Annotated in this window: 56 protein-coding genes and 2 other annotated features (2 of these 58 only partly in view); of the genes, 7 read left to right on the forward strand and 49 right to left on the reverse strand. The window is 43.4% G+C overall.

Annotated features, from left to right (window positions below):
* Window positions 1-149, reverse strand: partial view of an L-aspartate oxidase gene (nadB, locus tag SLH55_RS00865; protein ID WP_320322301.1) — the 5' portion only. It extends 1,441 nt beyond the left edge of the window; only the first 149 of its 1,590 coding nucleotides appear in the window; the start codon lies at window positions 147-149; its stop codon lies beyond the left edge, outside the window.
* Between the two features lie 123 nt (window positions 150-272).
* Here nadB and SLH55_RS00870 point away from each other — a divergent pair, with 123 nt between their 5' ends.
* Both SLH55_RS00870 and SLH55_RS00875 read left to right on the forward strand, forming a co-directional pair.
* Window positions 273-1,415: an IscS subfamily cysteine desulfurase gene (locus SLH55_RS00870; protein ID WP_320322302.1), complete on the forward strand. Its 1,143-nt coding sequence runs from the start codon at window positions 273-275 to the stop codon at window positions 1,413-1,415.
* 51 nt (window positions 1,416-1,466) lie between these two features.
* On the forward strand, window positions 1,467-2,009 hold the full coding sequence (locus tag SLH55_RS00875) for a transcription repressor NadR (RefSeq protein WP_257474931.1): 543 nt from the start codon (window positions 1,467-1,469) through the stop codon (window positions 2,007-2,009).
* Between the two features lie 46 nt (window positions 2,010-2,055).
* Here SLH55_RS00875 and pheA read toward each other — a convergent pair whose 3' ends face one another.
* The 30 genes from pheA to SLH55_RS01025 all read right to left on the reverse strand — a co-directional run bounded on the left by pheA (window position 2,056) and on the right by SLH55_RS01025 (window position 28,664).
* Window positions 2,056-2,907 carry a prephenate dehydratase gene (pheA, locus tag SLH55_RS00880; protein WP_320322303.1) on the reverse strand — a complete coding sequence of 284 codons (852 nt, stop codon included), beginning with the start codon at window positions 2,905-2,907 and terminating at the stop codon, window positions 2,056-2,058.
* Between the two features lie 90 nt (window positions 2,908-2,997).
* Window positions 2,998-3,453, reverse strand: a complete 456-nt coding sequence (locus tag SLH55_RS00885; RefSeq protein ID WP_044339521.1) for an ACT domain-containing protein — start codon at window positions 3,451-3,453, stop codon at window positions 2,998-3,000.
* A gap of 135 nt (window positions 3,454-3,588) precedes the next feature.
* Entirely contained in the window at window positions 3,589-4,875 is a 1,287-nt protein-coding gene (obgE, locus tag SLH55_RS00890) for a GTPase ObgE (protein ID WP_098353282.1), read from the reverse strand.
* A 32-nt stretch (window positions 4,876-4,907) separates the two neighbouring features.
* Complete coding sequence (locus tag SLH55_RS00895; RefSeq protein WP_219166835.1) at window positions 4,908-5,441, reverse strand: Spo0B C-terminal domain-containing protein; 534 nt, start codon at window positions 5,439-5,441, stop codon at window positions 4,908-4,910.
* A 302-nt stretch (window positions 5,442-5,743) separates the two neighbouring features.
* Window positions 5,744-6,034: a 50S ribosomal protein L27 gene (gene rpmA, locus SLH55_RS00900; RefSeq protein ID WP_044339518.1), complete on the reverse strand. Its 291-nt coding sequence runs from the start codon at window positions 6,032-6,034 to the stop codon at window positions 5,744-5,746.
* Window positions 6,035-6,046: 12 nt separating this feature from the next.
* Window positions 6,047-6,382: a ribosomal-processing cysteine protease Prp gene (locus tag SLH55_RS00905; protein ID WP_219166834.1), complete on the reverse strand. Its 336-nt coding sequence runs from the start codon at window positions 6,380-6,382 to the stop codon at window positions 6,047-6,049.
* Between the two features lie 11 nt (window positions 6,383-6,393).
* Window positions 6,394-6,702: a 50S ribosomal protein L21 gene (rplU, locus tag SLH55_RS00910; RefSeq protein WP_034757222.1), complete on the reverse strand. Its 309-nt coding sequence runs from the start codon at window positions 6,700-6,702 to the stop codon at window positions 6,394-6,396.
* A gap of 12 nt (window positions 6,703-6,714) precedes the next feature.
* Window positions 6,715-6,794 (reverse strand) — a sequence feature (ribosomal protein L21 leader region).
* Window positions 6,795-6,861: 67 nt separating this feature from the next.
* Window positions 6,862-8,295 carry an Rne/Rng family ribonuclease gene (locus SLH55_RS00915; protein ID WP_320322471.1) on the reverse strand — a complete coding sequence of 478 codons (1,434 nt, stop codon included), beginning with the start codon at window positions 8,293-8,295 and terminating at the stop codon, window positions 6,862-6,864.
* A gap of 105 nt (window positions 8,296-8,400) precedes the next feature.
* On the reverse strand, window positions 8,401-9,267 hold the full coding sequence (locus tag SLH55_RS00920; RefSeq protein WP_320322304.1) for a M50 family metallopeptidase: 867 nt from the start codon (window positions 9,265-9,267) through the stop codon (window positions 8,401-8,403).
* Window positions 9,260-10,036: a M23 family metallopeptidase gene (locus SLH55_RS00925; protein ID WP_320322305.1), complete on the reverse strand. Its 777-nt coding sequence runs from the start codon at window positions 10,034-10,036 to the stop codon at window positions 9,260-9,262. The genes SLH55_RS00920 and SLH55_RS00925 overlap by 8 nt, the downstream gene beginning before the upstream one ends.
* Window positions 10,037-10,268: 232 nt before the next feature.
* Window positions 10,269-11,072, reverse strand: a complete 804-nt coding sequence (gene minD, locus SLH55_RS00930) for a septum site-determining protein MinD (RefSeq protein WP_320322306.1) — start codon at window positions 11,070-11,072, stop codon at window positions 10,269-10,271.
* A gap of 1 nt (window position 11,073) precedes the next feature.
* Window positions 11,074-11,754: a septum site-determining protein MinC gene (gene minC / locus SLH55_RS00935; protein WP_219166830.1), complete on the reverse strand. Its 681-nt coding sequence runs from the start codon at window positions 11,752-11,754 to the stop codon at window positions 11,074-11,076.
* An 83-nt stretch (window positions 11,755-11,837) separates the two neighbouring features.
* Window positions 11,838-12,359: a rod shape-determining protein MreD gene (gene mreD / locus SLH55_RS00940; protein WP_219166829.1), complete on the reverse strand. Its 522-nt coding sequence runs from the start codon at window positions 12,357-12,359 to the stop codon at window positions 11,838-11,840.
* Window positions 12,356-13,234 carry a rod shape-determining protein MreC gene (mreC, locus tag SLH55_RS00945; RefSeq protein ID WP_320322307.1) on the reverse strand — a complete coding sequence of 293 codons (879 nt, stop codon included), beginning with the start codon at window positions 13,232-13,234 and terminating at the stop codon, window positions 12,356-12,358. The genes mreD and mreC overlap by 4 nt, the downstream gene beginning before the upstream one ends.
* A gap of 160 nt (window positions 13,235-13,394) precedes the next feature.
* Complete coding sequence (locus SLH55_RS00950) at window positions 13,395-14,402, reverse strand: rod shape-determining protein (protein ID WP_061810195.1); 1,008 nt, start codon at window positions 14,400-14,402, stop codon at window positions 13,395-13,397.
* 243 nt (window positions 14,403-14,645) lie between these two features.
* Window positions 14,646-15,356: a RadC family protein gene (gene radC, locus SLH55_RS00955; RefSeq protein WP_320322308.1), complete on the reverse strand. Its 711-nt coding sequence runs from the start codon at window positions 15,354-15,356 to the stop codon at window positions 14,646-14,648.
* Window positions 15,357-15,383: 27 nt separating this feature from the next.
* Entirely contained in the window at window positions 15,384-15,956 is a 573-nt protein-coding gene (locus tag SLH55_RS00960) for a Maf family protein (RefSeq protein ID WP_320322309.1), read from the reverse strand.
* A 167-nt stretch (window positions 15,957-16,123) separates the two neighbouring features.
* A complete protein-coding gene (locus SLH55_RS00965; protein WP_320322310.1) occupies window positions 16,124-17,104 on the reverse strand; it encodes an SPOR domain-containing protein in 981 nt (326 codons plus the stop codon).
* A gap of 100 nt (window positions 17,105-17,204) precedes the next feature.
* A complete protein-coding gene (locus SLH55_RS00970) occupies window positions 17,205-17,645 on the reverse strand; it encodes a type II secretion system protein (RefSeq protein WP_320322311.1) in 441 nt (146 codons plus the stop codon).
* Between the two features lie 11 nt (window positions 17,646-17,656).
* Complete coding sequence (locus tag SLH55_RS00975) at window positions 17,657-18,433, reverse strand: hypothetical protein (protein ID WP_320322312.1); 777 nt, start codon at window positions 18,431-18,433, stop codon at window positions 17,657-17,659.
* A complete protein-coding gene (locus SLH55_RS00980; protein ID WP_320322313.1) occupies window positions 18,430-19,053 on the reverse strand; it encodes a pilus assembly protein PilN in 624 nt (207 codons plus the stop codon). The genes SLH55_RS00975 and SLH55_RS00980 overlap by 4 nt, the downstream gene beginning before the upstream one ends.
* Window positions 19,053-20,015 carry a type IV pilus biogenesis protein PilM gene (pilM, locus tag SLH55_RS00985; protein WP_320322314.1) on the reverse strand — a complete coding sequence of 321 codons (963 nt, stop codon included), beginning with the start codon at window positions 20,013-20,015 and terminating at the stop codon, window positions 19,053-19,055. Before pilM ends, SLH55_RS00980 begins: the two co-directional genes overlap by 1 nt.
* Window positions 20,016-20,030: 15 nt before the next feature.
* A complete protein-coding gene (locus SLH55_RS00990; protein ID WP_320322315.1) occupies window positions 20,031-20,774 on the reverse strand; it encodes a prepilin peptidase in 744 nt (247 codons plus the stop codon).
* A complete protein-coding gene (locus SLH55_RS00995) occupies window positions 20,775-21,260 on the reverse strand; it encodes a type II secretion system protein (RefSeq protein ID WP_320322316.1) in 486 nt (161 codons plus the stop codon). It abuts the gene before it with no gap.
* A 110-nt stretch (window positions 21,261-21,370) separates the two neighbouring features.
* Window positions 21,371-22,582 (reverse strand): type II secretion system F family protein, encoded by a 1,212-nt coding sequence (locus SLH55_RS01000; RefSeq protein WP_320322317.1) that lies wholly within the window; start codon window positions 22,580-22,582, stop codon window positions 21,371-21,373.
* On the reverse strand, window positions 22,583-23,626 hold the full coding sequence (locus tag SLH55_RS01005) for a type IV pilus twitching motility protein PilT (RefSeq protein WP_320322318.1): 1,044 nt from the start codon (window positions 23,624-23,626) through the stop codon (window positions 22,583-22,585). It abuts the gene before it with no gap.
* A gap of 9 nt (window positions 23,627-23,635) precedes the next feature.
* Window positions 23,636-25,297: a GspE/PulE family protein gene (locus SLH55_RS01010; protein ID WP_226673260.1), complete on the reverse strand. Its 1,662-nt coding sequence runs from the start codon at window positions 25,295-25,297 to the stop codon at window positions 23,636-23,638.
* Window positions 25,298-25,319: 22 nt separating this feature from the next.
* Complete coding sequence (locus tag SLH55_RS01015) at window positions 25,320-26,696, reverse strand: hypothetical protein (protein WP_320322319.1); 1,377 nt, start codon at window positions 26,694-26,696, stop codon at window positions 25,320-25,322.
* A 25-nt stretch (window positions 26,697-26,721) separates the two neighbouring features.
* Window positions 26,722-27,459 (reverse strand): PRC-barrel domain-containing protein, encoded by a 738-nt coding sequence (locus SLH55_RS01020; RefSeq protein ID WP_219166814.1) that lies wholly within the window; start codon window positions 27,457-27,459, stop codon window positions 26,722-26,724.
* A gap of 23 nt (window positions 27,460-27,482) precedes the next feature.
* Window positions 27,483-28,664 carry a hypothetical protein gene (locus tag SLH55_RS01025; protein ID WP_219166813.1) on the reverse strand — a complete coding sequence of 394 codons (1,182 nt, stop codon included), beginning with the start codon at window positions 28,662-28,664 and terminating at the stop codon, window positions 27,483-27,485.
* Window positions 28,665-28,778: 114 nt separating this feature from the next.
* On the opposite strand from SLH55_RS01025, the gene SLH55_RS01030 reads away from it, so the two are divergent.
* Genes SLH55_RS01030 through SLH55_RS01040 form a run of 3 tightly spaced genes read left to right on the forward strand, consistent with a single transcriptional unit; the run spans window position 28,779 to window position 31,734 of the window.
* Window positions 28,779-29,309, forward strand: a complete 531-nt coding sequence (locus tag SLH55_RS01030) for a type II secretion system protein (RefSeq protein ID WP_308807552.1) — start codon at window positions 28,779-28,781, stop codon at window positions 29,307-29,309.
* Entirely contained in the window at window positions 29,251-29,838 is a 588-nt protein-coding gene (locus SLH55_RS01035) for a prepilin-type N-terminal cleavage/methylation domain-containing protein (protein ID WP_320322320.1), read from the forward strand. Before SLH55_RS01030 ends, SLH55_RS01035 begins: the two co-directional genes overlap by 59 nt.
* Before the next feature lie 15 nt (window positions 29,839-29,853).
* Window positions 29,854-31,734 (forward strand): hypothetical protein, encoded by a 1,881-nt coding sequence (locus SLH55_RS01040; protein ID WP_320322321.1) that lies wholly within the window; start codon window positions 29,854-29,856, stop codon window positions 31,732-31,734.
* 39 nt (window positions 31,735-31,773) lie between these two features.
* On the opposite strand, the gene SLH55_RS01045 is transcribed toward SLH55_RS01040, so the two are convergent.
* The 4 genes from SLH55_RS01045 to SLH55_RS01060 form a co-directional block, all read right to left on the reverse strand.
* Window positions 31,774-34,656: a vWA domain-containing protein gene (locus SLH55_RS01045; RefSeq protein WP_320322322.1), complete on the reverse strand. Its 2,883-nt coding sequence runs from the start codon at window positions 34,654-34,656 to the stop codon at window positions 31,774-31,776.
* 136 nt (window positions 34,657-34,792) lie between these two features.
* Entirely contained in the window at window positions 34,793-36,505 is a 1,713-nt protein-coding gene (locus SLH55_RS01050) for a sensor domain-containing diguanylate cyclase (protein WP_320322323.1), read from the reverse strand.
* A 107-nt stretch (window positions 36,506-36,612) separates the two neighbouring features.
* Window positions 36,613-37,926, reverse strand: coding sequence for a folylpolyglutamate synthase/dihydrofolate synthase family protein (locus SLH55_RS01055; protein ID WP_320322324.1), 1,314 nt, complete (start codon window positions 37,924-37,926; stop codon window positions 36,613-36,615).
* A 130-nt stretch (window positions 37,927-38,056) separates the two neighbouring features.
* The gene (locus SLH55_RS01060) at window positions 38,057-40,708 is read right to left on the reverse strand and encodes a valine--tRNA ligase (RefSeq protein ID WP_320322325.1); all 2,652 of its coding nucleotides are present in this window, start codon (window positions 40,706-40,708) and stop codon (window positions 38,057-38,059) included.
* A 66-nt stretch (window positions 40,709-40,774) separates the two neighbouring features.
* Window positions 40,775-41,002, reverse strand: a binding site (T-box leader).
* Window positions 41,003-41,165: 163 nt separating this feature from the next.
* On the opposite strand from SLH55_RS01060, the gene SLH55_RS01065 reads away from it, so the two are divergent.
* On the forward strand, window positions 41,166-41,354 hold the full coding sequence (locus SLH55_RS01065) for a hypothetical protein (protein WP_034760497.1): 189 nt from the start codon (window positions 41,166-41,168) through the stop codon (window positions 41,352-41,354).
* A 35-nt stretch (window positions 41,355-41,389) separates the two neighbouring features.
* Here the strand turns inward: SLH55_RS01065 and ysxE are convergent, their stop codons facing one another.
* The 8 genes from ysxE to hemA all read right to left on the reverse strand — a co-directional run bounded on the left by ysxE (window position 41,390) and on the right by hemA (window position 50,180).
* Complete coding sequence (ysxE, locus tag SLH55_RS01070) at window positions 41,390-42,418, reverse strand: spore coat protein YsxE (protein ID WP_219166805.1); 1,029 nt, start codon at window positions 42,416-42,418, stop codon at window positions 41,390-41,392.
* Between the two features lie 132 nt (window positions 42,419-42,550).
* On the reverse strand, window positions 42,551-43,762 hold the full coding sequence (gene spoVID, locus SLH55_RS01075) for a stage VI sporulation protein D (RefSeq protein WP_219166804.1): 1,212 nt from the start codon (window positions 43,760-43,762) through the stop codon (window positions 42,551-42,553).
* A gap of 133 nt (window positions 43,763-43,895) precedes the next feature.
* Window positions 43,896-45,188 (reverse strand): glutamate-1-semialdehyde 2,1-aminomutase, encoded by a 1,293-nt coding sequence (gene hemL, locus SLH55_RS01080; protein ID WP_320322326.1) that lies wholly within the window; start codon window positions 45,186-45,188, stop codon window positions 43,896-43,898.
* 56 nt (window positions 45,189-45,244) lie between these two features.
* The gene (gene hemB / locus SLH55_RS01085; RefSeq protein WP_320322327.1) at window positions 45,245-46,219 is read right to left on the reverse strand and encodes a porphobilinogen synthase; all 975 of its coding nucleotides are present in this window, start codon (window positions 46,217-46,219) and stop codon (window positions 45,245-45,247) included.
* A 27-nt stretch (window positions 46,220-46,246) separates the two neighbouring features.
* A complete protein-coding gene (locus SLH55_RS01090) occupies window positions 46,247-47,029 on the reverse strand; it encodes a uroporphyrinogen-III synthase (RefSeq protein WP_257474928.1) in 783 nt (260 codons plus the stop codon).
* A complete protein-coding gene (gene hemC / locus SLH55_RS01095; RefSeq protein WP_219166800.1) occupies window positions 47,029-47,961 on the reverse strand; it encodes a hydroxymethylbilane synthase in 933 nt (310 codons plus the stop codon). The genes SLH55_RS01090 and hemC overlap by 1 nt, the downstream gene beginning before the upstream one ends.
* Window positions 47,962-47,978: 17 nt before the next feature.
* Window positions 47,979-48,812, reverse strand: a complete 834-nt coding sequence (gene ccsA, locus SLH55_RS01100) for a cytochrome c biogenesis protein (protein WP_219166799.1) — start codon at window positions 48,810-48,812, stop codon at window positions 47,979-47,981.
* Window positions 48,813-48,827: 15 nt separating this feature from the next.
* The gene (hemA, locus tag SLH55_RS01105; RefSeq protein ID WP_219166798.1) at window positions 48,828-50,180 is read right to left on the reverse strand and encodes a glutamyl-tRNA reductase; all 1,353 of its coding nucleotides are present in this window, start codon (window positions 50,178-50,180) and stop codon (window positions 48,828-48,830) included.
* Window positions 50,181-50,578: 398 nt separating this feature from the next.
* On the opposite strand from hemA, the gene SLH55_RS01110 reads away from it, so the two are divergent.
* Window positions 50,579-51,064 carry a LiaI-LiaF-like domain-containing protein gene (locus SLH55_RS01110; protein WP_219166797.1) on the forward strand — a complete coding sequence of 162 codons (486 nt, stop codon included), beginning with the start codon at window positions 50,579-50,581 and terminating at the stop codon, window positions 51,062-51,064.
* Window positions 51,065-51,109: 45 nt separating this feature from the next.
* Here the strand turns inward: SLH55_RS01110 and SLH55_RS01115 are convergent, their stop codons facing one another.
* The 6 genes from SLH55_RS01115 to lonB all read right to left on the reverse strand — a co-directional run.
* A complete protein-coding gene (locus SLH55_RS01115) occupies window positions 51,110-51,844 on the reverse strand; it encodes an amino acid ABC transporter ATP-binding protein (protein ID WP_307513731.1) in 735 nt (244 codons plus the stop codon).
* A gap of 22 nt (window positions 51,845-51,866) precedes the next feature.
* Entirely contained in the window at window positions 51,867-52,514 is a 648-nt protein-coding gene (locus tag SLH55_RS01120) for an amino acid ABC transporter permease (RefSeq protein ID WP_219166796.1), read from the reverse strand.
* Window positions 52,515-52,599: 85 nt separating this feature from the next.
* Window positions 52,600-53,382 (reverse strand): transporter substrate-binding domain-containing protein, encoded by a 783-nt coding sequence (locus SLH55_RS01125; protein ID WP_320322328.1) that lies wholly within the window; start codon window positions 53,380-53,382, stop codon window positions 52,600-52,602.
* 329 nt (window positions 53,383-53,711) lie between these two features.
* Window positions 53,712-54,296, reverse strand: a complete 585-nt coding sequence (gene yihA / locus SLH55_RS01130; protein ID WP_219166794.1) for a ribosome biogenesis GTP-binding protein YihA/YsxC — start codon at window positions 54,294-54,296, stop codon at window positions 53,712-53,714.
* Window positions 54,293-56,617, reverse strand: a complete 2,325-nt coding sequence (gene lon / locus SLH55_RS01135; protein WP_219166793.1) for an endopeptidase La — start codon at window positions 56,615-56,617, stop codon at window positions 54,293-54,295. The genes yihA and lon overlap by 4 nt, the downstream gene beginning before the upstream one ends.
* Window positions 56,618-56,788: 171 nt before the next feature.
* Window positions 56,789-57,671 carry the 3' portion of an ATP-dependent protease LonB gene (gene lonB, locus SLH55_RS01140; protein WP_320322329.1) on the reverse strand. It continues 776 nt past the right edge of the window, so the window shows 883 of its 1,659 coding nt (coding positions 777-1,659); its start codon lies off the right edge, out of view; its stop codon occupies window positions 56,789-56,791.

The raw sequence follows: 57,671 nt of genomic DNA on the forward strand, positions 1-57,671 counted from the left end.
GCAGCAATACCTCCTTGAGCGAGGTACGAGTTGCCACTTTTAATCTCATCCTTTGTGATAATCATCACATAAAAAAGATCTTGAAGCCGGCGTGCCAATTGCAGTGCAGCAATGCCACTTCCAACGATAATAATATCGGCTTTTTGCATCAAAAACCCTCCTGATTATTTACAGGTGTCTTGACACATATATTTACACATATTTAAACTAATGACAAGAGTTTTTTACAAGACTCATATATTCAGATAATTTAAATAAAGGCAGGTTACATGATGAACTATTTTGATTACGCTGCTTCGACTCCTGTTGATGCTGAAAGTTTACGTATATATCAAACGGTAAGTGAAGAGTTCTGGGGTAATCCGAGCAGCCTTCACGATATCGGGGGAAAAGCCCAAAATCTCCTTACGAAATGCAGGGAAACATTGGCGCCGATGCTCGGTGTACCGGCAAAAGGAATCTACTTCACCTCCGGAGGGACGGAAGGGAACCATCTGGCTCTCGTCACACTTGCCCTAAGTAGACGGACGAAAGGAAAACATATCATCATCGGGGGAGCGGAGCATTCATCCCTGCATTCTTCTGCAGGCTTCCTTCAGGATCTCGGCTTTTCGGTGACGAAGGTTCCTCTGGATTCTAAAGGGGTAATCGATATTGACCGATTAACAGCATCTATTTCGGACCAAACGACCGTCGTGAGCATCGGCCACGTAAACGGTGAAATCGGAACGATCCAGCCTCTACATGCCATCAAGGATTTACTGAGAAGCCGTGACATCCTCTTTCACAGTGATATGGTTCAATCGTTCGGGAAAATAGACCTTACGGAGTTCACCTCCGCAGTCGACAGCTTTACCATTTCATCTCATAAAATCTACGGTCCTAAAGGGGTCGGTGCACTGTATATCAATCCGGCCCTGGGCGTCACCCCCATGATCCCTGGTCAGACCCATGAGGATGGATTCCGGGGAGGGACGGTGAATTTACCGGGAATAGCGGGATTTGTATCGGCTGCAGGGAGTCACATTGAGTCCTTTGCAACACTTCATTATCAAAATTTGAGAACGGTTTTTTTAACACAACTAAACGATCGATTACAAGGTCTCTATACCCTTTATGAAGGTCCCATGCATGCTCAATTGCCACACGTCATCGGCCTTGGTGTTCACGGCATCGAGGGGCAATGGCTCATGCTTGAGTGCAACAGGCACGGCATGTGCATATCCACCGGCAGTGCCTGTAGTGCAGGATCACAGGATATGTCTAAGACACTTCAAAGCATGGGTGTCAGTCAAAGAGCAGGAAAAGAATTTATCCGGATTTCATTCGGAAGGGACACGAGTACAGAACAGGCAGTGGCACTCGCGCACCTATTATCTGACATCCATGCAGCCCATACGTCAGCCTTAACTTGAAGCGCCGGTTATGGTATGATTTCCTATATCAATTGGACGGAGGAGATAACGTTGGCAGGAAAAAAAATCCTCGGGGAAGAAAGAAGACAGGTCATCCTCGATAAGCTCATCACGGAGCAGGCACCGATCACAGGTGGTGACCTCGCCAAGGAAACCAATGTGAGCCGACAAGTAATCGTAAGTGACATTACACTACTAAAGGCTAAGGGTGAACCCATTATAGCCACGAGTCAGGGCTATTTGTATATGCCTGCCTCAAATAAGGATTTCTTGATAGAAAGGACGGTTGCCTGCAAGCATTCACCCGATCGATCAGAAGAAGAACTCTTCTTACTTGTAGATCACGGAGTCACCGTCAAAGACGTCAGGATCGAACACGGTGTTTACGGCGACCTTACCGCTTCCATCATGGTATCCAACCGTAAGGAAGTCGAGCAATTCATGAAGAAGATTGAAGAAACAGGTGCAGCCTTTCTTTCCGAATTAACCGATGGTGTCCATTTACATACATTAATGGCCCAAACGGAGCAAAAACTTGATAAAGCAGAACATGCGCTAGAGGAAGCGGGCTTTTTGATTCAGAGTGAACATTGACAGCGGCCATAAGAAAAGGCAGAATCCAACAGGATCCTGCCTTTTTTCATTTATCGAGCAAGTATGAAGAATATGTACCGATCATTTTCACCTTGCAGCCGAGAGCCTCCATTTCACTGATGGCCCCGGGAAGTAGGACATCATCCATTTCATGGGCCACATCAATTAAGAAGAAATAATCCCCTAATCCTGTTTTCAGCGGTCTTGATTCAATTTTGCTCAAGTTCAATTGCCTCCAGGCGAAAGTTGAGAGGACCTGATGGAGCGCACCTGAACGATCTTTCGGAAGGGTCACCATCAACGTCGTCTTCTCCATGCTTTTTTCCTGGGGAATGGCCAAAGGATCGACCGTTTTATGTAGTACAATGAATCTTGTATGGTTATAGGCAAAATCATGGATGTTTTCGTGCAGGATGTTCAATCCATATTTCTCTGCTGCCAGCTCGTTTCCGATAGCGCCAAGATATGTCTCAGGATGTTCACTGACATATTGAGCAGCAGCAGCCGTACTTGTCGTTTGTTCAAGAGCCGTTCCACGAAACTGCTTATGTAGAAATTTGTGGCACTGTGCAAGGGCGTGAGAATGAGAAAGAATCTTTTGTAATTTTTCTCCACTTCCTTTCCAGTCAGGATGAACCATTAAGTGCTGCTGTATCGCAGACGTTAACTCCGCTACGATGGCCAGATCCGCTTCGTGGAACAAATAGTCCACGGTAATATGTACCGATCCTTCCAGGGCATTCTCTAGAGGTACGACGGCATAATCCACTTCACCCTCGATCACCGCTTCAATGCAATCGGGAATCGTTACGTAAGAAACGGTTTCTTCTTCAGGAAAAGCCTTCTTGACTGCTAAGTCTGTAAAGGAAGCCTGTGGTCCCAAGTATGCAATTTTCAATCCGATCTTCCTCTCGCTCTTTTGAAATTTATTGAACATTCTAACACGGATAGGTGGAAAGGGGAAGGATTTCTTATAAAAAAAGAAGCGTCAGGCTCCAGAACCCAACACTTCTACTTTCTCCACAAATTCTAATCTTCTTAGCTTTGAGAGTAAGTCCTCCAATCCGATCGTAAGGTCCGTCACGTTCAATGAGAGAGTCACATTGGCTCTACCCTGCAACGGGATCGTCTGATGGATCGTTAGAATATTACAACCATGCTTGGCTGTTTCACTTAATAAATGAGACAGTGTCCCGGACCGGTCCTCCAAATGAAAGAAGAGCGTGATGATCCGTTCCTTTACCACGGTGTGAAATGGAAACACGGTATCCCGGTATTTATAAAAGGCACTTCGGCTCAAATCGACGCGGTGGACCGCTTCCCATACTGAATCCGCCTTGCCCCTTTCAATTAATTCCTTAGCGTCCAGGGTTTTCTTCATCGCTTCCGGCAGCACGTCTTCACGTACCAAGTAGAACTTGCCTTCTTGAAATTTTTTCCCCAATGACTATTCCTCCAATTATCTAGCTGTAGAGGTCAGAGGCAGCATGCCCCTTTAAAAACCGCTTTCGCTTTCTATTGTAGAGCAGGTAGCGGCAGTCGCCACCTGCTATCTGTCTGAAATAGGTGAAGGATGAACTTAATCTACAAATTCGAACTCGTATTTTATTAAGCGGATCGTATCGCCATTTTTGGCACCACGTTCACGAAGGGCATCATCTACACCATAAGAACGAAGCTGTCTGGCGAAACGTCTTGCCGAGTCTTCACGGGAGAAGTCCGTCATTTTGAACAAGCGTTCAATTTTCGCACCACCGACCACGAATGTACCATCAGGATCACGCGTGATTTCGAATTCTCTTTCTTCCTCTTCATGCTTGTAAAGAACGCGGTGAATGCCCGTCTCTTCTTCTTCATGGATCGGGAATTCAGCAGTTGTTTCCACTTTATCCGCTACGGCATACAACAGCTCAGAGAGACCTTGTCGAGTAACTGCTGAAATCGGGAACACAGGATAATCTTCCTGAAGTTTCTCTTTGAAGATCTTCAGATTCTCTTCCGAATCCGGCATGTCCATCTTATTTGCAACAATAATTTGAGGACGCTCGGTTAAACGAAGATTGTACTGTTTAAGCTCTTCATTGATCGTCAGATAATCCTCGTATGGATCTCTTCCTTCCATTCCACTCATATCAATGACATGCACGATGACGCGCGTACGTTCAATATGACGAAGGAACTGATGACCGAGACCGACACCTTCATGGGCACCTTCAATCAATCCAGGCAGATCGGCCATGACGAAGCTTCTTCCGTCTCCCGTTTCAACCATGCCTAGATTCGGAACGATCGTAGTGAAATGGTACGAAGCGATTTTAGGCTTAGCTGCTGAAACAACGGAAAGCAGTGTGGATTTCCCGACACTAGGGAATCCAACCAATCCTACATCAGCAAGAAGCTTTAATTCCATCACGATATAGCGCTCTTGACCCGGCTCCCCTTTTTCAGAAAGCTCAGGAGCAGGGTTCGCAGGAGTCGCAAAACGGGAATTCCCTCTTCCTCCACGGCCACCTTTCGTAATGACGGCACGTTGACCATGCTGAACAAGGTCAGCAATCGTTTCACCTGTATCGTCATCCTTCACGACCGTACCCGGTGGAACCTTGACAACCATATCCTCCGCATTGCGCCCATGTTGATTCTTACTCATCCCGTGCTCTCCACGAGGTGCTTTGAAATGACGTTGATAACGGAAATCCATCAACGTCCTTAAGCCTTCATCCACTTCGAATATGACGTCTGCACCATGACCGCCATCTCCTCCTGCGGGACCACCTTTAGGTACATATTTCTCACGACGGAAGGCAACCATACCGTTTCCGCCGTCACCGCCCTTTGTATAAACCTTGACCTGATCTATAAACATACTTTCACTCCTAACTTATCCGTGCAATCCCCTCATCGGGCAACTACATGAATGACAAGAACCTCTTCTTGAAGCTGTTCTATTTCTATATTTTCTCCGTTTGATTGTTGATTCTTAATCCAGTCTTTTACCACGCTTGTACTCTTTAGTATACCTGTGAAATCAAATATAAAACGGGAATGTTCTTTTGTAATGTCCAGTAAGATGGATAGTTGATTTTCTACATTGTTCATTACATTTGATTCAAGGAATGCCAGGAACTCCTTGCACCAGTTGTAAAGTCTTCTGTCATCAAGTCCATGTGCCGACTCGATTTGAAGGACTTCAAAATCCAGCTTAATCAAATGTCTTGACCAATTATAGGTTAATATCCATTCTGTTAATCGTGGAAGCTTTAGATTCGATAGCTTCGACTCGTTTTGTGCAACAAGGACCATTTCCTCGATCACCTGCTTCGCCCGCTCAACACGATCAAGATCCAGATTCCCTTTAATTAATTGCAAGTCATTCATCCAGTCGTGGCGGGCATGTCTCAACGCCTCGACTACACCCCAATTTTCGCTCATAATCTAACTCCTATACTTTAAGTGCTATCAGTAAGTATATCAAAGATGGGCGTGGTGCGTATATTGTTTCTGTAAAAATGGTGCAGGTGAAGTAGATTGGTTAGTCGATAATAAATGGTAAACAGGAGAAGTCGATAAAATATCCCCAAAACTCGATAATATCCCATCAAGCCCATTCATAATCGTTTCTATTATGAAGCGAAACCAATCTCCAGTACATTTTCGACCTTAAATGCCGATACCCGTGATAAAAATAAAACTCTAACCGAAAGTCGGTTAGAGTTTTCGTTAAAGATATGCGATTAAGCTTCATTCGCAACTGGGTATACGCTCACTTTTTTCTTGTCACGACCCATGCGTTCGAAACGAACAACACCGTCGGTTTTAGCGAAAAGTGTATCGTCGCCGCCACGGCCGACGTTTAGGCCTGGATAAATTTTCGTACCGCGTTGACGGTAAAGAATTGATCCACCAGTAACCATTTGACCGTCTGCACGCTTAGCACCAAGACGCTTTGAGATAGAGTCACGACCATTCTTAGTCGAACCTACTCCTTTTTTGGATGCAAAAAACTGAAGGTCTAATCTTAACATTTGTTCCACCTCCTACTTTTTGAAGGTTATTTTAATAAAATCACTATAGTCTCTTTCAATCGTTTGGAGGCTGATAAGCATGCTGTTTAACAGCAGCTGAATCTTGCCCTCTGTTTCTTCCGGAAGGTCATCAGGAATGACGCAGCGAAGGAATCCACCATCTGAGGATTGCTCGATGGCCGGTTCGACACCGGTTAAGGCCATAATGGCATTAATACTGCCGAATGAAACAGCTGAAGCACCTGCACAAACAATGTCTTGCCCATTTTCGGCAAAATCAGCATGTCCATCCATAGAGAAAGAACGAATTCTTTTCCCTGGTGAACGCTCTACGTAAACGTTAATCATGATCTCACGCCTTACGCGTTGATTTCGTCAATGACAACTTTAGTGTAAGGTTGACGGTGACCTTGCTTACGACGGTAGTTCTTTTTCGCTTTGTATTTGAATACTACAAGCTTTTTCGCGCGGCCTTGTTTTTCAACTTTCGCTGTTACAGTAGCTCCATCCACTAAAGGACTTCCTACTTTCACATCGTCACCACCAACGAATAGAACTTTGTCAAAAGTTACCGTATCGCCTTGTTCAGCGTTTAGCTTTTCGATGTAGATTGCTTGACCAGCTTCTACACGGATTTGCTTACCACCTGTTTCGATAATTGCGTACATAATCGCACCTCCTTATAAACTCAGACTCGCCAATGACAGGTGTTGGAATGCTCCACACTTTTAGTACCTGTAATGAGCGGTTGTAGCACGGGTGCTACAATCAATAACATTAGAATCCTATCATATAAATCGACATACTGTCAATAACATTCAAGAATTTCATATTATTTTCGTTATATGATAATAAGGATGATGATGAGTAATCTCCTTCATGATGATTTTTTTATTCAATGCTGTTTGTAGTCGATGCAGATGGATCCCCTGTTTACCTGAAAACACATCTGCAACTTCCCGGGTGGCTTCAACTTCAATCTGCGAAGCGTCCCCATCACATTCCCATAACTCCCGTTCGAGCTGGAAAGCCATTGACTCAGGGCTCATTTCCCTTCCTGTACCATGACATACCGAACAGGGACGGGTCAAGGAAGCAGATAGCGGCAGGCGTGTCCTCTTTCTGGTCAGTTCCAGGATCCCAAGCTTAGTAAACCCGACGATGGTTGTTCTTTGGCGATCAGAGACCAGGGCTTCTGAAAGTGAGCCCATCACCTCATTGCGATGGCTTTCCTTCTTCATATCAATGAAATCAATCAGAATCATTCCACTCAAATTACGGATCGTCAACTGTTTTGCCATTTCCTTAGCAGCAAGTTTGTTCGTATACAGAATCGTATCTTCCAAATTGTCTTTCCCGGTGAATTTCCCTGAATTGACATCCACAACCGTCATGGCTTCAGTCGATTCTATGACAAGAAAGCCTCCGTTACCCAGCCAGACTATTTTCCTCAATGCGGTTTCCCATGCAGAGTGAACACGATAATACTTAAAGATATTTTCGTGACCTTGATAAAGTTCGAAACCCCACTTTGCCCGGATCTCTTCCCCACTCATTTCCTCCGCTTGAAGCATGCTGTCATAATCATCAAAGACAATCTTACCTCCCTTCCCTTTTTTCAGATGTTCGTAGAGATCTTCATAAAAGGTGTCCTGTCTGGATATGAGGGACGGACACTTTGCCCGGAGAGAAACTTTCTCCAGACGTTCATAGAGAGACCTCAAGTGAATCAGTTCTTCCTGTAACACGGCTTCCTTCACACCCGCCGCGTTGGTACGCATCACGATGCCTTCTTCAGGGGATTTCCATTCATTCCCTAATCGCCTTAAAACCTTCCGATTCTCATCATCTACTTTCTTTGATACCGCGACATAGTGGCCCTTTGGCATATACACCATATGTTCGCCTTTCATTTCGATGACCGCCGTCAATCTGGCACCTTTTGTCCCCATCTCATCCTTTATGACCTGAACGAGGATTTTTTGCCCTTCATGGACACATTTGCCGATTGGAGTAGGATCACTTTCCCTTTGATACGCTTCCACATTTTGTGGAAAATCCTTTTCATGAAGATACCCATTCCTCCCCTGTCCGAAATCCACAAAGGCTGCTCCAAGCCCCTTCTGGACCTTGTCGACCTTTCCCAGATAAATATTGCCCGTTAAACTTTCGTCTCCCGGAGGATATGTATATAAACCGATTATTTCATTATGTAGTCGGTGTACCCATCGTTTTTCCCTGCATTTACTATGTACAATCATTTCTTCCACATCGGGACCCTCATTTCTATAATGGATGCCTGAAACAACAGAAAAAAGGGTTGGATTCAACCCTTTTTCCAGTATGCCCATACTTTATAATGTTCGTCAATAAAGGTAAAGGAGATCCTTCGTTTTCGCAGAAGTCATCTTTTCGGCGAAGAAGGCGTGGAGAAGTTCATTTTCATCAAGCTTCCCCACTTCGATTCCTTTATCGAATACCACCAGGGGATGCTTGACCCCGCGTTGAAACCGTTCCACCACAGTAATGATGGAATCATCACTTTCAATCGGTAATGGCCGTAATTGTACAAATTGATGGCTCTTTCCGTAATAACGCTCCAGTAAAAACTTCATGAAGGCGTATCTCCTCTGTTTCCAATCCACCCAAAGGGAAAAGTACAGAAATGAAAGGACAATCCATAAATTCAGATGAAGGGGAGCGGTTACAAGAACAATCAGGTGGAAAAAGAGTAATAAACCAAACGAAAAGAGGAGCGTGTATTCATACGCCCTCAAATAATTAAACTTCTTGGCAAGCAGCAGGGAAACCATCTTCCCTCCATCCAAAGGCCATATGGGAAGAAGGTTAAACAATAACACCATCATATTCAATTGAAAGAAAAGCGTAAATGAATCCTGACTTATGACCCCAATTGACAGGAGACCATAGCCAAGGGCAATGAGCCAAATGTGCTGAAGCGGTCCCGCCGCCACGACCCAGAACTCTTCTTTTAATGAACGGTTTCCATGCTCATCCATCTCAGCCACCCCTCCAAAGGGTAACAAGGCGATTTTCTTGACTCTCCAGGAAAAGGATTGTGCCATCATTCCGTGTCCCAATTCATGTATGGTGATGATGATGAGCAGGAGGATCAGTTCAAAAAAGTGGGCCGTTAAGATGGCAATCCCGATCACCAGCCACAGCAATGGGTGTACGTAAAATTTCTTCAAAAGTGAAATGATCTTAGTCAAATGACATCACCTGTATCGGGTCGATGAATTCATCACCCATTTTAATGGCAAAATAAAATTCTCCCGTTGCATCATCCTGACTGCTTGAAGAAACTTTTCCTACAAGCGAGCCCTTCTCTATTTTTTCATACTGCTTCACATCGATTGATTCGAGATTCCCATACCAGGATTCTGATTGGTCTGCATGCTGAATGACCACCGTATTCCCAAGCTCATCCCTCTTCCCTGCAAAAATGATCAATCCTCCCTTCATGGCCGTCACATCTTCACCAAGGACGGTTTGAAGCATGATGCCCTGCCCGTTCGTCTTAAAATTCTCTACGACTTTCCCCGAAGCCGGACGGACGTATTCAGCACTCTGTGTAGAGGCTGACTCCTTGTCCGTGTCACTGGCAGGCAATAAAGCAAGTGGTTTCCCGAACTGATCTTCATACCAGGTGGAAATGGCGGCAAATTGGAACTCTGTATCCATCGTTTTCGTAACGTAAGACTTCGCTTCATTAAATACCGGTGAGGGACTCTTAAACATGATGGCCGTGATCAGCACCATGATCCCCGCCCCAAGGATCTTCAGCATGAAGGTTTCCTTCTTAAATAGAGGGTGCATGCCTTCCGGTGGCGGTCCACCCTCAAAGCTTGCCTGACGCTCCATTCCATAACGTTCCTCATCCGTCGGAAGAAAGTAAGATGAGTGTTCAGATGGACCGGAATTCCCCATTTTTTTTCGTTTGGCTATCCGTTTACGTATTTCATCCGCTCGATTCCCCATGTACACCATTCCTTTTTATAAGGTATTGTTTGATAACCATTGATCTCTTCACTCTGATCAAGAGCGGCTGGGTCTATTCCTGATGATGGGCATAGGGGTGTAAAGATCCATACCATGATTCAATTCACATGTTTTGCTACAATGTATGACTTGTCTCAGTGGAATATTCATGGAGAAAATAAAAAAGCCCCGGTAAAACGCAGCATGCGTCCTACCGGGACTGGAAAAAGCTCTAGGCTTTTACACCGAATAATTTTTTAATTTTCATAAAGACACCGGTTCTTTCTTCTTCCAGGGATTGGAGCGGAACGGATTCACCAAGTATCCGTCTCGCGATATTCCGGTAAGAGATGGAGGCTTTACTGGTTGAATCGAGGGCGATCGGTTCACCTCTATTGGATGACCTGATGACATTTTCGTCATCAGCGACAATTCCTAGAAGATCGATGGAGAGATGCGTAGTGATCTCGTCCACATCAAGCATTTCTCCATTTTTCATCATATGGTTCCGGATACGGTTGATTACAAGCTTCGGCGGCTCGATATTCTCCTTCTCCAGTAAACCGATGATGCGGTCAGCGTCACGAACTGCCGAAATTTCGGGAGTCGTGACGACAATTGCACGGTCAGCCCCTGCTACGGCGTTCTTATATCCCTGTTCTATACCTGCAGGGCAATCAATAATGATATAATCATAGTCTTGCTTTAAATCCAGTACCAGTTTTTTCATCTGTTCAGGGTTCACAGCGGACTTATCACTCGTCTGTGCAGCCGGCAGTAAAAAGAGCTTGTCCTCGAAACGTTTGTCTTTCACCAGGGCTTGATGGATTTTACATCTGCCCTCCACCACGTCCACGAGGTCATAAATGATCCGGTTTTCAAGTCCCATCACCACGTCCAGGTTTCTGAGGCCGATATCCGTGTCAATCAAGCAAACCTTTTTGCCTTGTAGAGCTAATGCTGTACCAACATTGGCAGAAGTAGTCGTCTTTCCTACTCCACCTTTACCTGAAGTAACAACTATGGCTTCACCCACATTAGCTTCCTCCTTTAAAACTAGTAATATTTGGTCTAAGATGCTTCAAAACTTGTAATCGATCGACAACGATCTGCCCGCTGTCATCCACATACGCACATTCCATTTCGCGGTCATCCTCTTCCTCCACCCGATCAGGTGAACGGTTCAGAGAATCCGCGATCCGCAGCTGGGATGGAACCATCTTGGACGCCACGATGACCGCCTCTTGATTTCCATTGCAGCCGGCATGGGCAATCCCTTTCAATGAACCTAATATGTAAATATTCCCTCCAGCAAGGACTTTCCCCCCTGGATTGACGTCACCTACAATGAGGATGTCGCCTGCTGTTTCCACGACCTGTCCCGAACGGATGACCCCGGTAAGGGTTTCGATATTTCGTTCATCTATTAGTTTTTCTGCATCATTCTTCGTTATGACATTGCTCAATACTTCGTTTACTACTAAATTGCGTTTTTGTCTTACGATTTCTTTTAACTCTTCCACTTGATCTTCAGTCAAGTAACGATTGCCGGTTTGAATATTAACCGTCAAGAGAGGGGTACCTTCTGTTTCCCGATAATGGGCAGACAGCTTATCGTCCAATTCCTTCTTTAACTCGTGAAACGAGCATTGATCGTTGAGATGAAGAGTCAGGCCTTCTTTTGTTCCTTTTATCATCACATTTGGCTTCTTGTTCATGTCGCAATTTTCACCTCAGTCGTCTTTAAATTCGACATAAGCAGTGTCATTTCCTCTTTTTATGAAAAAATCACTAATGGAAATTATTCATCCAACCACTCTTTCCGTTTCTTCAGAAGATAGTTTCTGAATGGGAAGGCAAGAATGATATAAAATAGAACATTCAAGATCAATGTTGGCCACAAACGCCAATCTACAAATTGCATGAACGTCAGATCCGTCCTGTTGATAATCCGATTGATCTGATAGACCAAAAATTCTAAAACAGAGATATTCACCATGGAAATGATCCCTAAAACAAAGAGGTTATTATGTAACACTTTCATCATCTGATGAGATAAAAAGATGACGAACGGGAAAAACACCAGATAAATCCCATTGATTTCAGTGTAATAAATATCAAATAGGAAGCCAAAGATGAACCCATAAAGAAGCGCAGTCCTGTACTGGTAAAAAGCACAAATAAAGAACAGCACAATAATCAGGAAATGAGGGACGATCATTTTCTGATCGAACCACTCTTCACTGGGAAAAAGGTGCACAAATAAACTCTCACTATAGAAGAATAGCAGGGTCATAAATGGAAGGAGGAGCCTGCTGATCATTGCTCTTCCTCCTCAACCGCATCGTCTTCCGTCACACCCTGGATTTCACGATCGATGACCATAACATGCTCTAAATGGTAGAAATCAGCAGAAGGCTTTACATAAGCCGTTTGCGTCAAACCATATTGGTCCGGTTTGATTTCCTTCACCTCACCGATGACCAGGCCTTTAGGGAATACGCCCCCAAGACCGGATGTCATGACTTTGGAGCCTTTTTCAACCTTCATGTCATTGGAAATCCGCTTTACGAGGATTTCTTCCTTCTTGCTGTCATACCCTTCAATCCAGCCGTTAATATCCTGTTCTTTACTTTGAATCACTGTGGAAATCCGATTTTTTGTGTTATTGGTCGAGATTAATTCGACCGTTGATGAGAATTCATTGACACTTTTAATCTTTCCAATCAGTCCTGCAGAGGAAATCACAGCCATATCAGATTGAATCCCGTTCACTTCCCCTTTATTAATGGTAATGAGCTCCTGCCATTGATCAGGGTTCCTCGCAATGACGGTAGCCTGGATCGTATTATAAGCGCGAAGGTTTTCCTTTTTATCCAGTACTGCCCGTAATTCATCGTTATCTTGTTTAAGGTCTTTCACCTTTGTTTCAAGTTTAATCAACTCATCTAAACGCGTTTTCAATTTTTCATTCTCTGTGTATGTATTTTGAAGATCTTGAACGTTATCAACAACTCCGGCTACATAATTGACAGGTTTTGAAACCAACGACTGTCCGAATCCTACCATATCTTTCACAAACTGCTCAGGCCAGCTGATACTATCCCGGTCACGCAAAGAAAATCCGATTAATCCCACTAGGACAATGACACTGACGAGCAGAATGATCAAACGTTTATTCAGGAAGAATTGTGGCATGATGTACACCTCAACCTTTTCTCATTCTAGTAAATACTATATCAAAATTCGTTTATTTTTGATATCATTCGTCAAAATATTCATGGTTCTTCGAAAAAAGATGGGGCCGGCCTTAAGGCTGCACCTGCATCCATAAGGAGACGTCCCCCATTACTATCAATTATTTTCCTCGTGTTTTGAATAAGTGGATGTGATCAAGGGCTTTCCCTGTCCCTATGGCTACACAATCCAGTGGCTCTTCGGCAATAAGCACCGGCATCTTCGTTTCATCACTGATCACCTTGTCCAGGTTGCGTAGAAGCGCTCCGCCTCCTGTCAGCACGATCCCTCTATCCATGATGTCTGCTGCAAGTTCAGGTGGAGTTTTCTCCAGCGTACTCTTAACGGCATCCACAATCGTGTATACGGTGTCATGAAGGGCAGAAGCAATTTCAACAGCCGTTACTTCAATCGTTTTCGGCAATCCTGTCAGAAGGTCACGGCCACGAATTTCCATCGCTTCAATTCCTTCAGAATCCCCTGCAGACCCGACTTCCATCTTGATGGTTTCCGCCGTACGGTCCCCGATCATCAGGTTATACGTCTTGCGGATATAGTTGATGATGGCATCATCCATCTCATCCCCGGCAACACGGATCGACTGACTTGTCACGATCCCCCCTAAAGAGATGATCGCTACTTCCGTCGTTCCACCACCAATATCCACGACCATGCTACCCGTCGGTTCCCAAACCGGAAGATTTGCTCCGATAGCCGCTGCAAAGGGTTCCTCGATCGTATAGGCATCACGAGCCCCTGCTTGTCTTGTGGCATCGATGACCGCTCTTTCCTCAACACCTGTAATGCCTGAAGGTACACAAACCATGACATACGGCTTTCGTGAAAACGCACCTTTATTCCTGGTCGCCTGCTTTATGTAGTACTTCATCATCGTGGCAGTCGTTTCGTAATCTGCAATGACTCCGTCTTTCATCGGGCGAAGCGCCACTACATTCCCCGGAGTACGGCCGATCATATTTTTCGCATCATTACCCACGGCAACAATCTGCTTGTTATCTGTCTGAAGAGCAACAACTGAAGGTTCGCGAACGACAATCCCCTTGCCTTTCACGTAAACCAAAGTGTTGGCTGTTCCTAAATCAATCCCTAAATCTTTCGTTCCAAACATGGATGGTATCTCCCTTTCTGATACAAATTGGCTGGTTTTTAAATCGTTTTATGTGTTTTCATAGGAGAGTTGTCCAATCACTCTCTATCTTCGTAATTTTCGTCACAATAATTGTTCGTTCATGCATAACGAAAAGACTCATTCCCTTGTAGAATGACTCTCTTATTTCAGTAAGCTCACGTTATATTGAATCACAAAAATCATAAGCTTTATTATATCGTAACCAGGAAAAAAATCATAGTGTCATAAATACCCTTTTTCCTTTAAGCTGATAAACTTCTTCTCCCCTATTATAAGGTGATCGAGTATATCAATACCAATGATTCGACCACATTCCACTAATCTTTTTGTCACTTCTATGTCTTCCCTGCTCGGGGTCGGATCACCGGATGGATGGTTGTGAATGCAAATGATAGAGGCGGCGGAGCGGCGGAAGGCTTCTTTAAAGACTTCCCTCGGATGTACGATGGAGGCATTGAGGCTTCCGATAAAGATGGTTTGCTTGTGGAGAACTTGATTCTTCGTATTGAGGTATAAACAGACAAAATGCTCCTGGGCCAAAAATCTCATGTCATTCATGACATAATTGGCACCATCTTCAGGAGAACGGATCGAATAGCGATCATCAAAGGCCAGATTGCTGATGCGCCGGCCAAATTCGACGGCCGCCATGATCTGGACAGCCTTGGCAAGCCCGATCCCCTTCGTTTTCGTGATCTCTTCCAGAGATGCATCCTTTAATAGATTCAATCCATCAAATTGATTTAATAGCCGGTTGGATAATTGAAGGACCGACTCGGATTTTGTACCGGTACGGAGTAAGATCGCGAGCAGCTCCTGATTGGATAGGCTTGAGGCTCCACTTTGGATCATTCTTTCCCTTGGTCTCTCATCCTGGGGGAAATCCCGGATCATCAATCTGTTTTCTTCCTGTGTTAGTACGGTTTTTACCATTGTTTCCTCCTTTTTTACGTAAAGGAGTCAGTCTGATTGAAGATAGCCCATTTCAAGTAGTGCGCGATTCACACGTGAGATCGGCAGGCCGACAACAGCGAAATAATCGCCTTTGATTTCTTTGACGAATTTTGCCCCTATGCCCTGGATCCCGTAGGAACCCGCTTTATCGAATGGTTCTTCAGATGCGATGTAGTCATCAATCTCTTTAGGGGTCAACTCCCAAAACGTAACATCTGTTTTTTCATAAAAAAGTTTTTCCTCCTCACCGTGTACGATTGCGACACCTGTGTAAACCTCGTGGGCAGATCCGGATAGCATCCTGAGCATATCTTTTGCTTCTTCTTTCGACACTGGCTTTCCAAGGATCTTCCCATCCTTTGTCACGACCGTGTCAGAACCGATGACATAGTGAGTGGGGTGTTGTTTCGATATTTCTTTGGCTTTCTTCTTCGCGAGATACATCACGACTTCATCGGGTGATAAATCGGCTGAAAACGTTTCATCGACATTGGAGCTCATAACGGAAAAAGAGAGTTGGATTTGTTCGAGAAGTTCTTTTCGACGGGGAGATTGTGAAGCGAGTATGAGGTTGGACAAACCATACCAATCCTTTCAGAGTGAAAAATGGGAGATACAAGAATATACTACCAAAATCCATCACGGTAAACAAGTGAAAAGAGAGCGTCCTTTGAACCAGGACAGTTCTGGTTCAAAGGACGCTCTCACTATATTATTTCCTAGAAAATAGTCTAAACCAGTCGAAATTATAACCCGCCGTATAGCTGAAGATAAGATAATAATTCCCCTTGAACTTTTTGTGCATCTTCTGGAGATTTCATCGACGCTGCCAGGTTCCCTGCATCCACTAAGGATTTCTTCATTGAGGCAATGGTCTCCTGATCTACTTTGATGCCTTCCAATTCCTTCACGCCGGATTGAATTGTTTTCATAGTTGCATCATCAGGAGTTCCTCCGACCATCCCACTGCTGCTTGCCTGTGCGATCTTGCTATAGAGGGCATTCCCTTTCTCCAGGAATGATTTCTCTTCTTTTGAGGCGTTTATTCCCTTGGATCCAATAACAAAGTCCTTCGCGTACACATCCACACCCTGTTCCTTTATTTTTGCCCCTAGGGTTTTGGCCGTTTCCAGATCTCCCGAAACCCCCAGCAATAAAAAGAATTGACCATCTTTCTCGACACTCGCTCCCGGAAAGCCTTTAGCCGCCAGGCTGTCCTTCATGGCTTTCATGGATTCCTCTGTAGAAAATACCCCGCCCTGCAGGATGGAGGTGGAGAAATCCTTTAATTCAATGGCTGAAACAGCCTGTTGACCATCCGTTTTCCCTGCCGTGGTGTCGTCTTGCAATGTTGCCGCAGGTGCAGCGGGTCCATCCGTCGTCGTAATCACCTTAAGAGTCCCGAAGCCCAAAACCGCCCCGACAACAATCGCCCCGACCAATGACATAATCAGATTCACTGAATCCTGAAAAGGGTTAGTGAAAGACTTTTTCTTCTTCTTTTTACTACCTGTCACGTAGTTGATTTTTTTATATTCCTGTGGAGGTTCGGCTTCTTCATCAGGAAGGATCCAGTCAAATCCGTCATCATTCGCCTCTTCACCCGCAGCTGTTTCCGACTCCCCCAGCTTCCAATCATACACAAGAAGATCCTCATCGAACTTCGTTTTTTCCCCATTGATTTTAATAGAAATCTTTTTGTCGTTTTTCTCACGATTACCCATCATCGCCACCCTCCTTCATCTATTTTTTTCCATGCTATCACATCCCATAAAAAAAAGAACAAGACTTTTGTCGTCTTGTCCTAAGAGGTTTTCGTCAAATTTTTTAGTTTTTCTTCAGGGAACGGATTGATAGAGTAGAAAACGGGATTTCTTCCTGTTCCCCATCCTCATTTGTACATAGATTATATTGGTCACCAAGGAGGCATATCGATAGGACACTCTCACCTTCAGCCAGGACATAGGAGGTATCAACCGGTGTCATGACGATTTTGGAATGGGGATCGAGTATCGGTTCGATGAGCTTTGCTTCGACCAATTCTTTGTATGTTATCTTGTTAATTTCACGTTCCTGAAGCATGGCGTCTTTTGCATAATATTGGGCGGAGCTTTTCATTGTTAATGCGTTTGCCACAAATGCCTGTTGTTTGGACTTTTCGATGATATTATTCACTGCTAAAACCGCAATGACGGCAATGATTCCTAGTATGACAATCACAGTCAGTAGTTCAACAAGTGTATAGCCTCTTTCATTTTCAATCATCATTCATCAGACCTTTAATTGGTATCTTGTTCTTCCGACTTTTGATCAGGGAACTGCTGAAAAGGGTTCTTCTTGTTGGAAGGTACCGGCGCATCAAGCTTCGGCAGTTCCGTCTCAAGCTCTACTAATCCGGGCAAATAAAAAGCGGAAACGACGATATTCAATTGAATATTTTCAACAGCATCTTCGTATTGCTGTAATTCGGCAGGTCCGCTGAAGGAGATCTGCTCTACTTCGACGATTCGGTGCAGTTCTTCTAATTTCTTAATGAACTCTTCTATTTCAAAATAACTCTTTGCTTCGACAGACATGGTGGCGGTCAATTTTTGAAGACCGGATGGCAAGATATCTGCAGGGGGAGTTTCGTCTTCAGTACTGGTTTTTGATGCTGTTCCATCCACTTCTGTGGCAGCTTCACTGTTTGACTCTATAGATCCCCCTGCTATTGGAAGGGCCACTGCACCTTCAGAGAATTCAATGCTTGTTATCAAACTATCCGAAACGATCTCAGCCTTCTCAAGGTCAATAAGGAGCTGCTGTGTCAAAGGTTTTACCGGAACCTTTTGTTGCAGGGAACTGGAGTTTTCAAATGAGTCCTGTTTGATGGAAGAAATTTTGGAATCCAATACTTCGATCAGCTTGGATTCTGTTTGGATCTCAGTTTGCAGATTTTCTTTTTGACTCTTGACCGGTAAATAGAAGAACCATATGCACCCAAAGATTAGGCAGAACATTAATACGATGGATGTGCCGATCATCAGCCATTCTTTTTTATCGAATCCAATGTTCATTCCGAATCGCCCCCTTCGATATCGGAACTCTCTTCTGTTTCGATTTTTTTGATGGCTTCTCTATTCAGCATGACTTCATATTGGCCTATGTACCTTGGTAATACGGGTTCGGTATTGACTGCGATCGTTTCATTTTCTGTTATGGCTTCAGTCGCAATGGAAGATAGTTTGGCATCCACAATGTATTTCGATTCCTTCAGATGTGTTAAATAATAGGCTGCTTCACTGCTTGTATCAAATTGAATGGATACCTGTATGCTTCCATCCTCTGCATACGTGAATTCTTTCATGAATCCCCGCTCCGGAAGCAGCTCCACTAGATGATCCAAGACAGGTACGGTATCGATGGGATAGGTTTCTGCCCAGCCCACGGCACTTTCCAGCTGCACCCAGGCATCTGATGACTCAAAATCTGAGATACTTTGTTCTTTTTCAGCTCTCAGCTGCTTGGTTTCCTGTAACTCCGTCGTAAGGGCATCCACATCTTTACCGATATTGCCGGAAAGGACAAATAGAACGATAATAGCAAGAATCCCAAGGAGAATCACTCCAGTAACCACATACAGCCACTGTCGGCTCCTTTTTTCGCTTTGAGGTAATAAATTGATATCGACGAGCACTATATCACCTCTTTTAATCCCAAACCAATGGCGAGGAGGAATTCACTCGAAAGCTCTTCATTGGATTGGGCGTGCCGTGCAACGGAAGGCACTTGGATGATGTCGATGTCAAACCGTTTGGATAGGAGAGTGTGGATATCCCCCACCATGGGATGATCACCTGTAACGAATAGTTTATTAATTGTTGCTTCATCATTTGTAAGAGTATAACGGTAAAAACTGATCACTTTGTCAATTTCTTTCATGACGTCATCAAATGGAAGGGGTTGAAAGCCTTCATGATTCGCTTTCTCATCCATGACCTCACGCTCCTCACCTAAACTGATCGGCCTGAAGAATACTGGCTGGTGATCATGAAAGATGGAAACAGTGACATTGGACTGGTTGAAGTAAAGAAGCATTTCGTGGCTCCCCCTATGAGTCATATCCAATGAGTGTATGTAGCGATAAAAGGCAAGCGGGCTGATGTCAGCCACGACAGGCTTCAAATGGGCACCGGCCAGCATTTGACGATATTCCAATACAATGTCTTCAGGTGCCGCCACAAGGATAATTTCTTTCTTATCCCCTTGATTTCCGACCACCACGACATCAAATACGGGATTCTCAAAAGGGAGATGGATACTCGTTCCAATTTCCAAGAACAAGTGACTCTTCACCTCATCGTCCTCTATGTCAGAAGAAATATTCAATTTCCTGATGATCATCTGAGTATTGGGAACGATGAACTGAACTTCCCTCTTCTTTAGTCCCCAATCGAGGACGCATTCCTCTAAAAATGCCTGAAACGCCTCTTTTTCAATGATTTTCCCATCTGAGATCATCCCGTCTGCTATTCGTTTCTCTCCAAACTGGTGAATATGTAAAGGAGAAATTGATTTCAATTCGACAAAACGAACCCATTGATCACTGATGACGATATTGATTTTATTTTTATTCTTATGGAAGAGACGTGATAACATCGTGAATGACCCCTTTTAGCTGTATAAAGAAAAATACCAATGCAGGATTGGCTGATGAAAGAAGTATGCTGCGAGCGTGCCGAGTACAATATACGGACCGAAGGCAATGGGTTGTCCTTTTTTGAAGATTCCAAGGAGAAGCCCTGATATGCCTGCCACTGCTCCCAAAAGCGTAGCGAGGAAAAAGGAAAGCATCATCACCTTGACCCCCACAACGAAGCCGATGACAGCGAACAGTTTAATATCACCGCCGCCCATTCCCCCCTTACTTATGATGGCAATCAGGAGAAGCAGGCAAAAGCCCGTGAGTGCACCCGCTATGCTGTCCCACCAAGGATTTAGCGGAATGAATATGCGTTCAATAATAAACAGTACCGAAAAAAACAACAGCACTTTGTCCGGGATGACCATGTATTTCAGGTCGCTGACCGTGATAATCATGAACAAAGATACAAGGGTCAAAGCGACAATCAGCTCCGGCTGAAAGCCGAACACTGTATAAGATAGTAAGAATAATAGTCCGGTTGATAATTCCATGAACGGATAAAGAGGAGAAATGCGCCCTTTACACTGAGCGCATTTTCCTCCTTGAATGATATAAGATACTACCGGGATCAGTTCCCTGGCCGTCAGCGTATGCTGGCAGTACGGGCAGGCTGATCTGGGTTTGACGATTGATTTTTTGAGTGGTATCCGCAGGCCTACTACGTTGTAGAAGGAGCCTAGGAGGAGACCGTAAAGTAATAAAAAGAAAATCATTTAGCTATTGTCTTGCACAGAATCTCTATCTAATTCGTTTACACTCGATTCAGAGATTGTTCTTTTTGACCCTTTTAAGGTAACGGTATAAGCAAATTTTCCATCGCCTTCATTAGTAATAGTCACATAGGAACCGTCTGTATCGCCAGTTGAACCGCGTAAGTAGCCATCATCCGATTCGGTTCCACCATCAGGATCCTTTAACTTATCTAAGTAACCCTTAGTCTCTAAATCACCTAAACTCATTACCACTGACGCATCTTTAGCAGGTCTTAAATCTTCATTTGATGATACTGCTATCTTGGCAGAACTGATCATCTGCTTAGCATTCGCTATATGCGCATCCTTCCTGGAATTATCAATTAACCCACCAATACTAGGAATCGCAATCGCAGCAATAATCCCTAAAATTACAACTACAGCCAGTAACTCAATAAGCGTCAATCCACGTTCATTTTTCAATCTTTGACCCATTTTCTTTAACATGGTAATTCCTCCTGTTTATTTATCTATTACTAAAATATAGTAATCTAGTACTAGTATACAACAATCATCCGACAAAAAAATCAAATTTTTTGTAAAATAATAGGTATTTTCTAATAGTTCTGAACACTGTTGAAGATTTCGAACATTGGAACGAGAATCGACGTTACAATTGTTCCTACCAAACCTGCGAGCACCACAATCATGAGCGGCTCTATTAATGATTTCAGACGGTCCGTTGCACTTTCCACTTCTTTTTCATAGAAGTCTGCAACTTTAGCGAGCATCGAGTCCAGGGACCCCGTCTCTTCACCGATGGCAATCATCTGCGTCACGAGCGGCGGGAAAGCCCAATGCCGTTTCATCGGCTCCGTAAGGGAAGTTCCTTTTTCCAATGACCTACGGGATTCTCCAATCACACGTGCAACCACTTCATTCTCCACGACTTTCTCTACGATGGCCAGTGCCTGCAATATTGGGACTGAGCTTGAGAATAAAGAGCTTAACGTCCTCGTCATTCTGGCCAAAACCGCTTTCTGCATCATCTTACCGAAAATCGGTATCCGGAGGACTGCATAATCGAGATAATATTTCGTTTTCTTATCCTTTCGTAAAAAAGCAAGGACGACAGCAATCAATACAAAGAACAAAATGATGATGTACCAGAACTTTTGAGTGAATTCACTTGATGCAATGACAAACTTTGTGATGGCGGGCAGTTCTCCCCCGAAATCGGTTAACATGTTAACGAATGTGGGCACAACAGCTGCTAATAAGAAAATGACGACGCCAATTGCGATGACTCCAACGACCATTGGATAAGCCAAGGCAGAAATGATTTTCTGTTTCGTAATATGTTGCTTTTCATAATGTGTGGCTAGCCCTTCAAGTGTCTCATCCAGGCTTCCCGACGCTTCCCCTGCCTTCAGCATGTTGATCAGAAGCGGTTCAAACATTTTCTTATGTTTGGAGAACGCTTCGGATAACGGATTTCCGTCCCTGAGTTCATCCTCGATTTCTTTCAGTGCTTTGCCGAGTGCCTTACTCTCGGTCTGTTCACTAAGAATATGGGTGGCATCCACCACCGTTACCCCGGCTTGAAGGAGTGTGGCAAACTGTCTTAGAAAGATAACAAGATGCTGCAATTTCACCGGGTTTCCGATGGTGATATCCTTCGTCATGAGCGTTTCAGGCATCTCAAGGATATCAATGACCCTGACTTCCTGTTTCTTCAACTGAATGAGGGCATCCTTCTTGGTAGATGCCGTAATGATACCCGATTTCTTCCCTCTTGGATCTCGTCCCGTATACTTAAAACGTCCCATCTATTGAGGAATCTCCTCTCTGCTGTAAGGAAACGCCATTTCCTTTGATATGATACCACTTTCATATAGCTTCATTACACTGTCACTCATGATATGCATCCCCGACGTTTTGGACGTCTGCATGACATTCTGGATCTGATGCACCTTCTCAGAACGAATCAGATTGGCAATGGCCGCATTATTCATCAGGAGTTCCGTCGCTGCCCGCCTCCCTTTTTTGTCCACCGTTGCAAACAAGCGCTGAGAAAGGATCCCGACGAGCACGGATGCCAGCTGAACGCGGATTTGCGACTGCTGTTCCGGCGGGAAGACGTCCACAATCCTTTCAATCGTTGCCGGTGCACTGGAGGTGTGCAGGGTGGCAAGCACAAGATGTCCCGTCTCCGCTGCCGTGATGGCGGTATGTATGGTCTCCAGGTCGCGCATCTCCCCAACAAGGACAATATCCGGGTCCTGCCTCAAGGCACTCCTCAACCCTTTTGAAAATGATTTGGTGTCGAATCCAACCTCACGCTGATCAATGATGGATGCCCCGTGCTTATGGAGATACTCAATCGGGTCCTCGAGGGTAATGATATGCTTCCTCATTTTTCGATTCATATAATCTACAATGCTTGCCAGCGTGGTGGACTTTCCACTTCCAGTAGGTCCCGTCACAAGGAACAGACCTTGAGGTTTTTCAGCTATCGCCGTCAACGCATGAGGAAGGAATAATTCTTCCATGGTCGGGATGGAGGTTGGGATGACACGTATGGCTAAAGAGATGCATGATCTTTGCCTGAATGCATTCACCCTGAATCTTGACACACCTGGAATGCCGTAGGAAAAATCCAATTCACCTGCCTCTTCAAATGCAGGATACATATGCTCAGAAATAATCGCTTTGGCCATCAATTCTGTGCTTTCAGGCATTAACTGTTCTTTACCGAATCTTTTTAAGTCACCATGTATGCGGAAGATAGGAGGCGATCCCACTGTCAGGTGGATATCCGATGCCCCCAGATCATAAGCGGACTTTAAAAGATAATCTATTTTTTCTTTCACTGCTTTCACCTACTCTGAAATCGCTACTCGTAATACTTCTTCGGTCGTGGTCAACCCTTGCTTCACCTTCAACAAGCCGTCATCGACCAAGAAAATCGTTTTGTTACGTACCGCATGCTCCCTCAATTTGGAGAAAGGTTCATTATTCAGGATGACCTTCTTCATTTCATCATTCATGACAAGGACTTCATGAATCGCAATCCTGCCTTTGTAACCAGTCATATTGCAGGAAGAGCAACCCCTCCCCCTCGTGATGGTCTCGATTTTAATTCCTCTTTTGGCGAAGATCTCCATTTCCCGCTTAGTTGCAGGCATCTCTTGCTTGCAGTCACGGCAGACCCTTCGAATCAAACGTTGAGCCACGACTCCACTTAGTGATGAAGCAACTAAGAACGGCTCCACCCCCATATCCAAAAGCCTTGTCACTGTACTGATTGAATCGTTGGTGTGAATGGTGCTAAGGACGAGATGTCCCGTTAATGAAGCCCGGATGGATACCTCAACAGTCTCCTTGTCCCGGATTTCCCCGACCATGATGATATTCGGGTCTTGACGCAGAATGGCCCTGAGCCCCTTTGCGAAAGTCAAACCGACATTTTGATTCACACCGATTTGATTGATTCCTTCGAGCTGATACTCAACGGGATCCTCGATTGTAATGATGTTCACTTCTTCACTATTAAGGTGATTTAGCGCAGCATACAAAGTGGATGATTTCCCCGACCCCGTTGGTCCGGTTATGAGGACGATCCCTGTGGGCTGCTGGATCATCTTCATGAATCGCTGATGATTCACCTTGTTGAAGCCAAGCTTGGCAAGGTCATTCAGGCTTGAACCTAAATCAAGAATCCTCAGGACGATTTTCTCTCCATAGACCGTTGGTAACGTCGACACACGCAAATCAATCGGATGAAAATCGATATTCACCTTAATCCGTCCGTCCTGTGGGACCCTGAATTCGGTAATATCAAGATTTGCCATGATTTTAAGCCTGGCAATCAACATACTTTGCATGTGCTTAGGGAGGTTTCTTTCCGTTCTCAGAATGCCGTCAACCCTGTAACGGATGACAACTTTGGTTTCCTGCGGGTCGATATGTATGTCACTTGCTTTTTGTGTCACCGCATTGGAGAGGATACCGTTTACTAATCGAACGATAGGTGAATCGGAATCCACCACGGTTTCCTCTTCTACTTTATTTTGATTTCTATTTTCTTGAAAAAGGTCTTCAAATCCATCTTCTAAGTCATAAAACTTATTGATGACTTTCAGAATATCATCCTTTGTCGCAATGGCTGTCTCAATTTGAAAGCCTGTCGCTAAGCGAAGATCTTCTATGGCGTAAAAGTCCAAAGGATCACTCATGGCGACAAAGAGTTTATCTCCTTCTTTTTTGAGGGGGATCATCAGGTTCCTCTTCGCCGATTCTTTCGGAATCAAGTGGAATAGGTTCGTTTCAAAGGGATATCGATAGAGGCTGACGTGTGGGATTCCCAATTGAAATTCCAGTACTTCTATCAACTGCTGTTCCGTAATATATCCTCTTTGCAACAGTGCATCGCCAAGCTTCTGACCTTTTGCCTTGTCCTTCAACGTATCCTGTAATTGTGATTCGGATAAGATTCCTGCGTCAACCAGAAGGTCTCCTAACCTCTTTCTTATCGTGGCCACCTAATCACCCGCTCTTTATGGCTTATTTATAATCTTTTTTCTTTTGAGTCTTATTTGATTCTTCAGAACTTGAATCAGTATCAGATTCTTTATCTTCCGGACTGTTCCCCTCGTCTTCCCCATCCACTGAGGCAGAACCCTGCTCTTCAGTACCCATGGAGGAAGTATTCTCGCTTCCTTCACTGTCCTGGGTTTCAACCCCATTCTCAGAGTTTGGCACGTTATCATATGTTCCACTTGGGTTTTCCTGCATTTCCTGCAGCGGATAAACCATAACCTTATGCCGTGGTGCATAAAAATCTTCATTGATCAGCTCTTCTGAGAGTATTTCCCCTGAGGTGCTCAGTTTTTGCTTATACACCTTGATCAGGATCCCGTCTTTTCCTTCCTGTTGGATATCGACGCTTCCCTTATCAACAAACGGACTGAACTGTTTAATCACCCGTGGAGGAAAGGTTTCTTTATCTGACAATCTAACGTTATATGTATTAGGAAAAGGGATTCCCTGCAATAGTGCCTTTATTCGATTACCTTGAATAGCAAGCTTCAGCTCATAATCTGTTGAGTTCGGATTAGTGATAACAAAATCCTGGTTATTCATCGGATTAAATTTCGCTTCAAAGCCAAGGGTCACATAATCTGGAAGCTCTTTACTTATATTTCGTTCAATGATGGAAAAATTGGAATGTAAGGTGATTTGATAGAGTAATGATGCAATCGGACTTAAATCAGCCTGTGATTCAACTACAAAACCTTCTGTTTCCAGAAAGCCTGCGAAAGAAAACTGGGAGTTCGGTTCTATGAGAATGGAGGGATGATTGTCAATAAAGCTCTTGATGGTTGGTGTTACCTCTAATTCATTCGAAACTGCCTCAAATATGACTTGTGTAGATTCATTACTGGATAAATAATCGAATACGCTTACGGTTTCTCCATTGTTGAGACTTCCTGCTAAAGAAAGGATGTACTCCTTTAAAGAAGCCAGGTTTACGTCATCGCCATTATAGTCGGGGAAATGATTGGATAAGAAAGAATTCAATGCTTCTTCTTCCAATGAAACCATTAAACTCGTATTTTCATTACCTTCTAGTTTTTCTATGCTTTCTTCGAGATGGAATTGAAGGAGTGAGGGGTCAAGCCTTACACTCTCTCCTTCAAACTCGATCATGATATTTTGATTTCTCTTCCACTCATCAATTTTTTCGTCCAGTATTGTTAAGGCTTCCTCTTTGTTTGTTCCACCCAGATTAATAGATGCAAGTGCCGCATGTTTCGATAAATGCAGGGACTTAACAAAGAAGGTCTCATAAGCAAAAACGCCTAGATGAGAAAAACCATATAAAAAAAACGTGGAACAGAATAATACGGCCATCAACTTTACAAGCAGACCTTTTTTCACATCAGGCGCTCCTTCCTGCTACTTCCTACTTTATATTCATCGTTAAATCAACAAACACAGAAGGTCCGGCATCTTGAGCAGCTTTAATATCCGATTCTGTTAAGGAAGAACCTTTGGCAATCAACAAATCCCCTTCTAGGTTATAAATATCTTCTGTCACTCTTTTACCAGTCAATAATTCAGTCTGTTTCGATTTGATCGTTTGCAAACCATGCTGTTGAGTCTGGATTGTTTCAACCTCTTCTTCATATACAGGATGAGGATTTTCCAGTTGTTCAAACGTACCTTTAAAATATTCTACTGCATCTTCGTTTACAATGATGATATCCTTTCCAAAGGTCAGTACATGCTCAGTTCCAAGGAAATATGTACTATCCTGTGCAACTAACTCTAATGAAACGATTGCGCCTGTTTCATCATCCACATAGAATTCATGAATATTCCCGATCATTTGCCCTTTACGGGTCATTACGCGAGTATCATTGATTTTTATTTTTTTGTTTACCAGCTGGTTGGCAATCGGAATTTCATTCAGGTCGATGACCGCATTCTCATTTTCTACCGTGACGGCATACTCCCCGATTCCTACTACTTTCTTGAAAGGAATTGCTTTGACACTCACTTGCCAATCTTCATGTTCGATGGTCAAAAAGTCGACGGATCCTTTTTCCGGATTTATAACAAGGGATTTCACTCTCCCTATTTCACTTCCATCGTTAATACTAATAATCGGTAATGTTTTCATCTCTGCACTTTTCTTCATGTCATCTCACCTATTCTATCAATTTATTTCGTCTGTTTTTCCAAGGCAAATTCTTTGGTTTGTTCTATGTCCAATAAGATGTAAGGATATTCCATGAACCTATCTTCAATTCCTTTAATGAACATGCACAAATCCACATATTGCTCTGTTGAAATGTAATGATCCATTAATATCCTTGCAAATGTATAGTAATCCTGATCATGTAGACTGGGATGTAAATAATGCTTAATCATGTTTTCCATTTGATCTGTCGTTAACAGACTTCTAGAAAGTGAGATTTGTTCGATCATTGTCTTCATTACTTCTCTCATGATCCTATGGCGATTTGGAAGTTCATCAATATAAGTATCCTCTTCTTTAAGCGCGGTATTAATATCAGTCTCTACGATCTCTAACGTTGACTCTGTTTGCTCGTTTACTTCCTCACGTTCAGAGTCACCTTTTTCATCGCTCAATTCTTCTTCTGTAACAGATTCATCACCTACTTCTGGAATATCCTCCTCGAATAGGCCTGCCTCTTCTTCTTCCACCTCTGGTTCATCCTGCAAATTAGTATCATCGATCATACTTTCGATTTCACTTAAATCCCCATCATTAAAGATTTCATTTTGGTTTTCTATCACTTCTACTTTTCCCGTCATTTCGTTGGTATTTTCAATAAACCATTCACTCTCATCTTCGGGAACAGGTATTATGTCTGTGTCTCTTTCTGATTCGCTCATTTCTTCAACGGGAGAATGTATAAGTTCAATCTCGTCAATAGGTGGTTCATCTTCCTCAATCTCGAGTATTTCCTCTTGGTCGATTATTGACTCTATTTGTTCTGGCACTTCTTCAACTGGAAGAATGTCATTATCAGGCGTGTTTTCCAAGACTTCCTCACTATGTATATCAGGATGAGCTGTCTGAGGTTGGTAGACTTCGTACTTCTGTTCCTCATACACTTCCACTTCACTTCCTGCAGCAGCCACCATCATCCCGCTGAATCGTTGGTCAATCATATAAGAAGCAACCCCCAATAAAGCCATTAACATAATTGCAATTGCCCACATCGGGTATTGACTCGATGCAACAATCCCAAGGAGTGTCAAACCAAATGATATACCGGCCAGTATTAATTTCCCCTGCTTGCTGATGCCTATCGGAACAAAATATAAAATAGGTAACAAAAGAATGAGTGCCAACAACGAAAATAGGTAAATCATCTTATATTCAACTCCTTCCTGTGATATATTTCTTATAAATCAGACTTTTTTTAACAAGTTTCGACTACTAGATATTGTATAATAAAGTCAGGTATTTTGAAAGCAGGTGTTGGGGTGAAACTGATAAAAATATTAAAAAATAATAGAGGCTTAACTTTGATAGAACTTTTGGTATCCATAACGATTCTCGGAATTGTCCTTTTAAGCTTCATGAACTTCTTTCTTCAATCGAGTACATATACAAATAGTAATCAAAAGAAGACTGTGGGAGTCAACGTTGCGAGAAATGTTCTCATGTTCATGGAGAAACAGGATTTTCTGGAGATCAGAAATTTTTTTAACGAAGTGAACACCGGCCAGCATCCCCCCGAAGATGATTTTCTTGCATTATTTATCTGTAATGATAGCTATCTTACTTTCTCTAACTCTGCCGCTGAATCAGAAATCAGTCAGGCATGCCCCCAGAAAAAAAACATTACCGTCAACGGACTGGAATATGAAGCCTCCATTTCTTCAGAAGAAGTGTCATCATCTGAAGAATTAAATTCCTACATTCCAATAACAGTCAAAGTGAGGTGGACCATAGATGATCATGAATACAGTACGACATTGGATGGCAAAGTCAAAAGCGAAGATATCCGATAACAGGGGTGTCACCCTGATTGAATTGTTGGTTACACTTACTATATCGGCCATTCTTCTCCCTGTTACATATGGAGCTTTCATAACGGGTTATAAAGTCTACGAAAAAGTTTCAATCGATGCCCAATTACGGGAGGATGCAGATTATGTCTCAGCCATGGTGATGAAGAATCTCTATTCCTATCCTTTCGACAGAATAGAAGAATGTTCATCCTCCAATGAAAGCTGCATTACATTTGTGAATGACAGTGAAAAAAACGTGACTCCCTACTCTGACAAATCTTTCTATGAAGTAGAAGATGCAGAAGTCATAAATGATCAACAGACACTCGAGCTTGTTCAAATTGACGGAAAAGAGCAATGGAGCTTCAACGGGGAAATCCTTGCTACTCCATCCGATTTTACCGGTTCAAAGGTTTTTACCAGCTGCTCATCCGATCCCTGTGAAAATGCCATCATTCAATTAACCTACAACGTAAGCGATACCCGTTTTCATAAAACACTACAATTAGAAAGCAGCTTCGGCTTTTAGAAGGGAGGAAATCACATGTTTATGAATCAAAGAGGAAATGCCCTGTTGACCGTTTTAATCACCTCCCTGGTCATGGTAACGATCGGAATGGCCATCATGAGCTCTACAATAGGAGGTGCCAAACGAACGGAAGTAAGGGAAACGGATATTGATATTACATACGAGGGAATAAAAGCAGTTGAGGAAATTTCTGCGAAACTTATCTCTCAGCTGCAACCAACGAAACCTTTGGATATTGATGGATTGACGACAGGTAATATCAATACGAAAGTGACTGACTTCATAAGAACAGACATCATCCCATCCTATCAATCTTCTGATTCTATCAAATGTATTACAATCGTAGATGTAAGCGGTGATAGAGCGTCTAATTTACTGGGAGACCAATGCGAGAGGGCAAACAATCTTCAGTATCACACGTTCGGTTTGGAATTTCTCAATACAAACCTTACAAGGGTTTATGAGATTATCGTCAACACAAAAAACCCTGATGCAGAGGAAGGAAAAGTTGAAAAGATTGTCCGTAAGCGTATTATCCTATCTCCTATCCCAAGTTTCCTGAAATACACACTGGGAGCCAGGGAACTACTGGAATTAAACGGATCACCTCATCTTGTAGGCAATGTATATGCTCAATCACTAGACATAAGAGAGGATGCCAATTATCAGTTGTCCAATCATAAGGATAAAAAAGTGGCTGCACCTTTCCCATCCATCATCGGGGATATTTATACCAGCTATGACAAAGACAATTATGCGCAAATGAAATCCCTAGTGGATACAAATCAGTTTTACCCGCACGTCTCAGCACCTAACATAAAGCAGGACAGTCAATTTACCGACATTTCATTTGACCAGACGTACAATGATGAAGTTGGAAAAGTATTAAATTCCCTGGATCTTTCACTCAATAACAACTTGACTCAGGTAAATTTACGAAATACGATCACCCGTAACTTTCTAACAGAGGGGTCTCTCTTCCTGCCGCTGTTGAAAGGCATATTGGATCCCAATGTACAAGGTATAGTAAAAGCCGATAGGAGTATCACCGTAAAGAATCTCGTTCATAGCGGAGTTGACCTCATCGTCAACGGTGATGTTAACATTCTGGCAGATTCAGCGATGAATATCGGAAATATCATCTCTACAGGAAATGTAACCATTTCAAATGTCTCAGGGGACATGTCGATCGGAAACATTGTCGCAGCCGGTAAAGTGTCCATTGAAGCGAATGCTCCCATCAGCCTGAAAGAGAATATTGTCAGTTTCGATAATATGACGATTCAATCCCAGAACTCTACCTCAAGGATTGAAGGCAACGTTTTTTCAGGGAAAAACTTAACCATTCAAGGAGACGCAAATGATCAAGGTGAAGAAGATGATGAAATGGCATTTGATTCTGTCATCTATGCCAAGGGAAAGACCAGCATCTCGAACTTGAACATCACAGGTATAAAAAATCCTTTAGGCTCAGATACTTCCGGACAGCTGATTTTACTTTCTAAAGGAGAACTGTTGGTCACGAGGATGAATGAATTTCAATATTATACTGATGAAAATGAAAAGAAAGAGACCGACCTATTACCAGATCCATCTGAAAACATTAAACCATTACAAGCCTTCTTATATACGGATAGTGACGCAACATTATATGGAGTCGGTTCTCTTTTCTATGTGAACGGCGGCGTTTTTTCTAAAGGGAATCTGACTATAAATGCCGTTCGCGGAAAAGTCGATGATATGGATCGAATTGAAACTGACCTTTTTTCAAATCAGGAAGAAAAGCTATCCCGATTTATCGTCCATTATAATCGGGATGTTCTTCTCTCAAAGTTGGAGGCTTTGCCAAGGGTCGAATCCCTCTCACTCATAAGTGACGAAATCATCGTCCAGTAAAAAAGCGAGCCCATGATTTCTCATGGACTCGCTTTTCCTTTACCATCTGCCATCAATGCTGCCGTCTTCCGTATCAGGATCTTCGTCTTCTTCTGAAACAACTTCGAAAATCGCCCTGGCTTTAATATCCGGGTTTTCGTCTGATGTCACAGTGATGGTTGTCACTCCACTTTTCTCGGGGATCACTTTCCATTGTCCGTTTTCTTTTACGATATCGACGACACCATTTCCTGTATCTGTTACACTCTTGATGTTTTGGTTTGTCGCATTGGTAGGATTGAAGATTAAATTTGAAACAATGTCAAAGTCGTCTCCCTCAAGAAGCAACGTATACTTGGATTGATCAAAATCCATACTTTCGAGCTTTACTACCCTGGATTTTACGATGACCTGGATATATTTTTTGTACTTTCCATTTTTGGTCTCTACTTTAACCACATCGATTCCGGGAGATATTCCGGTGATTTTATTCTCCTTGGAAGAAATGGTTTGTGTATACACCGAGTTTAAGAGTAAATCGTCACCAGGGGTTACACTGACACGATAGTTATTATTTGGCTTTCCAAATGGAAACACGTCGATATCAAATGTCTTCGTTTCGCCTACATATAATTCAATAATAGAAGGCACACGTATTAAGTCGTCCCCTTCGATCCAGACGGATTTCCCGATGATGTAGTCATCGAGTGCAAACCCGCCGCTTGCTTTCACCTGGACTTCATTCTTGCCGAACATATCGAGCGTCTTCCACTCTTCCACGTTAATGCTCTTCCATCCATCAATTGGTTCATCCTCATTCAGAATACGGTATTGATATGTCACATCTTGACCTGGCACACCGTTTGATAAGCTGAATTCTGCCTCGTTCGAAATGGAAGCTCCATCCTCCAACGTATTCTTAGTAACAGTATCTTTTACCGTCAAATCCGGAATAAATGATAACTCAGAAGTGGATCCATCTTTATAGGTGATCGATAGCCAGGTAGTACCTGCAACTAATTCCTTTACGGCTTTATTCGGATAACGGCTACTTCCTCCAGCTTCTAGAACTGCGAGAGTCGTTTCCCCCTGCCCCGAAACCCTTACTTTTTTGATCACTCCATTAGAATATCCGTCATACGCATACTCTTTTTGACTGTAATACTTCCTGGTCCTTACTTTTGCACTTAGTTCACTTTGGTCAGGAGTCAAATTACTGATCACTTTTGTACCAAATCTAGAATCGATATAAGAAACCCTTGGCTGAGGCATTTTCACATTGTTGATGGCCCACACTGCCTTCATCTTCATATTCGCCGAAAGGGTAGGTTGCGAGAATTTCCCTTTATCAAAGCCAACCTTTTGAGTTAATTTCATGACTGCCGTTCGTTGACCATCAACGTTCTCTATTGAAACATTGGTGTTATCCGCAATATCCACCCCTTCAGGTAGCGGCTGGTAAATAATGATGTCTGTTACATTTCCATTAGCATTTGGATTTTCCAGACCTCCAAATTCCAACTGATATTTTCCTGTAAAAGAGTTTGTATCTTCTCCTTGCTCAATGATTAAATTGAATAATTCCTGCTTATTCTTATTCAGTTCAAGTTTTCCTGTAACGGATGCAGGTGCATCGTCCTTCACCTGGATGGTCACGGATTTGGTGTTTGTATATCTCCAGGCTGTCTCTTCTGCTGATTTGTATTGTATTTTCAAATTATTAAATGTGTAGGTACCCTTTGTCGTAAATTCTACCGGTAATGACACTGTAATAGGTGACGGTGCTCCTTGCCCCACTTCATAAACGGTGGAAAACGGCAAATACACAAAGTTATTGACCACTTTATACTGATTTCGGTCAACCGTTACGTTTGCCGGCAATGGCACGACGACTTCCCCATCTAATTTGACTGAGTTTAATTTATTCGCCAATTTTTCAAACGCATCCGAAACACTTCCCTCGCTTGCCTTTATGAAGCTACCCGAAGTTTGCTGTGCAAGCATTTGTAGGTATCGGTCATCCAGGTCCCCTTCCCCGTATCCAAGGGTGTGCATGGTGATTTTAGCGTTATATAATTCTTTGGAGACTTCAAGACCTTTTTGTTTAATTAAGGCCTGCATTTGTTGACTGTTCGTTTCTAGATCTCCTGGATTGTACCACCCGGGATTAAAAGAGGTACCGTCCATTGAAAAAGCAGAAGGAATGAATAATGACTTCAGCTTACTATTATCCTTTGAATATATTTTATGAAGCCACTTGTTGTAACTGTAACGATTTTGATAATCATAGACTACTTGTTCATCACTTTCAACCACTCCTGTTTCACTGCAAAATACCAACCAGTATCTTGTACATACTTCTTTTTTAACTTTCTCAATTGCTGTAGCTATCATGGGCTGTCCGTCCGTTAAAAACACAATATATTTTTCATTAGGAGAGTTTTTCAGCATATTTTTCGCGGCACGCAAAGGATCTGTATAATTTGTGCCTCCATTAGCGGTGGTATGTAACATAGAAGTTTTGATGGCATCGAGGTCATTGCTTAATGGAACAATCGTTTCAACATCAGAAGAAAAGGTAATGAGGGAAAAACGGTCATTTCTTTGTTTATTCTTTTCAAAGAATTGGACAGCGCTGGTCAGACCATTCTTTGCGTTTTGCAGCTTATTATTCGTACTGTTCATTGAACCTGATTTATCAAACACAAAGACGACGTCAATCGGAGGACGGCTGGTCTCTTTCACTTCACCTGAAGGGATAATATTGAAATCCAATGACGCTTTTGCATTACCTTCTACAGGTTTTACAATTACTTCTTGTGAAGGTGTTGCATTAAAGTCTACTCTCTGGTCTTCATTTACCTTTGCAAAGGCACTGCTTGAATGGAAGATGAATGCAAATATCAAGAACACTAGTAACGGAAGTTTTGGTTGAATTCTCATTATATCCCTCTTTTTGGCATCCTGTAATACTTTCATTATATCAATCTCAATACTATTTTAATAGGACTTAATACTCAAGATCTATTCTTTTTTCATAAAGAAAGGATGCCTCTTTGTTCATTAGACATCCTCTCCATCACTTCACATACTGCGCCACCCGATTCCGCCCTGCCTGCTTCGCACCCGTATAAAGCGCACGGTCCGCATGACGAATCAACGCCAATGTATCGTCTGCATCTTCCGGAGCAGTCGATACTCCAATACTCGCCGTAATCCTTACCATCATCTGCTTATTGGACTCGTCCAAACTGTCATGCAGTGTGAATGGCTGATTGGCAATCGTGCTCCTGACATACTCTGCGATTTGGAGTGCCTCTCCCCTTTCCGTGTTCGGAAGGAGGACCACAAATTCTTCCCCGCCATATCTCGCCACCGTCCCTTTGGAATCGATCAGCGTGCGCAAGCGGTCGGCAAGTTCAATCAGGATTTCGTTTCCACTCTGGTGTCCGTAGTTATCATTGATCACTTTGAAGTGGTCCAGGTCAAGCATGATAAGTGAGAGATTTTTTCTTTTTCCTGCCTCAAGATTGTTATATTCCATGGATAGGAGGTCTTCGAAGTAACGGTAATTGTAAAGGCCTGTAAGGGCGCATCGTTCACTGTTTTTCTTTGTACGTTCGTGGTGCCTTGCATTGGCGATCGCCACTCCGAAATAGGAGCAAAGGATATCGACGATCATCAGTTGGAATTTCTCATATGCCTTCTTTTTGGAAGAAGCGAGGAGAAGGATGCCCCTCACTTTCTGGCTTCTGACGATGGGCACACATAGTACACTTTCTACATCTTCAGGCATGTAGCCTTCTGCAATATCGGTCCATTCAGACCGGGACGTGTAAAGGACGGACTTCCCCGTCTCCCATACCACACCGCTGATTCCCTGGTTTTTCTTAAGGGGGCGCAAATTATTGGATTTCATTTCTCCATTTTCAACACGGCGGAGAAGCACTAATTCTTCTTCATGGCAATCAAGGATGTACGCATACTCTACAGGAAGGGTCTCGATGATCTTCTCGATGAAAATATCAAGTACTTCTGTAACTTTCAGGCTCTCGGTTAACTGGTGACCGATTTCCCCGGCTTTCTGGAGGTATTCATTGATCTTTTCTGAAGAATTATAAAGCTTCAAGATGATGGATAGACTGACGAATGGGACGCCGATCAGCAATGATGCAATGGCTCCGAGCTCAAATGTTAAATAATAGAGTGATAGAGACAAAGGGAACATGATCATATTCGCAGTAAAATCCCATATGAAGTCCTTACTGTAAAAGCGCACATCATTATTAGCCACATAATGATGGTACAAAAGGAGCAGAATCTGATTGATCATAATGGATACAACCTGATAGCAAAGGATCGGAATAATCAGCTGCCCCAGATCCCTCTCAGCAATTTCCCCGCCAAGCATAAAGTAAATTAATCCACTGATGCATGAAACGAGAAAAAACATCAATGAATTCAAAGGGATTCTATGCCAGTCGTTCTTCGTCACCCTTAGTCTTATGAGCAATGGGATGATAGAAAATTGCATGAGGACGATTTCAATAAATAGTCCATATTTAATGAAACCAACAAGAGTCACCCACTGGATGAAAAATATGGTGGCACCGTTAATAACGATGGGCATGAGGGGAATGAAAGTGGCAAAGGCCACTAATGTAATGAACTCCAACTCATTTCCTGCAATATTTTCAGGGGGATAGTATTGATATGTAAAATACAAGCCGGCCGGCACAACGGCAAGCCATGCCAGCAACAAGTACAGCTTTTTCTTTAAAGGTAACGTCATATCTATCCCCCATAGGTTTCATTGAATAAGTATAGTCTGATCATACTATACTAGTTAAATAGTCACAAGTTTAAGAATATTTTATCAAAGCACCCAAACAAAGTCACTTAATTTTTTCTGTAATTTTCCAATAAAGGAAGTAAATACGGTTTTACTTCAGATAAAAAGTAGAGAGACCCCGTTATGAGCAGTACTTCATCATCCTGCATGATGGATAGTTTATCTTTGAGGTATGCTTTCCAATCATGCACTTTTACCTTATTCGGGTGTAAAGATACGGAATAAAGCTCTTCAACGGATGCCACTCTCGGAAAGTCAAAGGTCGTAAATGCAATAGAATCCGCTGCATCTTCCAAATGATTGATCATCGGTTTTAATTCTTTATCATGGAGTGCCGAGAAGAGAACTGTTACTTTCTTATGGAGGAAGCGTTCTTTCATCGTCTTTACAAGGGCCACCACTCCTTCTGGATTGTGGGCTCCATCAATATAAATGTCACGGGTATCCGATAAAGCTTCCATTCTTCCCGGCCAAGTGGCCTTTTTCAATCCATGCCTGATGTTCTCGATACCTATTTTCATCTCACACGTTTTCTCGAGAAGCTCGACTACCTTGATGGCAAGAGCAGCATTATTGATTTGATGGTTCCCGATCATTGAAATCTCGAACACATCATGTAGAAGGGGCGACTGGTACTCGAACCTCTCCCCTTTCTCTAAAAGGGCTGTACGCTTTGCCGAGAAATCCTCACTCAGCTGAAAGAGCTCACTCCCCACCTCTACAGCCTTATCTTCTAATACCTTTCTTGCTTCCGGTTGATGCACACCCGAAACAACCGGCACATTGTTCTTAATGATACCCGCTTTTTCATAAGCAATATCTTCTATCCGGTTGCCAAGGAACTGCATATGATCCATTCCGATACTCGTAATCACTGAAATCATAGGGGTGATGACATTCGTTGAATCAAGCCTCCCCCCGAGGCCGACCTCATAGAGTACCAGATCGACGGGCTTCATTTCGGCAAAATAGTAAAAGCTCATGGCTGTAATGACTTCGAATTCCGATGGAGGTCCCCATTCCGAATTCTCCATCCTTTCTGCAACCGGTTTGATTTTTTCTACAAGTAAGGTCAGATCATCGTCACTGACAGGATTTCCATTGATGCTGATGCGTTCGTTGAAACGTTCAAAATAGGGGGAAGTAAATGTTCCAACAGTGTATCCTGCTTCTTGTAACACATTCCTCAAGTAGGTGACGGTAGATCCTTTTCCGTTCGTTCCACCGATGTGGATCGTTCTCTGTTTTTGATGGGGATTCCCAAGTTCCTCCAAGAGGTGATTCATCCGCAACAATCCCGGCTTGATTCCAAGTCTCAGCCTTGAGTGTATCCATTCGACTGCCGATTCATAATTCAACAATTTTCTTTCACTCCCACTTGGATGTCATTAGAAAAAGGGCCTTCATCAGGTCTGATGGTCGGCGATGCACCCACCTATCCATCTGACCTGAATCGATTGCCCTCTTCTTACCCTTTATTCAATATAAACATTAAACTGATTTAAGCTCTTCGATTCGTGCTTTAACAGTCGCTTGTTTCTCTAAATAATCTTTTTCTTTCTCTTTTTCCTCATCGACTACTTTCTGAGGGGCTTTACTTACAAACTTTTCATTGTTCAACTTACCTTGAACCCGGGAAACTTCTTTCGTCCATTTGTCGAGTTCTTTTTGAAGTCGGGCGATTTCTTCTTCAATATTGATCAGCCCTTCTAATGGAAGGTAGAGGTCCACTCCTGTAACCACTGCCGTCATTGCTTTTTCCGGCGCTTCTAAATCTGTGCCCATCTCAAGCTTCTCAGGATTACAGAACTTCTCGATATACGATTGATTCTTTTCGATGATTGTCAGAGTATGGGCATCCTTTGCTTTTAGAATCAAGTTGATTTGCTTGCTCATTGGTGTATTCACTTCTGCACGAACATTCCGTACAGCGCGGATGATGTCAACCAGAAGCTTCATTTCTTCTGCTGCCGCTTTATCCGTCAGCTTTTCATCAACCGTCGGCCATGCTGCAACCGTGATGGATTCGCCTTGATGCGGCAAGTTCTGCCATATTTCCTCGGTAATAAACGGCATGAATGGGTGTAAAAGTCTCATGGTGTTGTCGAGTACATATGCCAGGATCGAGCGGGTCGTCTTTTTCGCCGCTTCATCCTCACCGTAAAGAGGCAGCTTCGCCATTTCAATGTACCAGTCACAGAAGTCATCCCAGATGAAGTTGTATAGTATGCGTCCCACTTCACCGAATTCGTAACGATCTGCAAGTCGTGTAACTGTCTCGATCGTTTCATTCAAGCGTGTCAGGATCCATTTATCCGCAACGGACTTTTCACCTGATAAATCGATTTCATCGTATGTCATTCCATCCATATTCATCAATGCGAATCGGGAGGCATTCCAGATCTTGTTCGCAAAGTTCCAAACACTTTCCACTTTCTCAAATGAGAAGCGCAGATCCTGTCCTGGTGAGCTTCCGGTTGTAAGGAAGTAGCGAAGGGAGTCGGAACCGTATTTTTCGATGACTTCCATAGGGTCAATACCGTTTCCTAGTGACTTACTCATCTTACGCCCTTCAGCATCACGAACCAAACCGTGAATCAATACATCTTTGAATGGACGTTCTCCAGTAAATTCAAGACCTTGGAAAATCATACGTGAAACCCAGAAAGGAATGATATCGTAACCTGTAACTAGAGTACTTGTCGGGTAATATCTCTTAAAGTCTTCTGCGTTTGTATCCGGCCAGCCAAGGGTAGAGAATGGCCATAGTGCTGAACTGAACCACGTATCAAGTACATCATCTTCCTGTGTCCATTGTTCAATATCCTCAGGAGCTTTTTCACCTACATAAATTTCTCCCGTTTCATTATGGTACCAGGCTGGAATTCTATGTCCCCACCATAATTGTCGAGAGATACACCAGTCACGTGTGTTCTCCATCCAACGAAGATACGTGTTCTCAAAACGATCTGGAACAAAGTTTACTTTATTTTCATCTTTTTGAAGTTGAATGGATTTTTCAGCCAGGGAATCCATTTTCACGAACCATTGTTTTGAAAGGTACGGCTCTACGATTGCCCCACTACGCTCGGAGTGCCCAACCGAATGCATATGCTCTTCAATCTTGAACAACACTTCTGATTCCTGAAGATCCTTTACGATTTGCTTACGGCAGTCAAAACGGTCCATGCCGTTATACTTGTCAGCTCTCTCGTTCATCGTTCCATCTTCATTCATCACTAAGATGCGTTCAAGATTATGGCGGTTCCCGATTTCAAAGTCATTCGGGTCATGGGCCGGTGTGATTTTCACCGCTCCAGAACCGAATTCCATATCCACATAATCATCACCGACGATCGGGATTTCACGTCCAACGATTGGCAGGGTAACCTTTTTCCCGATGAGATGCTTGTAGCGATCGTCTTCTGGATGTACCGCTACCGCTGTATCACCAAGCATCGTTTCCGGACGCGTTGTCGCGATTTCAATGTGGCCACTTCCATCAGCAAGAGGGTATCTCATGTGATAGAATGCCCCTTGAACATCTTTATGAATAACCTCGATATCTGATAGCGCAGTCTTTGTTGCAGGATCCCAGTTGATGATATATTCACCGCGATAGATCAATCCTTTATTGTAAAGATCGATGAATACTTTCTGAACCGCATCCGATAATCCTTCATCAAGTGTGAAGCGTTCACGGCTGTAATCAAGACCAAGTCCTACCTTAGCCCACTGCTGGCGGATATGCTCGGCATACTCTTCTTTCCATTTCCATGTTTCTTCCACGAATTTCTCACGGCCGAGGTCATACCGTGAAATTCCCTGGTTACGAAGTTTTTCATCTACTTTTGCCTGAGTGGCAATTCCTGCATGGTCCATACCTGGCAGCCAAAGTACGTCGTACCCCTGCATCCGTTTCATTCTTGTCAGGATGTCCTGCAGTGCTGTGTCCCATGCGTGACCAAGATGAAGTTTCCCCGTTACGTTCGGCGGAGGGATAACGATGGTGTAAGGCTCCTTCTCCTTATCGTTCGTCGCTTCGAAGTACTTGCCTTCTAGCCACCATTTGTAGCGTCCCTGTTCAATGGCATTGGGATCATATTTCGTCGGCATTGCTAATTGTTGATCTTGAGTTTCCATGTGATTTCCTCCTATATCATACTGTGAGTCATTTTCAAAAAAAAATAAAAAAATCCCCCGTCCTGTGAAAAGGACGAAGGATTCCATTCGCGGTACCACCTTTTTTCTCAGGAGAAAGAAGACTCCTGAACTCTCGACGGAAATAACGGCTTTTAACCGGCTTCTACTACTCTCATTTCATAGAAACAGCTCTTCAGGCGACCTTCCATTGTCTTAACGTAGAAAATCTCTCAGCAAACGATTTTCCTCTCTGAAAGTAAGGACCAATGTACTCTTCCTGTTCATTGCTTTTCGTGATTATTCATTTATTCATTATAGTATAGGAAAAGATAAACTTTCGTCAATCATTATTGGCGATTTTGTTGAAAAATATTCATTTCGCCTATACATAGGCACCATTCCATCCTTCATTCATAAGATAAAGTAGTGAATCTACCCAGAAAGTGAGTGGATGTTTATGAAGAAAATCAACCAGTATACGTTGCAGAAATGGATGGGGAATGCCCGTCTCATATGTAAGCAGTTCATCATTCCTTTTACCATCTTCCAAGGGATCCGCACCATCTTGCTCCCAACCACTTTTGATGTTCTTCTGTTGACCCTGTTCATTGGTATCGGCCTTGCCATCTACTTTGATTGGATTTAAAGAACTGACGACATATGAATTCGTCAGTTCTTTTTTTATTCTGATTCCGCTGCCTGCTCCTGTTTCTGCTTTTCCATTTCATCCAGGCGCATGACAACATATTCGGTATTTTTAAGAAGCCAATAGTGACGCTGTAACTTCTTCAGGGATTTACGTTCATTTCGCTTATCTTTCGGTGTATGGAAATATTTTTCCACTACGGCAATGACGGAGCTGGGATACGCCAGGTAGCTCATGAAAAGGAGCCTCTCTTCATTCCGTACGGTAAAATGTTGAAAGTAAGTGGTTAGCCACTCAATGCATTCCTCATAATACTTTGGGTAGGTTTTCAGCGTCCTCGACAAAAACGGCAGGAGATCATGAAAAGGCGATGCCATCTTGGAATACTCGAAGTTGACAAAATACCCCATACCTCTTTCGTCAAAAAGAAAATGCTCCGTCGACACCTTCCCATGCGTAATAACAGTCCGGACTTTTTCAAGTTCTTTGGTTTCTTCATACCATTCATCCAGCATTTTACGTGAAAATTTCAATGCTTGGGATGCGTCCTTATAATACATACAAAAATGAAATTGAAAGGGGGACATGTATGTGGTCTTCTCACATGCTTCTACGTACTCATCCAGGAATTGCTGCTCTTTTTCCCATCTGGACGTCAGCTGTTCGTAGTGGGATTCTCTCTCTTCTTTATCAATTTTCACTTCCTGGGAAGAAAGGGTATGAAGTCTCGCCAATTCCCTGAACATCTTTTGGTGCTTTTCAAATTGATCTTCTCGTTCATAGTTTGAAAGCCAGGGCATGACATAATATAAATCCCCTTCATTCCATACTGCATATCGTCCATCCAGGGTGGGATAAATCGGAACAATCCGATTATAGCCCCTTTGAAAGAGCATTTGTACATTCCTGACAAAGTCCACACCGTTTTGGGCAGAAAGCTGTTTAACTGCTAAAGTGCCTTTATTTGAAAATACTTTTGAAATTTTCCCGAAGCTCTCAACAAAATGGGGTTCGACCCCATAAGGCTGCAAGACAGGCTTTAATCCCTCCAGCGTTTGTACCATTCCTCTCACCTTCTAAGATTACTTTTCTTAAAAAAAACGGACCAACTCCAATGATTTTGGTGTCAGCCCCATCGTTTTTGCTATATCTACCTTCTCTTTTATTCGATCCTCAGATGGGAACGACCTTTGCTTCTACCCCTTGAATACGAATTCACTGTTCGGGATATAAAGAACCTGCCCTGCATATACATCCTGATTGGCTTCGAGCTGATTCACCCGTAATAACTGCGGGATGGTCAGATCATACTTCTCGGCAATATAATCGAGGTTCTCACCTTCCTGTACGATGCATACCCTTAGAGTCGCTCCTTTTTCCTCCTCTTTACGGGCAAAGAAATCCGTTAATGAGATGGATTCGTACTTCTTTTTCCCTTTTGTCTTTTTCTTTTCTCCCTCTTCTTCATCCATTTCTGCTTCCACCGCAGAGGACGATGACGAAGACTCTTCTTCTTCCAATTCCTCTTCCTTATACTTAGGAGCAGGCGGAGGCGTATAGGCGGCTTTGGGTTCCGCGTGCTGTTCTTCTGACGATTCACTCAGCTCATGCTGTGGAAGTTCAAATACATTCTCTTTCCGGTAATCCACTTCTTCATAGGAAAGGGCAGGATTTGAATCGTACTGAATCTGAACAGGAATTTCATCCTCATGTTCAGCCGGCGGGGTCCTTCCTTCCAGATTAAACGATTGGTATTCGTCGTCAGCATCATCTTCTTCCTCTTCTGCTTCCTCTTCTACATAAGTGGTGATTTCTTCTTCATCGTAATTTTCGTATTCGTACACTTCTTCTCGATCTTCCTCTTCTTCCGTTTCCACTTCTTCTTCTACTTCTGCTTCAGCGACTGCACTCGACCGGTAAAGGGGCTCGAATTCCTCTTCCCTTTCATACTCCGATTCAAATGGTGTGTGCGCCTGCTGCTCCCCGTAGATTCCCGTGATGGTTAAATCGGCATTCAGCTTTAAGCAGGCATTTTCAGGCACGACATAGTCGAAAGACTCGACATACACATCGATATCGCCTAAATTGGCAATCCTGTTTTTCGGGATTGTTACATCCACGGGAAACCTGTGAACAAATTCATATTCACCTTTTTCTCGTTTTTCCACTGTCTGCACAAACTTACCGCTTGCTTCAAACTCATCATCCTCTTCTTCTCTCGGTGACGTTGGCAGATACTCACCGGTCAAATCCAGACTACCCCTGATAAGTACATACTGTTCTTGCTCTTGTATCGTTATATGAGGATCTAAGGAGATGGATAGCAATTCTTCAACTTCCTGTCCTTTTTTGAACCAAATTGATTCTTCCAAAGAAAATCGTAAGCACGATTGTTGTTCTTGTGACAAAGAAATTCCTCCTTTCAAGTTCCAAACAAAGAAATAGTAAACAATGCCATTATCACTTTATGAAACAGAAAGGATGAATATGATAGGAAAACAAATAAAAACAGCCGATCCCCTAAAAGGATCGGCTGCCTCATTACTTCTTGCTCATTTTTTCAAACGCTTTTTCCGCTGCCTGAAGGGTCTTTTCAATATCTTCATCCGTATGTGCTGTCGATAAGAAGAGTCCTTCGAATTGAGATGGTGGCAGGAATACTCCTTCATGGGCCATTTCACGGTAGTATTCGGCAAACATCTCAAGATCAGAAGACTTGGCACCTTCGTAATTTGATACTTCTTCATTCGTGAAGAAAATGCCGATCATGGAGCCTGCACGATTGATCCTGTGAGGAATATTGTGCTTTTCTGCCGCTTTCTTTAAGCCTTCCTCCAGTAAGTCTGCTTTACGTGAGAACTCAGTATAGGTTTCCGGAGTCAGCTGACTGAGTGTCTCATATCCAGCCGTCATGGCTAACGGATTTCCGGACAGGGTGCCCGCTTGATAAATCGGACCGCTTGGAGCGATTCTTTCCATGATTTCCGCTTTCCCGCCATACGCACCGACAGGAAGTCCCCCACCGATGACTTTACCAAGACAGGTTAAGTCAGGAGTTACATCGTAAAAGCCTTGGGCACAGCCATAGCCGACACGGAAGCCTGTCATGACTTCATCAAAAATAAGAAGAGCACCATGGTTTTCCGTTACTTCACGCAGACCTTCCAGGAAGCCGGGTTGCGGAGGTACGACACCCATGTTTCCGGCAACAGGCTCGACGATTACACCTGCGATGTCATCACCGAACTGTTCGAATGCATAGCGGATGCTTTCTAAATCATTGTAAGGTACTGTAATCGTGTTTTTGGCTACTCCTTCTGGCACACCAGGGCTGTCAGGTAAACCAAGGGTCGCGACACCTGAACCGGCTTTGATCAATAACGAATCCCCATGTCCGTGGTAACAACCTTCGAATTTTATGATTTTATTTCTGCCTGTGTATCCACGGGCCAAACGGAGGGCACTCATTGTCGCCTCTGTACCGGAAGAAACCATACGTACGACTTCGATACTTGGTACACGGTCGATGACGAGTTGAGCAAGCTTATTCTCAATTTCTGTCGGAGCACCGAAACTTGTCCCGTTTTCGGCTACTTTCTTAATGCTCTCCACGACACGATCATTGCTGTGACCGAGAATGAGCGGTCCCCAGGAAAGGACATAGTCAATGTACTCATTGCCGTCAATATCGTAGATTTTCGACCCTTTTCCTCTTTCCATGAAGATTGGTTCCATTTTGACGGATTTGAATGCCCGAACCGGACTGTTCACCCCGCCCGGCATCAATTTCACTGCTTCTTTGAATGCTTGTTTTGATTTTTCATATGAACGCAATATGGTTTCCTCCTTTAGTGATCTTTTCAGTCATCCTTACAGAAACTTTCCACCAATTAGGATAACCAATTCGCTACGTCTTTTGCGAAGTACGTAATGATAAGGTCTGCTCCTGCACGCTTCATGCTCGTCAGTTTCTCCATTACGATTTCCTGTTCGTTCACCCAGCCGTTTTGTGCAGCTGCTTTGACCATGCTGTATTCGCCGCTTACGTTATAAGCGACAACGGGAGCATTGAATCGATCCTTTACTTCACGCATGATATCCAGATAAGAAAGGGCCGGTTTTACAATAAGGAAATCCGCTCCCTCTTCCATATCGGATTGAGCCTCTCTCAAGGCTTCCATGCGGTTCGCAGGGTCCATTTGATACGTTCTGCGATCCCCGAATTGCGGGGTCGAATGGGCTGCATCGCGGAAAGGGCCATAGAAGCTGGATGAATACTTCACAGCGTAGGACATGATCGGCACATCATGATATCCTGCTTCATCGAGACCGTGGCGGATGGCTGCAACAAATCCATCCATCATGTTGGATGGGGCAATGATGTCGGCACCAGCTTCAGCCTGGCTGACGGCGGTTTTCGCCAGTAAATCAAGAGTCTCATCATTAAGGACTTTGCCATCTTTGACGATTCCACAATGACCATGGCTCGTATATTGGCAAAGACATGTATCGGCGATGACAACAAGGTCTGGGTACTGTTCCTTCACGAAGCGGGTGGCCTCCTGAACAATCCCATGATCGTGGTAGGCCTGTTTCCCCAATTCGTCCTTTTCAGCAGGGACACCGAATAGGATGATCGATTTAATGCCTAAAGAAACCACTTCATCCATTTCTGCCTTTAAATTATCGAGTGAGATATGATAAACACCCGGCATGGACGGGACGACATTCTTGATGTTTTCCCCTTCCACAACAAACAGAGGGTAAATTAAATCTTCTTTTCTAAGATGTGTTTCTCTAACAAGCGCACGCATCGTTTCCGATTGACGCAGGCGGCGATGGCGGTTAAATTGCAGGTCTTTCATATTAAAAAGCCTCCTAATGTTTTGTAACTAGCGGGAAGAGATATATTCCTTCATCTCATTCACCATTTCATTTACAGTATAAACGCTTGGACAGATTTTTACATGCAATCCGTATTGTTCGGCGATATTTTGAGTGATGGGACCAATACATGCAATGGGGATATCACGGATGCGGTCATACAGTGAATATTCACGGATGACCTTCATAAAGTGATGCACCGTCGATGAACTCGTGAAGGTGATAATATCCACTCGTTCGTTCTCGATGATTTCCTTTAATTGCACGATACTTTTCTGAGGAAGGACTGTTTCATACACGATCCATTCCTGACAGGCAACCCCCGCTGAGGATAATTGAGATGCAATCACATTCCTTGCGAGATTACCTTTCGGGATCAAGACGTGTGCCTCGGGATTCACCTTCAACATGAACTCTTCCGCGAAGTCATCCCCAGTGAAATTCTCCGGAACAAAGGAAACCGTAATTCCACATTTATGACAATAATGCCCCGTCTTGCTCCCGACAGCAGCGAATCTCCCTTTGTATGTGTCTAAAGAGATTCCCTGTCTCTTCAATGCCTCCAGGAAAAACTTCACACCATTTTTACTGGTGAAAATAATCCAATCATATGTATGCAGGTGGCTAAGGAACTCTTTCTCCCGTGGGTCTTTATGGGATTGAAAATGAAGAAGTGGAACCAAAATGGGTACCCCTCCCTCGCTCTTAATGAGGGATCCTGTCTCACTGGATCCCTCATTACCACGAGTAATCAAAACCTTTACATGTTCTAAAGGCCCCTCACCCTTCATTATTGATCGAGCTCCTCTTTCACCTGATCGATCAAGGCTTTTGCACCTTGCTTTGTTAAACTTTCAGCCACTTTTTCTCCTACTTCTTTTGGATCCTGGCCGGTCATGTATTCTTTGTAGATCGTTTTCCCATCCGGTGAAGCGACAAGCCCGGTCAAGGCAACGTCACCATTGTCTTTAAGTTCGGCAAATCCGGCAATCGGAACCTGACAGCCACCTTCCATTTTATGAAGGAACGCTCTTTCGGCCGTTACAGTAGTCGTTGTTTCTTCACATGCGAATTTCTTAAGGAGGTCACGGACTTCAGAATCGTCCTCTCTGCATTCGATGGATAATGCGCCTTGACCTACTGCCGGCAGGCAAAGGTCAGGATCCAGGAATTCCGTTACGACATCGGATGTCCAACCCATTCGTGATAGTCCTGCTGCTGCAAGGATGATCGCGTCGTAATCTTCGTTCTGAAGTTTGGAAAGACGCGTATCGATATTACCGCGGATCCACTTGATTTCAAGATCAGGACGTACAGACAGGATCTGGGCCCCTCTACGAAGACTGCTTGTCCCGACGATCGCACCACCTGGCAGATCTTTAAGTGCGACATGATTCTTACTGATGAACGCATCGCGATGATCTTCGCGAACCGGTATGCTACCGATGGTGAGCCCTTCAGGTAGCACCGCCGGCATGTCCTTCATACTGTGGACAGCCATGTCAATTTCTTTATCCAGCATCGCCTGCTCGATTTCTTTAACGAATAAGCCTTTACCGCCAACTTTTGATAAAGTGACATCCAGGATCTGATCTCCCTTAGTGACTATCTCCTTCACTTCGAAATCGTAAGAAGGGTCCAATGCCTTCAACTGATCAATCACCCAATTGGTTTGGGTAAGGGCTAATTTACTTCGTCTTGAACCTACAATAATTTTTCTCATAATGACCTCCTGAAAACTTATGAATACCAGAAATGGAATGAAGACAACCGACTAGCTAGAAAGAAATTGATCAAGATGATCAAGAAGGCTGCAACATTAAGAAAAGCTAATGATTTACCAAATACATTCTTTTTAATGCGAAGGTATAAATAACTGCTATATAAAATTAATAGAATGAATGATCCTATGATCTTGGGATCATACCATAGAAACTCCGGAAGCTTGATGTATGCCCATTGAAGTCCGAGTATCAGGCTGAGGAGCAGCATGGCGACACCGATGGAGTTTGAAATATACGATATCTTCTCAAGCTTGGACAAATCACTGATTCTCCATAACCTCTGCCCCCACTTCTTCTCCTTTAACAGCTTAAACTGCAAGAGATACAGGAGGGAAAACACAAAGGATAAACTAAATGCCCCGTACGATAATATGGCCATCGTAATGTGAATCAATAGTAATTCGGATACCATCTGTTCCGCCATCGCCTGGGATTCTACCTGAACGGGGGCAAATGTATGGATCGCCATGATGATGAAACCGAGTACATTTGTGAAGAACACGGTAAAATCCACTCTCAACAACCGGTTGATGACAAGGGACAGGGTGATGAGGACCCAGGCATAAAAATAAAGTCCCTCAAAGATGGTGAGGACCGGGAATCTGCCTGTGTTCATCATGTAAAGAAATAAAAAGATTGTTTGAAGGACCCAAACAATCGCAAGTAACCAGAAGGCAAACAGGTTCGCCTTCCGGTTTTTGTTTAAGAAATCTATAAAATAAAACAGAATACTAATAGCATACAGAACAATCATAAGTTCGTGCAGCCTAGTCATCGTTTGTTCAAACATCGACAATAACCTCACTTATGCTTGAAAAGAAGGTTGTGGTGTAAAGCTCTGTCCGCTCTCAGTCTTTTCGTTGGCTGCTTTCCCTTGTTTCTGCTCCAGCACTTGTTGTTCAATGTTAAAGATGTTGATGAACAAATCCAATTTATCTTCAGCATCCTGCATTCCTGCCAATTCCTTTGCCTGCAGGATCGGATCTTTTAATAGCTGATTGATGATACTCTTCGTATGCTTATTCAAAACCTTGCGTTCACGATCGGTTAAATCAGGCATTTTACGTTCAATGCTTTCCATCGTCTCGGCCTGGATGGAAAGAGCCTTTTGTCTTAAGGCAGAAATGACAGGTACCACCCCGAGCATATTCAACCAATCTTTGAAAGCAACGATTTCAGCTTCAATCAGGATTTCGATTTGCTCAGCCGCTTTCTTGCGTTCTGCCAGGTTCGCCTCTACGATGCCTTCCAAATCATCGATATCATAAAGGAAAACACTTTCAAGTTGCCCGATCGCTGGATCTAAGTCCCTTGGAACGGCAATGTCCACCATGAATAACGGACGACCCTTCCTCATGCTTTCCACATGGGACATCATTTCTTTCGTAATCACAAAATCTTTTGCACCTGTAGAACTGATCATAATATCTGCCTCTACCAGGGCACATTGAAGCTCCTGCATCGTTTTAGCATTCCCGCTGAATCGTTCAGCCAGTGTTTGAGCTTTCTCATAAGTACGATTGATCACAGTCACCTTAGTGGCTCCGCTGCCATGGAGGTTCTGGATGGCAAGTTCCCCCATTTTACCCGCTCCAAGAATGAGGACATGCTTTTTCTCCAGGCTGCCGAAGACTTTTTTAGCGAGTTCAACGGCTGCGTAACTGACTGATACAGCGTTCGAGCCAATCTCTGTTTCTGAATGACCCTTTTTCGCAACGGTCACCGCCTGCTTGAACAGGTGATTGAATACTGTTCCTGTCGCTCCGGACTCCTGGGCATTCAGGAAGCTTGAACGGATCTGACCAAGGATCTGGGTTTCCCCAAGAACCATGGAATTCAATCCACATGCAACTTTAAAAAGGTGTTCAACGGCTCCTTCTTGTTCATAAATGAACAGATACGGCGTGAACTCCTCTTTATCTATATCAAACCATTGAGATAAGAAATCTTTAATATAATAACGACCTGTATGAAGCTGATCTACTACCGCATATACTTCCGTTCGATTACACGTAGAAACAATCACATTTTCAAGGATGCTCTTCTTTCCCTTTAATGTTTTCATAGCTAAAGGAAGATCAGTTTCATTGAAAGATAAACGTTCGCGAATCTCTACAGGGGCCGTTTTGTAATTTAAACCAACGACTATTGTATACATGCTATGCACTACACCCCCAAGTAAAATCATTACTTTTATTATAACATGTCCTCATAAGAGCCTGACCTTGAAATGTGAACAGAAATTGAAACCTAAATATGATACATTAAAAGGGTAGACACGACTGCTTCTTACGGGACTTGCTAAACATTCATTTCATCATTACATTTAAGAAAGAGAAAGAAAAACGCTTGTAAGCATTTTCATTTCTTAAGAAATCATATATATTTCGACATTACCTACTAATGTAGGGTACCAAAACATGCCTAAAGAATCAAGTGATGGAAAGGTTTCTCACTATTTGTCGTCATTTAGGGATTCATCTTTTATATTATGTGTCTTTTTCCCTTAAAAAATAGGATTGAATCCAAGAATTCATTATTAACAGGAGGAAAAGTATGAAACAGCAACGAATATTCCCCGGAATCATCTTAATTGGTTTTGGAGCTTATTTTTATTTACAGCAAGCCAATATTGTATTGTTTCAGGAATTCTTCACATGGCCCACGCTGCTTATCATTGTGGGACTTGCATTTCTCGGTCAGGGATATGGAGCGAGGGATTATGAAGCCATCCTCCCCGGTACGATCCTTGTTGGATTCGGTTTACATTTTCACGTTGTCAATAAACTCGAAATTTGGCCAGATCATATGGGGACCTTCATTCTCATCATCGCCCTCGGTTTTCTCCTCAGATACCAGAAAACCAGGGCAGGATTGTTTCAAGGGATACTATTCTTGACACTCTCTATCATTCTCCTTTTCTATGATAAAGTGGTACGCTGGTTGGGGTTCATTGAGGGGAGTGTAGGAACGGCGTGGGAATTCTGGCCGATTCTCATCATCGGCATTGGTGTCTATCTCTTATTTGTAAGGAAAAAGTAACCCATAATAAAGCCCGGATCAATGTCCGGGCTTTTTCGTGTTTTATTACAGAACCGAGTCCAAAAACTCTTTCGTCCTCTGCTCTTTCGGAGAATTGAACAGCTCCTGAGGCGGCCCCACTTCAACGATCCGGCCATCATGCATATAGACGACCCAATCGGCTACTTCGCGGGCAAACCCCATCTCATGTGTCACGACAACCATTGTCATCCCTTCAAGGGCAAGTTCCTTCATGGTAGAGAGAACTTCTCCGACTAATTCAGGATCCAGAGCTGATGTCGGTTCATCAAACAGCATGATATCCGGCTTCATGGCAAGTGCCCTCGCGATGGCCACACGCTGCTTCTGACCTCCGGAGAGCTTGGAAGGATAAACATCCTCCTTATCACCGAGACCGACTTTCTTTAACAGCGCTTTTGCATCTTTCTTTGCATCCGCCTTAGATATACCCTTCACGTAAACCGGGGCCTCCATCACATTTTCCAAAACGGTTTTGTGGGGAAAGAGGTAGAAATGCTGGAATACCATTCCCACCTTTTGACGGATTTTATTCAAATCATGGGTATCCTGATTGATCTCATCCCCCTCGATGACAACCTTCCCATTATCTTTCAGCTCAAGGAAGTTAAGACAGCGGAGCAACGTACTTTTCCCTGATCCACTGGCTCCTATAAGGCAAACAACATCACTTTCCCGTACGCTGATATCAATATCCTTCAGGACGTGCAAATCACCGAAAGATTTATTTAATTTCTCTACTTTAATCATTTCCTGACTCATTCTCATCCCTCCCGCATCATTCTTAATCACTGATAGACATACGTTTTTCAATTATATTGACGATCGTAGAGAATAGTAATACAAGAACCAGGTAATAAATTGCTACTACAAGCAGATATGTCATATAATCAAAGTTATTCGATCCGAGTGTCGTCGCCACGCTGAACAATTCGAACATCCCGATGAAGGAAGCAAGAGATGAGTCCTTCAAGGCAATGATGAACTGGTTCCCCAAGGGCGGCAGGGCACGTCTGAAAGCCTGTGGCAGGATGATCCTTCTCATAGACAAGCCTAAAGACATTCCAAGGGATCGGCCCGCCTCCATTTGGCCCTTATCGATGGATTGGATGGCTCCCCTGAAGATTTCCGCAATATAGGCCCCATTATGGAAAGCGAGACCCATGACGACAGACCAGAAGCCTGAAATATTCAAGGAAGTCAAACCGAAATAGAAGATGAAGATTTGAACGATTAATGGCGTACCCCTTACGACGAAGATATATAAATCCGCCAAGAGAGATAAAGGCTTAATGCCTGAAATCTTAAGGAAAGCGAAAAATAGACCGATCACAATCGCAATCAGGATCGAAACAAAGGTTAATTGAAAGGTTAATAACATCCCTTTAAGAAAAACATCATATGTACCTGCAAAAGTTTCTAAAAAGTGCATGGACTTCCCTCCGTTCAATATATTCTCACTTTAAGACAAAAAGCGAATGCGCATAGAAGCACATTCGCTCTGTGTCATGCTGCTTTTACTCTTTCTCGGGATCTGATGTAATGTCTGTATTAAAATATTTTTCGCTGATTTTCTTTAATGTACCGTCTTCTCTTAGTGTATCAAGTGCTTTATTGACTTCTTTCAGAAGGTCTTCATTTTCTTTACTGACAGCGATCGCCTGCTCGCTGCGTCCGATCAGCTCGCGTGCTTCGATATCAAGACCCGAAGCAATGGCTTCTTTACCTGTGATGAAATCAGTGATGACAGCATCATGCTTCCCTTTATTTAACGCCTCAAGGGCCACAACGTCGCTATCATATGCCTGAATCTTATCGGTTACTTCCTTTGCTGTGTCAGCATACGTTGAACCTTTGGATACGGCAATTTCCATGTCCTTCAAATCATCCAATGTTTCAACATCGCTGTCTTTGCGAACGAAGATCTGCGGTCCTGAATAATAATAAGGTGTTGAGAAATCCACTTCTTTCAAACGATCATCCGTGATGGTATGACTGGCTACCGCCGCATCGAAACGTCCGGATTTTACTCCTTCAACGATCCCTGCAAATTTAAATTTCTTCTGTTCGGGTTCAAGTCCCATTTCTTTTGCCACTGCTTCTGCCACTTCAATATCGAAACCGGACATGGTTCCATCATTATTCGTTACACTGAATGGCTTGAATTCACCTGAAGCTGCATAAACGAATTTGCCTTCCTCCACTAACTTCGCACCACTCTCAGTTGTAGCTTTGTCTCCGCATGCGGATAGAAGAAGAGCAGCAAGTACTAACAAGACTAGGCTTTTCCAATTCTTCACTGTCTAGAGTCCCCCTTATGTAGCTTGTAATATTTTTAATCTTTCATAATTTTATCAACAAAAGAGAAAATTCTCAAAATTCAAATATAGCTTCTGCAGCTTATAATTTTCCATTTTAGTGGATGAAACGGACTCAGCTTTGATATTGATAGATATACGTCCCTATCCTTTCATTTCCTTTCATATGCTTGGACGATATAGGTCCATGAACCTTATACGGACTTCAGTAGACCTCCTTTTTTACTACATTTAAGCTAGAAGCGAATTTCTATTTTTCGTAATAAAAAGAACCGATCTCCACATTTGCGGAAATCGGTTCTTTTTATGACTTATTTATAGAATGACTTGATCGCGTCCCAGGCTTTGTCTTTTCCAAGGCCTGTTTCGGATGAGAACATGATGAGGTCGTCTTCACTGTCCATGTTCAGTGTTTCTTTTGTGACTTTCAGATGCTTCTGCCATTTGCCTTTTGGGATTTTATCCGCTTTGGTGGCAATGACGATGCATGGCAGCTCATGATGCTTCAGGAAATCATACATCATGACATCATCATTCGTCGGTGCGTGACGCAGGTCCACAATCAGGATGACTGCGCGCAGCTGCTCTCGGGAGGTGATGTACGTTTCAATCATCTTTCCCCATGCTTCACGTTCTGTTTTTGATACTTTGGCAAATCCATAACCGGGAACATCCACATAGTAGAGGGTTTCTTCTATTTTGTAGAAGTTCAGCGTCTGGGTTTTACCAGGCTTGGATGAAATCCTCGCCATGCTCTTGCGACCGATCATTTTATTAATGAATGAGGATTTCCCTACGTTGGATCGCCCCGCTAAGGCAAACTCGGGAAGAAAATCGCCAGGATATTGTTCAGGCCTGACTGCACTGATGACTAGCTCAACTTGATTTACTTTCACTTCTTTTCACCTACTAATGCTTTCTCTAAGACTTCATCTATGTGTGATACAAGGATGAATGTTAATTCTCCCCTTACACTTTCAGGAATATCATCTATATCCTTTTCATTGTCTTTCGGAAGGATAATCGTTTTAATTCCGGCACGATGAGCGCTTAATGTTTTTTCTTTCACCCCTCCGATTGGAAGGACTCGTCCCCTCAGGGTAATTTCACCTGTCATTCCTACTTCACGGTTGACGTATTTACCGGTCAGAGCTGATACGAGGGCCGTTGTGATCGTGATTCCTGCAGAAGGGCCATCTTTCGGTACTGCTCCTTCAGGAACGTGGATATGAATGTCATGTTTCTCGTGGAAATTCTCGTCAATGCCAAGGTCCTTTGCCTTCGAACGAACGTAACTGAACGCTGTCTGTGCCGACTCTTTCATGACATCCCCCAACTTCCCTGTAAGAACAAGCTTCCCTTTACCTGGTGCGAGAGATACCTCTATTTGAAGGGTATCTCCGCCGACAGTGGTGTAGGCAAGTCCGGTTGACACACCGATCTGGTTTTCCACTTCCGCCTGACCGTAACGGAATTTTTTCTTCCCAAGGAACTCTTCTATATTGCTAGAAGTGATCACTACCCGCTTCTTATCACCTGAGACAATGATCTTAGCCGTTTTTCTGCATAGGGCTGCCAGCTGGCGCTCCAAGCTCCTCACACCTGCTTCCCTGGTGTAATAGCGGACGATATCAACAATCGCTTCGTCTCTCACTTGAAGCTTCGATTTAGTTAAACCGTGATCTTTGATTTGTTTTTCCAGTAAATGATGCTTCGCAATATTTAACTTCTCAAGCTCTGTATATCCCGCAATCGTAATGATTTCCATCCTGTCACGAAGTGGCCCCGGAATGGTGGATAAATCGTTTGCCGTGGCGATGAACATGACTTTTGATAAGTCGTATGTCTCTTCAATATAGTGATCACTGAAGTTCGAATTCTGCTCAGGATCCAGTACCTCAAGCATCGCAGAGGATGGATCTCCCCTGAAGTCGGAGGACATCTTGTCGATTTCATCAAGGAGGAAAACAGGGTTGATGGTGCCTGCCTTTTTCATCCCGCGGATGATCCTTCCCGGCATGGCTCCTACATACGTACGTCTGTGGCCCCTGATTTCTGACTCATCACGAACGCCACCAAGTGAAATGCGGACGAAATTCCGTCCGAGTGATTCAGCCACGGAACGGGCAAGACTCGTTTTACCAACCCCTGGAGGTCCGGCAAGACATAAGATCGGCCCTTTAAGGGACTGGGTCAATTGCTGTACAGCCAAGTATTCAAGTACTCGCTCTTTTACTTTTTCAAGACCGTAGTGGTCACGGTTCAATATCTGTTCGGACCGCTTAATGTCCAATTGGTCTTCCGTTTCAGTGGACCATGGTAAGGAAACGAGCCACTCAATGTAGTTTCTGATCACAGAGCTTTCTGCGGAGCTCGAAGGCACTTTCTCATAGCGGGCAAGCTCCTTTAATGCCGTATGTTCTACATCTTCCGGCATGTCGGCTTGTTCAATCTTCAGGGTAAGGTCTTCAATTTCACCAGTTTTCCCTTCTTTATCGCCCAATTCCTTTTGGATGGCTTTCATTTGCTCGCGAAGGTAATACTCTTTTTGAGTCCGCTCCATGGAACGCTTTACGCGTTGCCCGATTTTTTTCTCTAAGCTGAGCACTTCTTTTTCATTGTTGATCGTTTCAATGACCATTTGAAGTCGCTTCTTAATATCCAGTGTTTCCAGGACGTTCTGCTTTTCCTTCATTTTCAGGGGCAGATGGGATGCCACGATGTCTGCAAGCCTGCCTGGTTCTTCGATATCTGAAACAGTGGAATATGTTTCAGCTGAAACTTTTTTAGATAATTTTATGTATTGTTCGAAATAATTGAGTAATGTCCTCATCAAGGCGTCTGTTTCCGATTCTTTTCCTTCAGAATCATGGAATTCCTTCACCGTCACTTCATAGAAATCCTTTTGCTCAGTGAACGAAGTAATTGACGCCCGGTTCATTCCCTCAACCAACACCCTGATGGTCCCGTTTGGCAGTTTAAGCATTTGCTTAACCTTTGTCAATGTTCCCATTTCGTAGAAATCTTCCTGTGTTGGCTCATCTATATTCATATCTCTTTGAGTCGTTAAGAAAATTAAATGATCATCCATCATGGCTTTTTCTAAAGCTTGAACAGAGCGCTCACGTCCAACATCTAAATGCAGGACCATTGTTGGGTAAACAAGTAAGCCTCTTAATGGAAGGAGGGGAACCGTTAAATTATTTTGTTTTGTCACATATAACACCTCCGAAGTATGCTCTCCTAGTCTTTGTACAATTCTAACTTATTTACTAGGGAGTGTCTATTAAATAGGTATTTACAACTTTATTCAAGGCAGGCTGCGCTTATTCCTGTTATCCCCATTCAAAAACAAACCGATTCGGATAGACCCGAATCGGTCAACAGTCTACACACTTTTCTTATTTTGTTCGGATACAACCTCACTTTGAGGAATATGATCCTTCATCAGGGCAAGATCAAGCACTTCCTTGAGTTGCTTGACAGGAACCACTTCGATTCCTTCAATCTCACTTAACATCGCCTGTTGATTGTCGAAGGGAATGATGGCCATGGTCGCCCCGGCAAGTTTCGCACCCTTCACCTTTGGAAAGACCCCGCCGACAGGTTTAACCGATCCATGTATACTGATTTCACCTGTGACAGCAATGGTATGTTTGATCGGTATCCTATAGATGGCCGAATAGATGCCAAGAGCCATGGCGATCCCTGCGGAAGGTCCGTCAACCGGCACTCCACCAGGGAAGTTCACATGAATATCATATTGATCGGCAGGAACACCCATCGAGCGAAGGACTGTGATGACATTTTCAATCGATCCTTTCGCCATACTCTTGCGCCTGATTGATTTACTCCGATCACCGATGCTTTCTTCTTCTACAATTCCGGTTACATTTATGGTTCCTTTGTCGCTTGCCGGTATAACATTCACTTCAATTTCAAGCAAAGATCCGGTATTCGGACCTGTCACGGCTAAACCATTGACCAGGCCAATCGTTGCTTCTTCGTTGATTTTTTTCTGATAACGGGGTGACAGCTGGCTGGATTGTATGATCCATTCAAGCTCATGATCATAAATTTCTTTTCTATTTTCTGTAATGGCGACCCCTGCTGCGATTTGAACCATATTAACGGCTTCACGCCCATTGCGCGCATATGAAGCAAGGGTGTCGAGACCTTTTTCGCTGATGGTCATCCCTACTTTATCGACTGCCCCGGCCGCAACTTTTTTCACTTCATCATGCTCTAACTCCCTAAAGAAAACCTCCATA

Source organism: Rossellomorea sp. YZS02 (genome assembly GCF_033963925.1).
Lineage (GTDB): Bacteria > Bacillota > Bacilli > Bacillales > Bacillaceae_B > Rossellomorea.

Bases quoted from the DNA above. Each gene is read 5' to 3' on its own strand.
- SLH55_RS00870 (WP_320322302.1), top strand. From the start codon at position 273: ATGAACTATTTTGATTACGCTGCTTCGACTCCTGTTGATGCTGAAAGT.
- obgE (WP_098353282.1), bottom strand. From the start codon at position 4,875: ATGTTTATAGATCAGGTCAAGGTTTATACAAAGGGCGGTGACGGCGGA.
- SLH55_RS00895 (WP_219166835.1), bottom strand. From the start codon at position 5,441: ATGAGCGAAAATTGGGGTGTAGTCGAGGCGTTGAGACATGCCCGCCAC.
- rpmA (WP_044339518.1), bottom strand. From the start codon at position 6,034: ATGTTAAGATTAGACCTTCAGTTTTTTGCATCCAAAAAAGGAGTAGGT.
- SLH55_RS00905 (WP_219166834.1), bottom strand. From the start codon at position 6,382: ATGATTAACGTTTACGTAGAGCGTTCACCAGGGAAAAGAATTCGTTCT.
- rplU (WP_034757222.1), bottom strand. From the start codon at position 6,702: ATGTACGCAATTATCGAAACAGGTGGTAAGCAAATCCGTGTAGAAGCT.
- SLH55_RS00915 (WP_320322471.1), bottom strand. From the start codon at position 8,295: ATGATTGTACATAGTAAATGCAGGGAAAAACGATGGGTACACCGACTA.
- SLH55_RS00925 (WP_320322305.1), bottom strand. From the start codon at position 10,036: ATGGGGAATCGAGCGGATGAAATACGTAAACGGATAGCCAAACGAAAA.
- minC (WP_219166830.1), bottom strand. From the start codon at position 11,754: ATGAACAAGAAGCCAAATGTGATGATAAAAGGAACAAAAGAAGGCCTG.
- mreD (WP_219166829.1), bottom strand. From the start codon at position 12,359: ATGATCAGCAGGCTCCTCCTTCCATTTATGACCCTGCTATTCTTCTAT.
- mreC (WP_320322307.1), bottom strand. From the start codon at position 13,234: ATGCCACAATTCTTCCTGAATAAACGTTTGATCATTCTGCTCGTCAGT.
- SLH55_RS00950 (WP_061810195.1), bottom strand. From the start codon at position 14,402: ATGTTTGGAACGAAAGATTTAGGGATTGATTTAGGAACAGCCAACACT.
- radC (WP_320322308.1), bottom strand. From the start codon at position 15,356: ATGGTAAAAACCGTACTAACACAGGAAGAAAACAGATTGATGATCCGG.
- SLH55_RS00965 (WP_320322310.1), bottom strand. From the start codon at position 17,104: ATGATGGGTAATCGTGAGAAAAACGACAAAAAGATTTCTATTAAAATC.
- SLH55_RS00970 (WP_320322311.1), bottom strand. From the start codon at position 17,645: ATGATGATTGAAAATGAAAGAGGCTATACACTTGTTGAACTACTGACT.
- SLH55_RS00975 (WP_320322312.1), bottom strand. From the start codon at position 18,433: ATGAACATTGGATTCGATAAAAAAGAATGGCTGATGATCGGCACATCC.
- pilM (WP_320322314.1), bottom strand. From the start codon at position 20,015: ATGTTATCACGTCTCTTCCATAAGAATAAAAATAAAATCAATATCGTC.
- SLH55_RS00990 (WP_320322315.1), bottom strand. From the start codon at position 20,774: ATGATTTTCTTTTTATTACTTTACGGTCTCCTCCTAGGCTCCTTCTAC.
- SLH55_RS00995 (WP_320322316.1), bottom strand. From the start codon at position 21,260: ATGTTAAAGAAAATGGGTCAAAGATTGAAAAATGAACGTGGATTGACG.
- SLH55_RS01000 (WP_320322317.1), bottom strand. From the start codon at position 22,582: ATGGGACGTTTTAAGTATACGGGACGAGATCCAAGAGGGAAGAAATCG.
- SLH55_RS01020 (WP_219166814.1), bottom strand. From the start codon at position 27,459: ATGAAGAAAAGTGCAGAGATGAAAACATTACCGATTATTAGTATTAAC.
- SLH55_RS01025 (WP_219166813.1), bottom strand. From the start codon at position 28,664: ATGATTTACCTATTTTCGTTGTTGGCACTCATTCTTTTGTTACCTATT.
- SLH55_RS01035 (WP_320322320.1), top strand. From the start codon at position 29,251: ATGATCATGAATACAGTACGACATTGGATGGCAAAGTCAAAAGCGAAG.
- SLH55_RS01040 (WP_320322321.1), top strand. From the start codon at position 29,854: ATGTTTATGAATCAAAGAGGAAATGCCCTGTTGACCGTTTTAATCACC.
- SLH55_RS01045 (WP_320322322.1), bottom strand. From the start codon at position 34,656: ATGAGAATTCAACCAAAACTTCCGTTACTAGTGTTCTTGATATTTGCA.
- SLH55_RS01050 (WP_320322323.1), bottom strand. From the start codon at position 36,505: ATGACGTTACCTTTAAAGAAAAAGCTGTACTTGTTGCTGGCATGGCTT.
- SLH55_RS01060 (WP_320322325.1), bottom strand. From the start codon at position 40,708: ATGGAAACTCAAGATCAACAATTAGCAATGCCGACGAAATATGATCCC.
- SLH55_RS01065 (WP_034760497.1), top strand. From the start codon at position 41,166: ATGAAGAAAATCAACCAGTATACGTTGCAGAAATGGATGGGGAATGCC.
- ysxE (WP_219166805.1), bottom strand. From the start codon at position 42,418: ATGGTACAAACGCTGGAGGGATTAAAGCCTGTCTTGCAGCCTTATGGG.
- hemB (WP_320322327.1), bottom strand. From the start codon at position 46,219: ATGAAAGACCTGCAATTTAACCGCCATCGCCGCCTGCGTCAATCGGAA.
- SLH55_RS01090 (WP_257474928.1), bottom strand. From the start codon at position 47,029: ATGAAGGGTGAGGGGCCTTTAGAACATGTAAAGGTTTTGATTACTCGT.
- hemC (WP_219166800.1), bottom strand. From the start codon at position 47,961: ATGAGAAAAATTATTGTAGGTTCAAGACGAAGTAAATTAGCCCTTACC.
- ccsA (WP_219166799.1), bottom strand. From the start codon at position 48,812: ATGTTTGAACAAACGATGACTAGGCTGCACGAACTTATGATTGTTCTG.
- hemA (WP_219166798.1), bottom strand. From the start codon at position 50,180: ATGTATACAATAGTCGTTGGTTTAAATTACAAAACGGCCCCTGTAGAG.
- SLH55_RS01110 (WP_219166797.1), top strand. From the start codon at position 50,579: ATGAAACAGCAACGAATATTCCCCGGAATCATCTTAATTGGTTTTGGA.
- SLH55_RS01115 (WP_307513731.1), bottom strand. From the start codon at position 51,844: ATGAGTCAGGAAATGATTAAAGTAGAGAAATTAAATAAATCTTTCGGT.
- SLH55_RS01120 (WP_219166796.1), bottom strand. From the start codon at position 52,514: ATGCACTTTTTAGAAACTTTTGCAGGTACATATGATGTTTTTCTTAAA.